General features: G+C 67.5%; 49 protein-coding genes and 1 other RNA gene (2 of these 50 cut by a window edge). 32 read left to right on the top strand and 18 right to left on the bottom strand.

The annotated features are described in order from the left end of the window. From I8J34_RS07850 to I8J34_RS07825, 6 genes are all read left to right on the top strand, one after another. Window positions 1-805, top strand: the 3' portion of a protein-coding gene (locus I8J34_RS07850) for an ABC transporter substrate-binding protein (RefSeq protein WP_214360840.1). 347 nt of this gene lie to the left of the window's left edge; only the last 805 of its 1,152 coding nucleotides appear in the window; the start codon falls outside the window, past its left edge; its stop codon occupies window positions 803-805. A gap of 139 nt (window positions 806-944) precedes the next feature. Continuing rightward, window positions 945-1,982, top strand: a complete 1,038-nt coding sequence (locus I8J34_RS07845; protein WP_214360839.1) for a branched-chain amino acid ABC transporter permease — start codon at window positions 945-947, stop codon at window positions 1,980-1,982. Then, window positions 1,979-3,820, top strand: a complete 1,842-nt coding sequence (locus tag I8J34_RS07840) for a branched-chain amino acid ABC transporter ATP-binding protein/permease (RefSeq protein WP_230411747.1) — start codon at window positions 1,979-1,981, stop codon at window positions 3,818-3,820. The genes I8J34_RS07845 and I8J34_RS07840 overlap by 4 nt, the downstream gene beginning before the upstream one ends. After that, window positions 3,820-4,569: an ABC transporter ATP-binding protein gene (locus tag I8J34_RS07835; RefSeq protein ID WP_214360838.1), complete on the top strand. Its 750-nt coding sequence runs from the start codon at window positions 3,820-3,822 to the stop codon at window positions 4,567-4,569. The genes I8J34_RS07840 and I8J34_RS07835 overlap by 1 nt, the downstream gene beginning before the upstream one ends. A 197-nt stretch (window positions 4,570-4,766) precedes the next feature. Beyond that, window positions 4,767-5,045 carry an HU family DNA-binding protein gene (locus I8J34_RS07830; RefSeq protein ID WP_214360837.1) on the top strand — a complete coding sequence of 93 codons (279 nt, stop codon included), beginning with the start codon at window positions 4,767-4,769 and terminating at the stop codon, window positions 5,043-5,045. 126 nt (window positions 5,046-5,171) lie between these two features. Next, window positions 5,172-5,615, top strand: a complete 444-nt coding sequence (locus I8J34_RS07825) for a MaoC family dehydratase (protein WP_214360836.1) — start codon at window positions 5,172-5,174, stop codon at window positions 5,613-5,615. Between the two features lie 82 nt (window positions 5,616-5,697). On the opposite strand, the gene I8J34_RS07820 is transcribed toward I8J34_RS07825, so the two are convergent. Continuing rightward, entirely contained in the window at window positions 5,698-7,101 is a 1,404-nt protein-coding gene (locus tag I8J34_RS07820) for a DEAD/DEAH box helicase (protein WP_214360835.1), read from the bottom strand. Window positions 7,102-7,354: 253 nt separating this feature from the next. Here I8J34_RS07820 and I8J34_RS07815 point away from each other — a divergent pair, with 253 nt between their 5' ends. From I8J34_RS07815 to I8J34_RS07790, 6 genes are all read left to right on the top strand, one after another. Continuing rightward, window positions 7,355-7,900 carry a YaeQ family protein gene (locus tag I8J34_RS07815; RefSeq protein ID WP_214360834.1) on the top strand — a complete coding sequence of 182 codons (546 nt, stop codon included), beginning with the start codon at window positions 7,355-7,357 and terminating at the stop codon, window positions 7,898-7,900. 68 nt (window positions 7,901-7,968) lie between these two features. Further along, window positions 7,969-8,430, top strand: coding sequence for a MarR family winged helix-turn-helix transcriptional regulator (locus tag I8J34_RS07810; RefSeq protein WP_214360833.1), 462 nt, complete (start codon window positions 7,969-7,971; stop codon window positions 8,428-8,430). A gap of 2 nt (window positions 8,431-8,432) precedes the next feature. Further along, window positions 8,433-9,665: an MFS transporter gene (locus I8J34_RS07805; protein ID WP_230411746.1), complete on the top strand. Its 1,233-nt coding sequence runs from the start codon at window positions 8,433-8,435 to the stop codon at window positions 9,663-9,665. A 40-nt stretch (window positions 9,666-9,705) separates the two neighbouring features. Further along, the gene (locus I8J34_RS07800) at window positions 9,706-10,041 is read left to right on the top strand and encodes a YggL 50S ribosome-binding family protein (RefSeq protein WP_214360832.1); all 336 of its coding nucleotides are present in this window, start codon (window positions 9,706-9,708) and stop codon (window positions 10,039-10,041) included. 372 nt (window positions 10,042-10,413) lie between these two features. Beyond that, the gene (gene leuA / locus I8J34_RS07795) at window positions 10,414-12,108 is read left to right on the top strand and encodes a 2-isopropylmalate synthase (protein WP_214360831.1); all 1,695 of its coding nucleotides are present in this window, start codon (window positions 10,414-10,416) and stop codon (window positions 12,106-12,108) included. 224 nt (window positions 12,109-12,332) lie between these two features. Then, entirely contained in the window at window positions 12,333-13,493 is a 1,161-nt protein-coding gene (locus tag I8J34_RS07790) for a M48 family metallopeptidase (protein ID WP_214360830.1), read from the top strand. A gap of 13 nt (window positions 13,494-13,506) precedes the next feature. Here the strand turns inward: I8J34_RS07790 and I8J34_RS07785 are convergent, their stop codons facing one another. The 4 genes from I8J34_RS07785 to cbiB are packed head-to-tail and all read right to left on the bottom strand — an operon-like array spanning window position 13,507 to window position 17,136. Next, a complete protein-coding gene (locus tag I8J34_RS07785) occupies window positions 13,507-14,319 on the bottom strand; it encodes an ABC transporter substrate-binding protein (protein ID WP_214360829.1) in 813 nt (270 codons plus the stop codon). Continuing rightward, complete coding sequence (locus tag I8J34_RS07780) at window positions 14,316-15,206, bottom strand: cobalamin-binding protein (RefSeq protein ID WP_214360828.1); 891 nt, start codon at window positions 15,204-15,206, stop codon at window positions 14,316-14,318. Before I8J34_RS07780 ends, I8J34_RS07785 begins: the two co-directional genes overlap by 4 nt. Before the next feature lie 9 nt (window positions 15,207-15,215). Beyond that, a complete protein-coding gene (cobD, locus tag I8J34_RS07775; protein ID WP_214360827.1) occupies window positions 15,216-16,208 on the bottom strand; it encodes a threonine-phosphate decarboxylase CobD in 993 nt (330 codons plus the stop codon). Continuing rightward, entirely contained in the window at window positions 16,201-17,136 is a 936-nt protein-coding gene (cbiB, locus tag I8J34_RS07770; RefSeq protein ID WP_214360826.1) for an adenosylcobinamide-phosphate synthase CbiB, read from the bottom strand. The genes cobD and cbiB overlap by 8 nt, the downstream gene beginning before the upstream one ends. A 71-nt stretch (window positions 17,137-17,207) precedes the next feature. Here cbiB and I8J34_RS07765 point away from each other — a divergent pair, with 71 nt between their 5' ends. From I8J34_RS07765 to ssrS, 4 genes are all read left to right on the top strand, one after another. Beyond that, window positions 17,208-18,704, top strand: coding sequence for a cobyric acid synthase (locus tag I8J34_RS07765; RefSeq protein WP_214360825.1), 1,497 nt, complete (start codon window positions 17,208-17,210; stop codon window positions 18,702-18,704). Between the two features lie 33 nt (window positions 18,705-18,737). Next, complete coding sequence (locus I8J34_RS07760) at window positions 18,738-18,932, top strand: hypothetical protein (protein ID WP_214360824.1); 195 nt, start codon at window positions 18,738-18,740, stop codon at window positions 18,930-18,932. Window positions 18,933-18,937: 5 nt separating this feature from the next. Beyond that, window positions 18,938-19,234, top strand: a complete 297-nt coding sequence (locus tag I8J34_RS07755) for a cell division protein ZapA (RefSeq protein WP_214360823.1) — start codon at window positions 18,938-18,940, stop codon at window positions 19,232-19,234. 35 nt (window positions 19,235-19,269) lie between these two features. Further along, window positions 19,270-19,451, top strand: a non-coding RNA gene (gene ssrS, locus I8J34_RS07750) — 6S RNA. Window positions 19,452-19,484: 33 nt separating this feature from the next. On the opposite strand, the gene I8J34_RS07745 is transcribed toward ssrS, so the two are convergent. After that, window positions 19,485-19,940 (bottom strand): DUF1850 domain-containing protein, encoded by a 456-nt coding sequence (locus I8J34_RS07745; RefSeq protein WP_214360822.1) that lies wholly within the window; start codon window positions 19,938-19,940, stop codon window positions 19,485-19,487. A 79-nt stretch (window positions 19,941-20,019) separates the two neighbouring features. Here I8J34_RS07745 and I8J34_RS07740 point away from each other — a divergent pair, with 79 nt between their 5' ends. Together I8J34_RS07740 and I8J34_RS07735 are read left to right on the top strand one after the other, a co-directional pair. Continuing rightward, window positions 20,020-20,499: an EVE domain-containing protein gene (locus I8J34_RS07740; RefSeq protein ID WP_214360821.1), complete on the top strand. Its 480-nt coding sequence runs from the start codon at window positions 20,020-20,022 to the stop codon at window positions 20,497-20,499. Then, the gene (locus I8J34_RS07735; RefSeq protein WP_214360820.1) at window positions 20,489-21,295 is read left to right on the top strand and encodes a sulfite exporter TauE/SafE family protein; all 807 of its coding nucleotides are present in this window, start codon (window positions 20,489-20,491) and stop codon (window positions 21,293-21,295) included. Before I8J34_RS07740 ends, I8J34_RS07735 begins: the two co-directional genes overlap by 11 nt. Before the next feature lie 46 nt (window positions 21,296-21,341). On the opposite strand, the gene I8J34_RS07730 is transcribed toward I8J34_RS07735, so the two are convergent. The 3 genes from I8J34_RS07730 to I8J34_RS07720 all read right to left on the bottom strand — a co-directional run bounded on the left by I8J34_RS07730 (window position 21,342) and on the right by I8J34_RS07720 (window position 24,341). Continuing rightward, entirely contained in the window at window positions 21,342-22,844 is a 1,503-nt protein-coding gene (locus I8J34_RS07730) for an alkaline phosphatase PhoX (protein ID WP_214360819.1), read from the bottom strand. Window positions 22,845-22,881: 37 nt separating this feature from the next. Then, window positions 22,882-23,445, bottom strand: coding sequence for a PEP-CTERM sorting domain-containing protein (locus I8J34_RS24945; RefSeq protein ID WP_214360818.1), 564 nt, complete (start codon window positions 23,443-23,445; stop codon window positions 22,882-22,884). Window positions 23,446-23,558: 113 nt separating this feature from the next. Further along, entirely contained in the window at window positions 23,559-24,341 is a 783-nt protein-coding gene (locus tag I8J34_RS07720) for an enoyl-CoA hydratase/isomerase family protein (RefSeq protein WP_214360817.1), read from the bottom strand. 228 nt (window positions 24,342-24,569) lie between these two features. Here I8J34_RS07720 and I8J34_RS07715 point away from each other — a divergent pair, with 228 nt between their 5' ends. The 3 genes from I8J34_RS07715 to I8J34_RS07705 all read left to right on the top strand — a co-directional run bounded on the left by I8J34_RS07715 (window position 24,570) and on the right by I8J34_RS07705 (window position 28,874). Continuing rightward, window positions 24,570-24,890, top strand: a complete 321-nt coding sequence (locus I8J34_RS07715; protein WP_214360816.1) for a DUF485 domain-containing protein — start codon at window positions 24,570-24,572, stop codon at window positions 24,888-24,890. Next, on the top strand, window positions 24,890-26,563 hold the full coding sequence (locus I8J34_RS07710) for a cation acetate symporter (RefSeq protein WP_214360874.1): 1,674 nt from the start codon (window positions 24,890-24,892) through the stop codon (window positions 26,561-26,563). Before I8J34_RS07715 ends, I8J34_RS07710 begins: the two co-directional genes overlap by 1 nt. A gap of 124 nt (window positions 26,564-26,687) precedes the next feature. Next, the gene (locus tag I8J34_RS07705) at window positions 26,688-28,874 is read left to right on the top strand and encodes a patatin-like phospholipase family protein (RefSeq protein ID WP_230411745.1); all 2,187 of its coding nucleotides are present in this window, start codon (window positions 26,688-26,690) and stop codon (window positions 28,872-28,874) included. A gap of 11 nt (window positions 28,875-28,885) precedes the next feature. Here I8J34_RS07705 and I8J34_RS07700 read toward each other — a convergent pair whose 3' ends face one another. Further along, the gene (locus tag I8J34_RS07700) at window positions 28,886-29,557 is read right to left on the bottom strand and encodes a GntR family transcriptional regulator (RefSeq protein WP_214360814.1); all 672 of its coding nucleotides are present in this window, start codon (window positions 29,555-29,557) and stop codon (window positions 28,886-28,888) included. Window positions 29,558-29,930: 373 nt separating this feature from the next. On the opposite strand from I8J34_RS07700, the gene scpA reads away from it, so the two are divergent. The 6 genes from scpA (at window position 29,931) to ypfJ (ending at window position 39,643) form a co-directional block, all read left to right on the top strand. After that, the gene (gene scpA / locus I8J34_RS07695) at window positions 29,931-32,090 is read left to right on the top strand and encodes a methylmalonyl-CoA mutase (RefSeq protein WP_214360813.1); all 2,160 of its coding nucleotides are present in this window, start codon (window positions 29,931-29,933) and stop codon (window positions 32,088-32,090) included. A 59-nt stretch (window positions 32,091-32,149) separates the two neighbouring features. Continuing rightward, window positions 32,150-33,148 carry a methylmalonyl Co-A mutase-associated GTPase MeaB gene (gene meaB / locus I8J34_RS07690; protein WP_230411752.1) on the top strand — a complete coding sequence of 333 codons (999 nt, stop codon included), beginning with the start codon at window positions 32,150-32,152 and terminating at the stop codon, window positions 33,146-33,148. 62 nt (window positions 33,149-33,210) lie between these two features. Beyond that, entirely contained in the window at window positions 33,211-34,743 is a 1,533-nt protein-coding gene (locus I8J34_RS07685; RefSeq protein ID WP_214360811.1) for an acyl-CoA carboxylase subunit beta, read from the top strand. Between the two features lie 73 nt (window positions 34,744-34,816). Beyond that, the gene (accC, locus tag I8J34_RS07680; RefSeq protein WP_214360810.1) at window positions 34,817-36,802 is read left to right on the top strand and encodes an acetyl-CoA carboxylase biotin carboxylase subunit; all 1,986 of its coding nucleotides are present in this window, start codon (window positions 34,817-34,819) and stop codon (window positions 36,800-36,802) included. A gap of 481 nt (window positions 36,803-37,283) precedes the next feature. Next, window positions 37,284-38,615 (top strand): KamA family radical SAM protein, encoded by a 1,332-nt coding sequence (locus tag I8J34_RS07675; RefSeq protein WP_370661882.1) that lies wholly within the window; start codon window positions 37,284-37,286, stop codon window positions 38,613-38,615. Window positions 38,616-38,776: 161 nt separating this feature from the next. Continuing rightward, entirely contained in the window at window positions 38,777-39,643 is an 867-nt protein-coding gene (gene ypfJ, locus I8J34_RS07670) for a KPN_02809 family neutral zinc metallopeptidase (protein WP_214360808.1), read from the top strand. Between the two features lie 94 nt (window positions 39,644-39,737). On the opposite strand, the gene I8J34_RS07665 is transcribed toward ypfJ, so the two are convergent. The 4 genes from I8J34_RS07665 to I8J34_RS07650 all read right to left on the bottom strand — a co-directional run bounded on the left by I8J34_RS07665 (window position 39,738) and on the right by I8J34_RS07650 (window position 44,214). Further along, window positions 39,738-40,214 carry a VOC family protein gene (locus tag I8J34_RS07665; RefSeq protein WP_214360807.1) on the bottom strand — a complete coding sequence of 159 codons (477 nt, stop codon included), beginning with the start codon at window positions 40,212-40,214 and terminating at the stop codon, window positions 39,738-39,740. A 68-nt stretch (window positions 40,215-40,282) separates the two neighbouring features. Continuing rightward, window positions 40,283-41,005 (bottom strand): response regulator transcription factor, encoded by a 723-nt coding sequence (locus I8J34_RS07660; protein ID WP_214360806.1) that lies wholly within the window; start codon window positions 41,003-41,005, stop codon window positions 40,283-40,285. Next, on the bottom strand, window positions 41,002-43,053 hold the full coding sequence (locus tag I8J34_RS07655; RefSeq protein ID WP_214360805.1) for a PAS-domain containing protein: 2,052 nt from the start codon (window positions 43,051-43,053) through the stop codon (window positions 41,002-41,004). Before I8J34_RS07655 ends, I8J34_RS07660 begins: the two co-directional genes overlap by 4 nt. A gap of 144 nt (window positions 43,054-43,197) precedes the next feature. Continuing rightward, entirely contained in the window at window positions 43,198-44,214 is a 1,017-nt protein-coding gene (locus tag I8J34_RS07650) for an AraC family transcriptional regulator (protein ID WP_214360873.1), read from the bottom strand. A 236-nt stretch (window positions 44,215-44,450) separates the two neighbouring features. Between I8J34_RS07650 and icmF the strand changes: the two genes are divergently transcribed. The 3 genes from icmF (at window position 44,451) to I8J34_RS07635 (ending at window position 49,491) form a co-directional block, all read left to right on the top strand. Further along, window positions 44,451-47,726: a fused isobutyryl-CoA mutase/GTPase IcmF gene (gene icmF / locus I8J34_RS07645; protein WP_214360804.1), complete on the top strand. Its 3,276-nt coding sequence runs from the start codon at window positions 44,451-44,453 to the stop codon at window positions 47,724-47,726. Window positions 47,727-47,850: 124 nt separating this feature from the next. Then, on the top strand, window positions 47,851-48,051 hold the full coding sequence (locus I8J34_RS07640; protein WP_214360803.1) for a hypothetical protein: 201 nt from the start codon (window positions 47,851-47,853) through the stop codon (window positions 48,049-48,051). A 198-nt stretch (window positions 48,052-48,249) separates the two neighbouring features. Further along, the gene (locus I8J34_RS07635; RefSeq protein ID WP_214360802.1) at window positions 48,250-49,491 is read left to right on the top strand and encodes an MFS transporter; all 1,242 of its coding nucleotides are present in this window, start codon (window positions 48,250-48,252) and stop codon (window positions 49,489-49,491) included. A 12-nt stretch (window positions 49,492-49,503) separates the two neighbouring features. Here I8J34_RS07635 and I8J34_RS07630 read toward each other — a convergent pair whose 3' ends face one another. Both I8J34_RS07630 and I8J34_RS07625 read right to left on the bottom strand, forming a co-directional pair. After that, window positions 49,504-50,145 carry a phosphoribosyltransferase gene (locus I8J34_RS07630; protein WP_214360801.1) on the bottom strand — a complete coding sequence of 214 codons (642 nt, stop codon included), beginning with the start codon at window positions 50,143-50,145 and terminating at the stop codon, window positions 49,504-49,506. 80 nt (window positions 50,146-50,225) lie between these two features. Then, a complete protein-coding gene (locus I8J34_RS07625) occupies window positions 50,226-50,801 on the bottom strand; it encodes a flavodoxin family protein (protein WP_214360800.1) in 576 nt (191 codons plus the stop codon). Here I8J34_RS07625 and I8J34_RS24840 point away from each other — a divergent pair. Further along, on the top strand, window positions 50,785-50,916 hold the full coding sequence (locus tag I8J34_RS24840; protein ID WP_255553121.1) for a hypothetical protein: 132 nt from the start codon (window positions 50,785-50,787) through the stop codon (window positions 50,914-50,916). The genes I8J34_RS07625 and I8J34_RS24840 overlap by 17 nt on opposite strands. Window positions 50,917-50,922: 6 nt before the next feature. Here the strand turns inward: I8J34_RS24840 and I8J34_RS07620 are convergent, their stop codons facing one another. Both I8J34_RS07620 and I8J34_RS07615 read right to left on the bottom strand, forming a co-directional pair. Then, window positions 50,923-53,691, bottom strand: coding sequence for a putative bifunctional diguanylate cyclase/phosphodiesterase (locus tag I8J34_RS07620; protein WP_214360799.1), 2,769 nt, complete (start codon window positions 53,689-53,691; stop codon window positions 50,923-50,925). Between the two features lie 190 nt (window positions 53,692-53,881). After that, the gene (locus I8J34_RS07615) at window positions 53,882-54,733 is read right to left on the bottom strand and encodes an AraC family transcriptional regulator (protein ID WP_214360798.1); all 852 of its coding nucleotides are present in this window, start codon (window positions 54,731-54,733) and stop codon (window positions 53,882-53,884) included. 100 nt (window positions 54,734-54,833) lie between these two features. On the opposite strand from I8J34_RS07615, the gene I8J34_RS07610 reads away from it, so the two are divergent. After that, window positions 54,834-55,998, top strand: the 5' portion of a protein-coding gene (locus tag I8J34_RS07610) for an MFS transporter (protein WP_214360797.1). Its footprint extends 53 nt past the window's final position; only the first 1,165 of its 1,218 coding nucleotides appear in the window; its start codon is at window positions 54,834-54,836; the stop codon falls past the right edge of the window.

Below are 55,998 nucleotides of genomic sequence, written 5' to 3'. Positions count from 1 at the left end.
GGCCGCCTCGAGCAAGATCGTCGACCCGGTCGACGACAAGCGCCGCTGGGTCTTCAAGACCCCGCAGAACGACCAGCAGATGGCCACCGCCATCGTCTCGCACATGGTCGATGCCGGCGTGAAGACGGTCGGCTTCATCGGCTTCGACGATGCCTACGGCGAAGGCTGGTGGCAGCAGTTCTCGGCGATTGCCGAAGCGCGCAAGCTGAAGATCGTGGCCAACGAGCGCTACAAGCGCTCGGACACCTCGGTCACCGGCCAGGTGCTCAAGCTGTATGCCGCCAAGCCCGACGCCGTTCTCATCGCCGGTTCCGGCACGCCGGCCGCCCTGCCGCAGAAGACCCTCAAGCAGCGTGGCTACGCGGGCAAGGTCTACCAGACCCATGGCGTGGCCAACAACGACTTCCTGCGCGTGTGCGGCGCCGACTGCGAAGGCACCTTCCTGCCCGCCGGGCCGGTGCTGGTGGCCGACCAGCTGCCGGCCGACAACCCGGTGCGCAAGACCGCCCAGGACTACGTGAGCAAGTACGAGGCGGCCTTCGGCAAGGGCAGCGTGTCGACCTTTGGCGCGCATGCCTGGGATGCCGGCACCTTGCTGGTCAATGCCGTGCCCGGCGCACTCAAGAGCGCCCAGCCTGGCACGCCGGAATTCCGTGCCGCGCTGCGCGATTCGCTCGAAGGCCTGAAGGAAGTGGCCGGTGCCCACGGCATCTTCAACATGAGCCCGACCGACCACCTCGGCCTGGATCAGCGCTCGCGTGTGATGGTGCAGATCAAGGGCGGTAGCTGGCAGATGGTGAAGTAAGTGCCGATACCCCTCGCGCACGGCGCTGCCGTGCGTGAGGGCCGGGATGCCCGCGCCATCGGCGCGGGGTCGAGTCGAGTCAGGCCGAGGCTTGGCGGCGCAGGCGCGCCGGCGGTCGGTGGCACACGGGGTTCGTCCCATGGATCTGGAAATTGCAATGTTGCTCGGGCAGGACGGGGTGACCAACGGCGCCATCTACGCGCTGCTGGCCCTGGCCCTGGTACTGGTGTTCGCGGTGACCCGGGTGATCTTCATCCCGCAGGGAGAGTTCGTCGCCTATGGCGCGCTGACCCTGGCGATGATCGAAGCGGGCCGCCTGCCCGGCACGCTGTGGCTGCTGCTCGGTGCCGGCGTGTTGGTGGTGGCGCTCGACGGCCTCGATGCGCTGCGTCGCGGCGGCATGGCGCGGCTGCTGCAGGTGGTGGCCGCCAACATCCTCTATCCGCTGGCGCTGCTGCTGCTGATGCGCACCACGAGCACCGACACCTGGCCGCTGGCGGCCAAGGTGCTGCTGACCCTGGCGGTGGTGGTGCCGCTGGGGCCGATGATCTACCGCATCGCCTACCAGCCGGTGGCCGAGGCCTCGGTGCTGATCCTGCTGATCGTGTCGGTGGCGGTGCATGTGGCCATGGTCGGCCTCGGCCTGCTGTTCTTCGGCGCCGAAGGCTCGCGGACCTCGTCCTTTTCGGATGCCAGTTTCACGGTGGGGCCGATGATGGTCTCCGGCCAGTCGCTGTGGGTGATCGGCACCTCGCTGGGGCTGATCATTGCGCTGGCCCTGTTCTTCAACCGAACGATCTACGGCAAGGCCTTGCGCGCCACCGCCATCAACCGTGCCGGCGCCCGCCTGATGGGCATCTCGCCGGCGCTGGCTGGGCGGTTGACCTTCATGCTGGCGGCGCTGATCGGTGCGCTGTCGGGCGTGCTGGTCGCACCGATCGCCACCATCTACTACGACACCGGCTTCCTGATCGGCCTGAAGGGCTTCGTCGCCGCCATCATCGGCGGCCTGGCCAGCTACCCGATCGCGGCGCTGGGCGCGATCCTGGTCGGCGTGCTGGAAGCCTTTTCGTCCTTCTGGGCCAGTGCCTACAAGGAAGTCATCGTGTTCACCCTGATCATCCCGGTGCTGGTGTGGCGCTCGCTGACCAGCCATCACGTGGAGGAAGATGAATGAGCAATCCCCGTTCCTCCGCCGTGCCGGCACCGGTCACCGGCAAGGTGCCGCTGGTGCGTGCCCTACCGTGGCTGCTGCTGGTGCTGCTGGTCTTCGTGCCGGTGACGCTGTCGCCGTTCTATGTGACCTTGCTCAACTACATCGGCCTCTACGCCATGGTGGCGCTGGGCCTGGTGCTGCTCACCGGTGTTGGCGGGCTCACGTCCTTCGGCCAGGGGGCCTTCGTTGGGCTCGGGGCCTACACCACCGCGGTGCTCACCACCAGCGAGCATCTGCCGGCCTGGCTGGCCTGGGCGGGCGGCTCGCCCTGGCTGGCGCTGATCATCGGGCTGTTGCTGACGGCCGTGGTGGCCGTGGTGCTCGGCTCGCTCACGCTCAAGCTGTCCGGCCACTACCTGCCACTGGGCACCATCGCCTGGGGCATCAGCCTGTATTTCCTGTTCGGCACCATGGAGGTGCTGGGCGGCCACACCGGCCTGAGCGGGATTCCGCCGATCAGCCTGTTCGGCTGGGTGCTCAACGAGGGCGAAGAGATCTTCTACCTGATCTGGGCCTTTTTGCTGGTGGCCATCCTGACCACCCGCAACCTGCTCGATTCGCGCGAGGGGCGGGCGATCCGCGCGCTCAAGGGCGGGCGGGTGATGGCCGAGTCGATGGGCGTGGATACCTCGCGCTCGCGCATGATCATCTTCGTCATCGCCGCCCTGCATGCGGCCGCCTCGGGCTGGCTGTATGCGCACATGCAGCGCTTTGTGAACCCCACGCCCTTCGGCCTGCACATCGGCATCGAGTTCCTCTTCATGGCGGTGGTCGGTGGTGCCGGCCATGTGTGGGGGGCGGTGATCGGCGCGGCGGTGATCACGATTCTCAAGCAGTGGCTGCAGGACATCCTGCCGGTATTGTTCGGCGCCTCGGGCAACTTCGAGGTGATCGTTTTCGGCGTGATGATGGTCTTGATCCTGCAGCGCGCGCCCAATGGCATCTGGCCGATCCTGGCGCGCTGGTGGCCGGATACCGCCAGCAAGCGCAAGGTCGATGCCGGTGCCGCCCCCCTGCCGCGGCGCCAGATGCCGGCCGCCGGCGAGGTGCTGCTGCAGGCCATCGACGTGACACGCAAGTTCGGCGGGCTGGTGGCCAACAACACCATGAACCTGTCGGTCGCCGCCGGCGAGATCCTGGCCCTGATCGGCCCCAACGGTGCGGGCAAGAGCACCATGTTCAACCAGGTCTCGGGTGTCGATACGCCGACCTCGGGCGAGGTGCTGTTCCGCGGCCAGGACGTGGCCGGCAAGACCGCCCGCGAGGTGGCGCGCATGGGCATGAGCCGCACCTTCCAGCATGTGCGCCTGCTGCCGGAGATGAGCGTGCTGGAGAACGTAGCCATCGGCGCACACATGCGCGGCAGCAAATCGGTGCTGCCCGCCGCCTGGCGGCTGGACCGGGCCGAGGAGGCGCGCCTGCTCGCCGAGGCGGCACGCCAGATCGAGCGCGTCGGCCTGGCCGAGCACATGTTCGACGCCGCCGGCTCGCTGGCGCTGGGCCAGCAGCGCATCCTGGAGATCGCCCGTGCGCTGTGTTCCGACCCCTGCCTGCTGCTGCTCGACGAGCCGGCCGCCGGTCTGCGCTATCGCGAGAAGCAGATCCTCGCCGAGTTGCTGCGCAAGCTGCGCGGCGAGGGCATGGCGATCCTGCTGGTCGAGCACGACATGGACTTCGTGATGGGCCTGGTCGATCGGGTGGTGGTGATGGAGTTCGGCGAGAAGATCGCCGAAGGCCTGCCGGAAGAGGTGCAGAAGAATCCGGCGGTGCTCGAAGCGTATCTGGGCGGGGTGGCGTGATGGCGAATGTGCTGGAAGTGAAGGACCTGTGCGTGTCCTACGGCAAGGTGGAGGCGCTGCACAACGCCAATCTGAGCGTCGGCGAAGGGCAGATCGTCACCGTCATCGGCCCCAACGGCGCCGGCAAGACCACGCTGCTGTCGGCGATCATGGGCGTGCTGCCGTCGACGGGCGAGGTCGCTTTCGACGGTGCTGTCGAGCGTGTGCCCGAGGTCGAGCGCATGGTCGCGCGCGGCATGAACCTGGTGCCCGAAAAGCGCGAGCTGTTCGGCGAGATGAGCGTCGAGGACAATCTCGTGCTCGGCGCTTTCCAGCGCTATCGCATGGGGCAGCGCGACCACGGCCAGACCATGGAAGAGGTGTATGCGTTGTTCCCGCGGCTCAAGGAGCGGCGGACCCAGATGGCCGGCACCCTGTCCGGCGGCGAGCGCCAGATGCTGGCCGTCGGCCGTGCCTTGATGGCCCGCCCCAAGCTGTTGATGCTCGACGAACCGAGCCTCGGACTGGCGCCGCTGATCGTGCGGGAGATCTTTCGCATCATCGGCGAGCTGCGAAAACGGGGCGTTTCGATCCTGTTGGTCGAGCAAAATGCCCGTGCTGCGCTGCAAGTGGCCGATCATGCCTATGTGCTGGAGACCGGCGAGGTCGCGATGAGCGGCCCGGCCCATGAACTGGCCGACGACCCGCGTGTAATCGAAACCTACCTGGGGTTGGGCGGCAAGCATCAGGACCGTTTGGCGAACGTGTAGAAAGGAGTGCTGCGGCGCAGCATCGAAAAAATAATTCTCCGCGCCGGGTTGACCTTCTCGCAGAACTGGTAAAAATATGCGACCCAAATCCCAGAAACCCCGTCAATACTTGCATTCGGCCACGCAAAGCGCGGATATTCGGTGCTAGAATCGGCGGCTAGGAAACACCCCTCCCACTCTCCACTCCGAGGATCAACATGAACAAAGGTGAATTCGTCGAAGCGCTGGCCGACCGTATGGACGTTTCGCGCGCTCAAGCTGACCGCGCCGTGTCCGCCATGCTCGACATCATTGCGGAAGAGCTCGCCAAGGGCGGCAAAGTGGCGTTCACGGGTTTCGGCTCCTTCGAAGTGTCGAAGCGCGCTGCCCGTACCGGCCGCAACCCGCAGACCGGCGCGACCATCAAGATCGCTGCCTCGAGCGTGCCCAAGTTCTCCGCAGGCGCTACGCTGAAAGCCGCCGTCAACGGCAAGTAATCCCAGCGATTACGTTGTTCAGAAAGACCCGGCCTCGGCCGGGTTTTTTCTTGCTGGTGCATGCGGTGGGCAGCGATCTTCCGTCCGTGGTATGAATAGCCCACCCCCCTCAACAGGAGCAGCCGGATGAGCGATACGCAATTCGAAGAGTTCTACGGGCACCGATTCGAAGATCTGACGGTGGGCATGAGCGCCGCCTACGGCCATACCGTGACCGAAGCGGACATCCTGCTGTTCGCCGGGGTGTCGGGCGACACCAATCCGGTGCACATGAACGAGGAGCTGGCGGCCGCCTCCATGTTCGGCGGGCGCATCGCCCACGGCATGTTGTCGGCGAGCTTCATCTCCACCGTGTTCGGCACGCGCCTGCCGGGGCCGGGCTGCATCTATCTGTCGCAGACCCTCAAGTTCAAGGCGCCGGTGCGCATCGGTGACACCGTGGTGGCGCGGGTGACGGTCAAGTCGCTCACGCCGGAGAAGCGCAAGGCCTTGTTCGATACCGTGTGCACCGTCGGCGAGACCGTCGTGCTCACCGGTGAGGCCGAGATCATGGTGCCCAAACGCGACTGAGCCTTCGGTTCGACCGCCCGAAAAGACAAACGCCGGCATTGCCGGCGTTTGTCATTGGGGCAGGGCGGGAGTCGCCCGTGCCTCAGTCCGAATTGCCGAAGCGGCGCGGCGCGCGGGTGTCGCGACCCTGGCCCGACCCCTGGGGGCGTGCCGCCGGTTTGCCGCGACCCTGGCCCTGCGCGTCGCGCGGGGCGCGCTGCGGATGCAGACCGCGCTTGCCGTCGGTGCTGCGGGCGGCCGGCGACTGCTCCGGATTCTCGCGGCGGTGGCGATGGCCGTTGCGCTGGGCCGGCGCGTTGGCGTCGCGCGGCGGGCGCTGACGCGAGGCGCGTGCCTCATCGACCGTGAAACCGGCCACCACGATGCGCTCAATGGGCGTCTGAATCAGACGCTCGATGGCGCGCAGCTGCTTCATCTCGTTGTCCGGGCAGACCAGCGACACGGCCTTGCCTTCGGCGCCGGCACGGCCGGTGCGGCCGATGCGATGCACATAGTCTTCGGGCACGTTGGGCAGTTCGAAGTTCACCACCATCGGCAGGGCATCGACGTCGATGCCGCGGGCCGCGATGTCGGTGGCCACCAGCACCTGCAGCTTGCCGCGCTTGAACTGGTCGAGCGCGCGGGTGCGGGCGTTCTGGGCCTTGTTGCCGTGCAGGGCGGCAGTCGGGATGCCGGCGCGGGTCAGCTGTTCGGCCAGACGGTCGGCGCCGTGCTTGGTGCGGCTGAACACCAGCACCTGGAACCATTGCTGTTCCTGGATGAGGTGGATCAGCAGGTCGCGCTTGTTGCTCTGGGGCACCATCATCAGCGACTGGTCGACCCGCTCGGCGGTGGTGTTGCGCGGTGCCACGTCGACGCTGGCCGGGTTGGTCAGCAGACTGTTGGCCAGGCCACGGATCTCGTCGTTGAAGGTGGCCGAGAACAGCAGGTTCTGACGCTTGGCCGGCAGCTTGTCCATGATCTTGCGGATGTCGCGGATGAAGCCCATGTCGAGCATGCGGTCGGCTTCGTCGAGCACCAGGATCTCGACATCCGACAGGCTCAGGTTGCCCTGGCTGATGTGGTCGAGCAGGCGGCCGGGCGTGGCCACCAGGATGTCCACCGGGCGGCGCAGGGCCTTGCTCTGGCCGAACACGCTGACCCCGCCATAGACGGCGAAGGAGCGCAGCGGCAGATGCTGGCCGTAGGTGCGCACCGATTCGTCGACCTGGGCCGCCAGTTCGCGGGTCGGGGTCAGGATCAGGGCGCGCGGGCGACCGGTGCGGGTGCGCTGGGCGGTTTCCATCAGGCGGTGCAGGATCGGCAGCGCGAAGCTGGCGGTCTTTCCGGTGCCGGTCTGGGCGGCGGCGAGCAGGTCGCCACCGGCGAGCACGGCGGGGATGCCCTTGGTCTGGATCGGGGTGGGGGTGGTGTAGCCCGCGTCGTTCAGGGCGCGCAACAGGGGTTCTGCCAGCCCGAGGGCGGCAAAGGTGTTTTCGGATTGCATTGTGTTCTGCTCCAGCGACGGCCTGTCGCTCAGATCGAGCGACACCAATCAAGGCTGGCGGGGGAAGTGGGCGGGCGAACAGGTGTCGCACTGCCCAGGTTGAATGATTCTGGCCGGTACGCTGATTGGTCGACGCGTACGGGAGGCCGGATGATAACGGATATCGTTCCGGCGCAGGAGATTATTTTGCGCTGCGCCATCCCATCCCTGGCGCTTGTGCGTACCATGTCGCCTTTTTCCGGGCGGCGCAGGCATGGCTCTCAAGTCCACGGTGTTCAAGTTCCAGTTGCAGATTGCGGATATGGACCGGCATTACTACGCCGACCATGCGCTGACCCTGGCGCGCCATCCGTCCGAAACCGATCAGCGCCTGGTGGCGCGGGTGCTGGCCTTCGCCCGTCAGGCCGACGAGCGTTTGGCCATGACCAGTGCACTATGCGAGCCGGACGAACCGGACCTGTGCCTGGCCAGCCTGGACGGGCGCATCGAGCACTGGATCGATGTCGGCCAGCCGGAGGCGCGGCGCATCATCAAGGCCGCCGGGCGGGCCGATCGCGTCACCGTGCATCCCTACGCCGGGTCGTCATCCCTGCTGTGGTGGCAGGGCGCACAGCGTGAGCTGACACGCCTGCGCAAGCTTGAGGTGATCGCCTTCCCCGAGGCCGAGGTCAAGGCGCTGGCGGCGACCGTGGCCCGCACCACGGCCTGGCAGGTGATGGTGCAGGACGGCGTGCTGATGGTTTCCGGTGATCACGGTTGTGTGAGCGTCGAACCGGACACTTGGCGCGCCATCGCGTAGGAATTGTCCTCGCCTCCGAGGGGGTGACGGGGCTATAACGTGCATATACACGTAATTGGCCGCCTGCCATGAACCCGCCGACATCCGCGCCCGTTCTTCCGCCATTGGCTTGCACCGGCGCCCGGCTGCGCCGGCTGACGCGCCGCGTCACGGTGTTCTACGAGCACTATCTACGCACCATCGGGCTGCGCCTGACCCAGTACTCGCTGCTGGCCCATCTCGCGCCCGAGCCGCAGAGCCTGCTGGCCCTGGCCGAGCGGCTCGAGATGGACCGCACCACGCTCACCCGTGGCCTCAAGCCGCTTCTTGCGGCCGGCTGGGTCAGCCAGAGCACGGGGCGGGATGCGCGCCAGCGCCTGCTGGCCCTGACTCCCGCCGGTGTCGCGCAACGCGAGATCGCCCAGGCCGTGTGGGCGGACGCACAACGCGACCTGGAGGCGGTGATGGACCGCGCCTTCGTTGCCGATCTCAACCGAACGCTGGAAGAGGCGCTGGTGCGTCTCAAGCCGGCCCTGCCCGAGGACAACTGACCATGCGCTGGCGCGACGATCCTGAAATGAGGCACTGGGGCCTGATCCTGCTGGCCGCCGGCCTGTTGGCGATCACCATGGGCGGGCGGCAGACGCTCGGCCTGTTCATGTCGCCGATCAACACCTCCACCGGCCTGGGCATCACCACCATCAGTTTCGCCATGGCGGTGGCACAGTTCGTGTGGGGCGCGATCCAGCCGGTGGCCGGGGCGGTGGCCGACCGCTGGGGCCCAGGGCGCGCGCTGGCCGCCGGGGTGATCCTGATGGCGCTGGGCGCGGCGCTCACGCCGATGATGGACTCCGGGCTCGGGCTGGTGTTTTCCATCGGTTTCCTGCTGGCCGCCGGTTCCGGTGCGGGCAGTTTCTCGGTGCTGATCGGCGCGGCCGCCCAGCGCCTGCCGGCGCATCGTCGTGGCATCGCGGCCGGGGTGATCAATGCCGGCGGCTCTTTCGGGCAGTTCGTCTTCGCCCCCTTGCTGCAGAAGCTGATCAGTCTGTTCGGCTGGGTCGGCGCGATGTACTCGCTGGCGCTCATCACCCTGGCGGCCTTGCCGATGGCCCGCGCCCTGCGCGCCCGGCCCGCACCGGCTAGCGCGTCTACCACGGCCGAGGCGCCGCCTGCCGAACGCGGCATGCGCGACACCTTGCGCGCGGCCTTCGCCGACCGCAGCTACCTGCTGCTGCATGCCGGCTTCTTTACCTGCGGCTTCCATATCGCCTTTCTGGTGACGCATCTGCCGGGCGAGGTGAGTCTGTGCGGCCTGCCGGTGGAGGTGGCCAGCTGGTCGCTGGCCATTATCGGCCTGGCCAACATCGCCGGCAGCCTGTACGCCGGCTGGTGCGTGCAGCGTTACCGCAGCAAGTATGTGCTGGCCTGGATGTATGGCTCGCGCGCGGTGCTGGTGGCGCTGTATCTGATGGCGCCGAAAACGGCCATGACCTTCTACATTTTCGCCGCCGGCCTCGGCTTCACCTGGCTGGCGACCGTGCCGCCGACCGCTGGCGTGGTCGGCAAGCTGTTCGGCACCCGCTACCTGGCCACCTTGTTCGGGCTGACCCTGCTGTCGCACCAGGTCGGCGGCTTCCTTGGCGCCTGGCTGGGCGGCATCGCCATCGTCCAGACCGGCGACTACCAGTGGATGTGGTACGCTGACATCGCCCTGGCGGCGCTGGCGGCGGTGGCCAATCTGCCCATCCGCGAAGCGCCGGTCACGCCAAGGCTGCAACCGGCCTGAGCCGGTTTTTTCTGGTGTCTGGATTCAGGAGTCTGTCCGAATGAGCAAGCGGCGTAGTGCGCGCCTGCGCAAGAAACTATGCGTGGGTGAGTTCAAGGAACTGGGGTTCGATATCGACCTGAGTTTCCCCGAAGAGGCCGATGAGGCGTCGATCGAAGCCTTTTACGAGGCCTTTTTCACCCAGGCCATCGATCCGCTGGGGCTGATCTACGGCGGTGGCGACGACAGCGGCTTCGTGTGCTGTGCCGGCCGCGGTTCGGTGACCGACGAGCAGCGCGCTGCCGTCGAGCAATGGCTGTCCTCGGCCAAGGGCCTGAAGAGCTACCGTGTGGGCGAGCTGGTGGATGCCTGGTATCCCGGCATCACCGCCGTTTAATCGCGGATTCGCGCCGGGGTGTTGACAGCCGACGCCCTGGCCCGTTAGTTTTGCACCCATGATTTCGCACCAGACCCGCTCCGCCATCGCCCTGATGGCCGCCCGCCTGACCGCTCTCAACGGTCTGGGTCTGCTGCTGCGCGCCCCGCGCAGCTAATTCCTTCCCCCTCCTGTTGTGATCCCCCGCCGCGCAACCCGCGGTGTGAAGCCATGCGTGGCGCATTGCGCCTGTGGAGCGACCATGTTTCCGATTCTTCGATTTTTCCTGCGACTGCCGACCGGTGACCGGGCCTGGATGCCGTGGCCGCCCGGTTGCCGTGACGGCCACCCGAATGCGAATGAAAAACTGACCAGAATCGAGGAGTCCCTCCGATGTTGAACGATCCGAGCAAGAAGTACCCTGCCTTCAACCCCTTCCCCGGTGGCCGGCCGCTCGCCGACCGGACCTGGCCCGACGCCACGCTGAGCCGCCCGCCGGTGTGGATGAGCACCGACTTGCGCGACGGCAACCAGGCGTTGTTCGAACCGATGAATGCGGAGCGCAAGCTGCGCATGTTCAAGACGCTGGTGGCGATCGGCTTCAAGGAGATCGAGGTGGCCTTCCCCTCGGCCAGCCAGACCGATTTCGACTTCGTCCGCCATCTCATCGACGCGGACGAGATTCCCGATGACGTGACCATCGAGGTGTTGACCCAGGCGCGCGAGCCCTTGATCCGCCGCACCTTCGAGGCGGTGCGCGGTGCGCGCCGGGCGATCATCCATTTCTACAACGCCACGGCGCCCAACTTCCGTCGTATCGTGTTCGACCAGGACCGTGCCGGCGTCAAGCAGATCGCCGTCGAGCATGCGCGGCTGATCCGCGAGCTGGCCGCCGAGCAGCCGGACACCGAGTTCGTCTTCCAGTACAGCCCCGAGGTATTCACCGGCACGGAGCTCGAGTTTGCCGTCGAGGTGTGCAATGCGGTGATCGCCGAGTGGGCGCCGACGCCCGAGCGGCCCTGCATCATCAACTTGCCGGCCACGGTCGAGATGAGCACGCCGAACGTCTACGCCGACCAGATCGAATGGATGAGCCGCCATCTCGACCGGCGCGAGGCGGTGGTGCTGTCGGTGCATCCGCACAACGACCGCGGCACCGCTGTGGCGGCAGCCGAACTGGCGGTGATGGCCGGGGCGGACCGGGTCGAAGGCTGCCTCTTCGGCCATGGCGAGCGCACCGGCAATGTTGACCTGGTGACGCTGGCGCTCAATCTCTACAGCCAGGGCGTGCATCCGGGCCTGGACTTCTCGCGCATCAACGAAATCGCACGCACCGTCGAGCACTGCACCCAGTTGCCGGTGCACCCGCGCCACCCCTATGCCGGCGATCTGGTGTTCACCGCCTTCTCCGGGTCGCACCAGGACGCCATCAAGAAGGGCTTTGCGGTCCAGCGTGCCGATGCACCGTGGACCGTGCCCTATTTGCCGGTGGATCCGGCCGACCTCGGCCGCAGCTACGAGTCGGTGATCCGCGTCAACAGCCAGTCGGGCAAGGGCGGCATCGCCTATTTGCTCGAGACCGAGTATGGGCTGGTGATGCCGCGCCGCCTGCAGGTGGCCTTCTCGAATGCGGTGCAGGAAGTGACCGACGACACCGGCCGCGAGATGCGCGCCGAAGACCTGTGGGCCATCTTCGCCGCCACCTACCTCGATAACCGCGACGTAGTGGCCTATGCTGAACATCATCTGTTCGAGCATGGCGAGCAGCAGGGGATCCACATGAGTGTGGTCCGCGACGGTCAGCCGCAGGTACTGCGCGGTATCGGCAACGGCCCCATCGATGCGGCGCTGCATGCCCTCGCGCCGGAGGCGAAGCTGCTCGGCTACGAGGAGCGCGCCATCGGCGAGGGCTCCGACGCCAGGGCGGTGGCCTTCATCGAACTGCAGGGCGAAGGCCCGGCGGGCTCGGTCTTCGGGGTGGGGATCGACGGCAGCATCGTCACCGCCTCGGTGAAGGCGCTGGTGTCGGCGGTCAATCAGCTCGGCGTGCGTGCCGGGCAGGCGGATAATTCCAGAAAACTTGCCTGAGGCAGGTCAGAGGGAGGGGCGGGCGGCCTTGGGTCGCCCGTTTCTTTTTCGTGCACTGCGACAAATGTCTCCGGCATGAGGCCAGTCGGGGTATGGGATGTCGCAGTGCTGCAAGTAGAATGTCATATGCCGTCCGCAGATCTGGCGAAGCTTATGACCAAAGTTGTATTTTTATTGTCATTTCAATCGTTTACAGTGTGTCCTCCCCGGTTTACCCGTCTGCCATGACTCGAATCCGCCCCCGTTCTGCCGCCACCGTGCGCCGTCTGGCCCGCCGTTTGTCGTGGCGGGCTGCCGGGGCTTTGGCGCTGCTGTTGCTGGTCGCGGGAGTATGCGCCGCGGCGGCGCTGGGGCTGGTCGTGGCGGCCGGCTCGGCCGAGTCGGGTCCGGTGCAAGGCGGCATGGTGGTGTTGGCCGGCGCCCTGGCGTGGCTCGCGGTGAGCATCGTGCGCTGGCTGATCGCGCCGCCGCCGCAGGCCGAGGGCGTGCGGGTGGGGCGTGAGGCGGCGCCGGCCCTGTATCGCCTGGTCGACAACCTGGCCGAGCGCATGGGCGCCGAGTCCATCGGCAATATCCGGATTTCGGCCGAAATGAACGCCGCCGTCTTCCAGCGGCCGCGGCGCGGCGTGTGGGGCGCCATGGAGACCACGCTGATCATCGGCCTGCCGTTGGTGCACAGCGTGTCGCCGCGCCAGCTGGCCGCGATCCTGGCCCATGAGCTGGCGCATCTGCAGCGCCAGCGTGGTGGGTGGCGTGCCTGGGGGGCGCATGTGCGGGCCTGGTGGCATCGGGTGTGCGAGCGCATCGCCGCCGACGACAGCGCGCCGGCCCGTCTGCTCGACCGGGCACTGTCCGGCTGGGCCGAGGCCGATCTGATGGCCGCGGTGCGCCTCAACCACCTGGAAGAATACGAAGCCGATCGTGTGGCCGCGCGTGTCATCGGCCCCAAGCTGCTGGGCGATACGCTGGTGGAGGTGGCGATGAAGGCGAACTTCATCGAAACCGACTACTGGGACGCCGTGATGTCCCAGGCCGCGCAGATGCCACGGCCCAGCCTGCGGCCGTTCCGCGACATGGGCATGGGCGTGGCGGCGGGTTTTCACGCGGCGCCGCAGCACCGGGTGTTGCGCTCCCTGGTGTGCGAAGAGGGGGGCTTGAGCTTTCATCCGACGCTGACCGATCGCCTGGTGGCGCTCGGTATCGCGCCGCGGATGCCGCAACCGGGCGCCCATTCGGCCGCCACGCATTACTTGCAGCGCTCCTTGCCGCGACTGTCACGCGTGTTCGACGGCCGTTGGTGGCGCGGCACCCGGCGGGAGTGGCGTCGCTACTATGCCGAGGCGCGCGTCTCGGTGCTGGCCAGTCCTCCGCAGTCGACCGACTGAGCGGCGTTTCGCGTCAGCGCGCCTCGAAGGCGTCTAGGGCCGCGGCGATGGCGGGCAGGCCGGCCTCGATGGCCGCCATGCCGGGCGACAAGATCAGCGGCGACTTGATTTCGTGAATCCGTTGCCGGGCCACCGCCTCGAGCGCCGCCCAACCCTCGCGCGCGGCGATCTGTTCGGCGCGCAGCTTCTTGCCGCACCAGGAGGCGAGGATGATGTCCGGCGTGCGCGCCAGCACCTCGCCACCGTCGGCAATGATGCGTTCGCCCGCGCTGTGGCAATGCGCGCGGTCGGCAAAGATGTCCTCGCCGCCGGCCACCTCGATCAGCTCCGAGACCCAGCGGATGCCGCAGATCATCGGGCTGTCCCATTCCTCGAAATACACCCGCGGTCGTCGTCCGAGCCGCTGTAGGCGCGCCTCGCCGGCGGCACGGGCGGTCGCCAGTCGTGCTTCGAGATCGGCCACCAGCGCCTCGGCGCGCTCGGTCGCGCCGACCAGCCGGCCGACGGTGAGGATCATCGCCAGGATGCCCTCGACATCGCGGTGGTTGAACACATGCACCGCCACACCGGCGCGGATCAGGTCTCGGCAGATGTCGGCCTGCAGGTCGGAGAAGGCCAGCACCAGATCCGGACGCACGGCCAGGATGCGATCGATGCGGGCGCTGGAGAAGCCGCTGACCTTGGGCTTTTCCTTGCGCGCGCGGGCGGGGCGCACGGTGAAGCCGGAAATGCCGGCGATGCGGTCTTCTTCGCCCAGGGCATACAGCACCTCCACCGTTTCGGTGGACAGGCAGACGATGCGCTGGGGCAGTCGCGAGGTGCTCATTGACGGCGCTCGCGCGCGGTGTCGAGGTGGCGGCACATCAGGTCGGCACCGTCGAGGATGCGCGGTGTGTGGCGCTGGATCAGGTCCGGCGGCACGAAGAACAGATTGTCTCGCTGCACCGCCTTGAGCTGGTCCCAGCGGCGCCATGTGTCCAGCCATTCGGGGCGCGCCTCGCCCATGCCGCTGGCGACGATGACTTCCGGGTCGGCGGCGAGCACCGCTTCGATGCCGATCTTGGGGGCCAGCACGCTGAGGCTGTCGAACACGTTGCGCCCGCCGCACAGGCGGATCACGTCCGAGATCAGGTGGTGGCCGTTGATGGTCATCAGCGGCTGGTTCCAGATCTGGTAGAACACCGGCACCGGCGGCCGGTCGGCGTACTGCGCGTGCAGGTGGTTGCGATGGGCCAGGAAGGCGTCGGCGGCGGCATTGGCGGCGCGCTGCGTGCCGGCCAGGATGCCGATCTGGCGCAGCGTGTGGGCCACCGCCTCGAGGCTGCGCGATTCGTTGATGTACACCGGCAGGCCGAGGGCGCGCAGGCGCTCGATCTGCGTGGCTGGGTTGCCGCTGCGCCAGCCGATGACCAGGTCCGGCTTGAGGGCGGCGATGGCTTCCAGATCGAAGCGCACATAGCTGCCGACGTTCGCGACCGTGCGTGCTTCGGGCGGGTAATCGCTGTAGGCCACGACGCCGACCAGCGCCTCGCCGGCACCGGCGGCGTAGATCACTTCGGTCACATGCGGTGCCAGCGAGACGATGCGCTTGGCCGGCGCCGGCAGGCGTACCGTCTGGCCGACATCGTCGGAGACCACGATCTGGGCGCGGGCGGCTGGGCCGGCCAGACACAGCACGAGGGCGAGTACGGGGAGGGCGAAGCGGCGGATCATGGGTCGAGCTTACTCCAGGGTGAGGCCGGTCGAGCGGGCATGATGCAAGGCGGTGTCGAGGCGCGTCCAGCCCGTCTCGTCGGCCGGCAGGCCGAAACGCAGGGCGGCCGGGGTGTCGAAGGCGCGCACCCAGATGGCGTGCTGCGCGAGGGCGTCCTGCCAGCGGCGCGCCGAGGCCGTGGGCACGTATTTGAACAGGGCCGGGCCGTGTGGCCGCGCGCCGTGGCGGGTCAGCAGCGCGCCCATTCGGGCGCCGGCCTCGGCCAGCTGGCGGCGGGCGGACAGTTGCCAGGGCGTGTCGCTCAGCGCCTGCCGGGCGATGTCCTGCGCCGGGCCGCTGAGCGTCCACGGGCCGAGCTGCTCGGCGAGTGCGCGGCGCAGGTCGGCCGGCGCCAGCACGAAACCGACGCGTGCACCGGCCAGGCCGAAGAACTTGCCCAGCGAGCGCAGGATGACCAGCCCCGCTTGACCGGCCAGGGGCGCAAGGCTGTCGGCCGGATCGGTGTCGATGAAGGCTTCGTCGAGAATCAGCGTGGCGCCGCGTGCCTGCAGGCGGCCGAGCCAGTCGCTCAGCTGCGCGCGGGCAACGCGCTGCCCGGTCGGGTTGTTGGGGTGGACCAGTAGCAGCGCGTCGAGGGTGTCGATGGTGGCATCGATGGCCTCGGCGTCGAGGTCGACGACCTCGCGCCCGCGCCAGGCATGGGCATGTTCGGCATAACTCGGCGCCAGCAGGCCGATGCGCCGGGCCGGTAGCACGGCCGGCAAGGCCTGGATGGCGGCCTGGCTGCCGGCCACCGGCAGGAGCTGGTCGCTGCCGTAGTAGCTGGCGGCCGCCGCCAGCAGGCTGGCATCGGGTTCCGGCAGGCGGTGCCAGGCGCCAGCGGGCGGCGCCGTCACCGGATAGTGGACGGGGTTGATGCCGGTGGACAGGTCCAGCCAGTGCGCTGGCGCCATGCCGTACTGCGCCGCCGCAGCGCGCAGGCCGCCGCCATGCTCAAGCATGCGCCAGCCCCCACACGAGGCCACCGGCGAGCAGCGCGAGCGCCACCCACAGCACCAGCGCGCGCCGGACCAGCGCGATGGCGGCGACCAGGCTGGCGGCATCCGGGGCGGCACCGGTGCCCAGCGCCGGGCGTTGGGTCATCTGGCCGTGATAGGGCGCTTCGCCGCCGAGCTGCACCTGCAGCGCACCGGCGCCGGCGGCCATCACCGGCCCGGCGTTGGGGCTCTTCCAGGCCGGCGCCTGGTGGCGCCAGCTGTGCAGCGCGCTGCGGGTGTGGCCGAGCAGGGCGTAGCTCAGGGCGGTGAGCCGGGCCGGCAGCCAGCCGAGCACGTCGTCGATGCGGGCGGCGAGGCGGCCGAAGTGCAGGTAGCGTTCTGTACGGTAGCCCCACATCGCGTCCAGCGTGTTGGCCAAGCGGAACAGCAGGGTGCCCGGGCCGCCGCCGACGAGGAACCAGAACAGCGTGCCGAAGATGGCGTCGTTGCCGTTCTCCAGCACCGACTCGGTGCCGGCGGCGGCCACCTGCGCCGGCGTCAGCGCGGCGGTGTCGCGCGAGACGATCCAGCCGACACGGCGTCGCGCCTCGGCCAGATCACCCGCCTGCAAGGGCGTGGCGACCGCCTGCGCATGTTCGACCAGGCTGCGCGCGCCGAGGGCGAACCACAGCAGGATGGCGTCGGTCGCCAGCGCCACCCCGCCCCCCTGCTGGCGCAGCCACAGCGCGATCAGCACGAGCGGTAGCACCGCCAGCGACCAGGCCAGCGCGCCGCGCGCGATGCCGAACGCCGGCCGGTTCAGCCGGCGCTCGAGCGCGCCCGCCAGGCGGCCGAAGCCGACCAGCGGGTGATAGCGGCGCGGCTCGCCGATGAGGCGGTCGAGCAGGACGCCGGCGGCGAGGGTCAGGGCCAGTTGGGTGAAGGGGGGCATGGGCGAAACACGGGCGGCGTCGGCGCGCTTGCGGGATAATCCGGGGTTTTTCGAAGACGGGATTGTACGTGATGCCTGAGTGCGCGACGCTGATGGTGCAGGGCACCACCTCGGATGCCGGCAAGACCACGCTGGTGGCGGGACTGGCCCGCTTGCTGGCACGCGGCGGTTGCCGGGTGGCGCCGTTCAAGCCGCAGAACATGGCGCTCAATTCGGCGGTGACGGCCGACGGCGGCGAGATCGGCCGGGCGCAGGCCCTGCAGGCGCTGGCCGCCGGCGTCGCGCCGCATACCGATTTCAACCCGGTGCTGCTCAAGCCGGCGACCGACATCGGCGCCCAGGTGATCATCCATGGCCAGGTCACCTCGACGCTGTCGGCCAAGGACTACCACCACTACAAGCCGACCGCGATGGCCGCGGTGATGCAAAGCTGGGGGCGCCTCACGGCGGCCTACGACTGCGTGCTGGTCGAAGGGGCCGGCAGCCCGGCCGAGATCAACCTGCGCGACCGTGACATTGCCAATATGGGTTTTGCCGAGGCCGCCGACTGCCCGGTGGTGCTGGTGGCGGATATCGACCGCGGTGGCGTGTTCGCGCACCTGGTCGGCACGCTGGAGCTGCTCTCGCCGAGTGAGCAGGCGCGGGTCAAGGGCTTCATCATCAATCGCTTCCGGGGCGACATCGGCCTGTTGCAGTCCGGCCTCGACTGGCTCGAAGCGCGCACCGGCCGCCCGGTGATCGGCGTGCTGCCCTATCTGCACGGCCTTTTCCTCGATGCCGAAGATGCGCTCGGCGATGCCCGTGCCGAGAAGGGCGAGATCGCGCTGCGGGTGGTGGCGCCGGCCTTTCCGCGCATCTCCAACCACACCGATCTGGATGCGCTGCGCCTGCATCCGCAGGTGGATTTTCGCTGGGTCGGGCCGGGGCAGCCGATCCCGCCGGCTGACCTGATCGTGCTGCCGGGCTCCAAGAGCGTGCGTGCGGATCGCGCGTGGATGGCGGCGCAGGGCTGGGACGACGCCATTGCCCGGCATCTGCGCTATGGTGGCAAGGTGATCGGCATCTGCGGCGGTTTTCAGATGCTCGGCGCGCACATTCACGATCCGCGCGGGGTGGAAGGGACGCCGGGCAGCAGCGACGGGCTGGGCATTTTCGACATGGAGACCACGCTGGCGGCGAGCAAGCAGTTGGCCAATGTCACCGGCCGCTTGTGCCTGACCGGTGACGCCGGCGTGCGCGGTTACGAAATCCACATGGGCGTCAGCCGCGGCGCGGCGCTGGCACGGCCGGCGGTGCGCTTCGACGACGGGCGCGACGACGGGGCGATCAGCGCCGACGACCAAGTGCTCGGCAGCTATGCCCATGGCCTCTTCGATGCGCCGGAGGCCTTGCACGCACTGCTCGGCTGGGCCGGTGTATCGGGCGCGCAGCCCGTCGACGTGGCGGCGCGGCGGCAGGCCGACCTGGACCGTCTGGCCGACTGCCTGGCCGAATATCTCGACCTCGATCGCCTGGCGCAGTGCTTCGGCGACACGCATGCGGCCGCCATCCGTGCACAGCTTGCTTGACCTGGCCCGCATGCGCTCACTACCATTTCGCTCATGGACGCCGAACTCGACCACCTCCAGCAGCAACTGGAAGAACTGATCCGCCACTTCGAGGCACAGAAGCAGGAGAACCGCGAGCTCAAATCGCGGATCGCCGCGCTGCAGGCCGAGAACAAACGGCTGGCGTCGAAGGTGGATGCGGCCGTCCGCGGTGTCAGCGCCGTGCTTGAAACCCTGCCCGAGAGTTAAGTCATATGGATACCCTGGACATCGTTCTATTGGGCAAGGAATACCGGGTGGGTTGCCAGCCGGAGGAGCGCGCGGGGCTGGAAGCCGCGGTACAGGTACTCGAGGGAAAGCTCTCCGAGCTCGGTGGAAAAACCGGTGCAACGGGCGAAAAACTGGCGGTCATGACGGCCCTGAATATCGCCCATGAATACCTCCAGTTTCAGCGCTCCGGCGGGTTTGACATGCCGGGGATGAAGCGTAGAATCGAGGCCATGAATTCGCGCTTGGACGATGTCCTGGCGCAGCAGGAAAAGCTGTTCTGAGCGTCCCGAGTGCCTTTTGGGCGCACAGCAAGATCAATCCCCTGCGGTGTTCGCGTCGGCCGTAGATTCCTTGAACCAATGTCTAGCGACATGGTTGCGAGCCGTTAAGATAGCCGTTGTGCGCATCCCAAAGCCGGATGCACCTGAAGCGTCGGGTACGCGACCACCTGAACCCTCGGTTCAGGATGCCCGGTCGGGTCGGCACTGCGGGGGACCTCTTCAAAAGGGTGTGGCATTGGCCACACCCTTTTTATTTGTTCACGGCCGGCGCACAGGCGCGAACATCCACCCAGGCAATCTCGGGCAGGCCCGGTAGCCAGTCCACCAGCGGGCGGCACTGGCCGGCGGCGCACAGGGTGTAGCCGGCGGTGAAGGGCGAGTGGGTCAGTGCCAGCCGGTCTTCGCGGCGCGGCACCCGGTAGTGCCACACGCCGTCGATCAGGCGTGCGCCGGGGGCCGGCTCCATGCCGGCGCCGGAGCCGCGCACCCGCGCTTCGACCAGAACCAGCTGACCGTCGTCGAGCTGCCAGTCTTCTTCCCAGCGGATTTTTTCGATCGAGTGCATCCACGACACGGTCAGCTGCGTGCCGGGCAAATGGCGCAGCAGGCCGTCGCTGCTCAGGCACAGCTGCGGTGCGGGGGCGATGGGCGGATGGGCGCAGGCGCCGAGCAGCAGCGCGGCGAGCAGGGGGAGAAAGCGGCGCATCGGCGCACTGTAGTGGCTTGAAGGCATCGGTTCAAGCGGCGCGCTGGTAAAGTAGCGCGCTGACGAGGAGGCGCCTGACATGCGTTACTGGCTGATGAAATCCGAGCCGGACGATTGTTCGATCGACGATCTGGCGGCGATGCCGGATCAGACCGTGGCCTGGTATGGGGTGCGCAACTACCAGGCGCGCAATTTCATGATGCACCAGATGGCCGTGGGCGATCTGGTGTTCTTCTATCATTCGAGCTGCCCGGCGCCGGGCATCGCGGGGATCGCGCGCGTGGCCTCGCCGGCCTACCCGGATGCCACCCAGTTCGATGCGGCGAGCCGCTTCTTCGATCCGAAGTCGGCGCCCGAGCGGCCGCGCTGGTTCAATGTGGATGTGCGCTTCGTGCGCAAGACGCGCCTGATCCCGCTGCCCGAGTTGCGGGCGCAGCCGGCGCTGGCGAACATGCGGGTGCTGGCGCCGGCCAACCGCTTGTCGATCACCCCGGTCGATCCCGACGAATGGCGTTTCATCCTGACAACGATGCTGGAACTGGATCCTGATGAGCTTTGAGCTATGGTGGTTGTCCTACCCCGTGCTCGGGGCCTTCGTCGGCTTTTTTGCCGGGCTGCTCGGGGTGGGCGGCGGCGGCATCATGGTGCCGGTGCTGACCAGCCTGTTTGTGGCCCAGGGTTTCCCCGCCGACAAGATCGTGCACATGGCGCTGGGCACTTCGATGGCCGGCATCGTGATGACCTCGGTGGCCAGCCTGCGGGCGCATCATCGGCATCGCGCGGTGCGCTGGGACGTGGTGCGGGCGATCACGCCGGGCATCCTGGCGGGCACCTTCGGCGCGACCTTCATTGCCTCGCACGTGGCCTCCCGGCCGCTGGCCATCTTCTTTGCCTGCTTCATGGCCTATGTGTCGACCCAGATGCTGCTCAACATCAAGCCCAAGCCGAGCCGGGCGCTGCCCGGGCCCTTGGGCATGACCGGCGTGGGGCTCGGGATCGGTGGCGTCTCGGCGCTGGTGGCGATCGGCGGCGGCTCCCTGTCGGTGCCTTTCATGACCTGGTGCAACCTCAAGATCCAGAACGCCATCGGCACCTCCGCGGCCATCGGCCTGCCGATTGCGCTGGCCGGCACGGCCGGCTACGTGATCAACGGCTGGGGCACCGAGGGCACGCCGGCCTATACCGCCGGCTTCATCTACCTGCCGGCGCTGGTGCTGATCACGCTGGTGAGTACCTTCACTGCGCCGCTGGGTGTGCAGCTGGCGCATCGTCTGCCGGTGGCGACGCTGAAGAAGGTCTTCGCCGGCGTGCTGATTCTGTTGTGCGTGAAGATGCTGCACAGCGTGTTTGGATGAGACAAGGCCCCGCCCGGGCAGGCGGGGCCTTGCGTGACGGGCCGGCTTAGAGCGCGCCGTTGTCCCAGGGGCCGGTGACCGCAAAGGTCACGCCAGGCGACTGGATGTTGAAGAACAACCACTCGTTGTGGAAGGTGGCGCCGGCCACTTCGCTGCCGGTGTAGTTGTTGCCGAACACGCGGCCGGAGGGGCGGGTGTAGCTGCCCATGCCCGAGGCGCTGAAGTTCATGTTGTTGGCGCAGAACGGAAAGACCGTGCCGTCCAGCGTCAGGCCATGCAGCATCTGCGGGCTGCGGCTGCCGTCCTCGCACAGGATTAGGCTGCCGCGCGGGCTCCAGGCGATGTTGTCGGGGTTGTTGACCACGCTCGCCCCGCTCGATTCGAACACCAGCGTAAAGGTCTCGCGGCGCGGATCGTAGGCGAAGATCTGGCCCTGGCGGGCGCTGCCGCCGCTGGTCGAGCACACATAGATCACGCCGTTGCCGTACCAGCAGCCTTCGCCGCGCACGATGCTGGAGGCGCCCTGGACCAGGCCCTGGGCGCGCACGCCACCGTAGCTGGTGCCGGAGACGAAGGGCTTGTTGGGCTCGTCGATGTCCACCCAGTCCACATCCCAGCTCATCCCGGCGACCATGCCGGCGGCACCGGTGTTGAAGTAGCCGTAGCTGGTTCCGAGGAGGGTGATGCTGGCGTTGTGGGCGGCGGCCAGGCGCATCATCTGCAGGCGGCCGCCGGCGGCCGGGTTGCCCGGCATGTTGGGGATGAAGCGGTAGAAGCCCGACGGGGTGCTGTCTTCGGTCTCGTAGATGATGCCGGTGACCGGATCGACGGCGACCGCTTCATGGCTGAAGCAGCCCATGTCGGTGAGCGGCACCGGACGGGCGGCGCCGACGGCGGGCACGTCGAAGCAGTAGCCGTGCTGCTTGGTGTAGGCGCTGCCGGTGTGCGTGCCGTTGCTGGTCTCCTCGCAGGTGATCCAGGAATTCCACGGCGTCGGGCCGCCGGCGCAGTTGCGGATGGTGCCGCTGATCGAGGCGTAGGCACCGACCCACTGCTCGAGGCGTGGCGCGAACATCAGGGTGGTGGTGCCGCCGTCACAGGCCGCATCGTAGGTCACCTTGGGCGAGGCGAAGGAGCCGCTGGTGCCGCCTTGCTCGTGGTTGCGTACCAGCACGATCTTGTTGGCATCGGAGGCGACCACCGCCATACCGTCGTGCACGGCCGGGGTCGGGCGCCCGTCGGACATGATGTCGCCAGTCCAGCCGAAGGACCAGTATTTGAAGCCGGCGGGCAGTTGCAGCAGCGGCAGGCCGGTGGCTTCGTCGGCCACCGGGGCGAGCGGGCCGTAGTCGGGGCTGTAGGGCAGCGATACCGCGTTGGCCTTGCCGGACAGCGCGGCGAAAGGCATTGCCAGTGCGGCGCTGCCGGCCACGCTGCTCTTGAGGAAGCCGCGGCGGCTGAAGCTCCAGTGCGGGTCCATGTGGCCGGCGGACTCGCCCTGGGTCAGTTCGCGGAAGATGTCGAGATGGTCGTCATGACGCAGGCTCATTGTTCTCTCCAGTGTTTTTGGGGTTGGGGGGCGGGGGTCAGGTGCGGCGACGCAGGCGTAGTGCGGCGCTCAGGCCGAGACCGGCCAGGAACATGGCGTAGGTTTCGGGTTCGGGGACGCTGGCGGCGATGGTGTAGGCGAGTTGGCCGCTGCCGAGGCCGTCGGCGTAGTCGGCGATGGCGAGCACGAAGGGGCCGCTGCCGTAGGTGTTGGTGAAGGACAGCGCGGCCGGTTCGCCGGCGCCGTCGGCGCTCCACGGGTTCAGGCCGTCGGCGCCGGCGATGAACAGCGAGGACAGCGCGTCCGAGCCCATGTCGAAGTAGTTGGCGGTGTCGCTCTCGGTGCCGTACCACACCGCGATGTAGGGATCGAGGTCGGCGTTGGTGGGGGTGACGGTGATCGACACCTCGGCGAGGAAGTCGGCGTTGAAGGTCCACAGCGACCAGTTGGCGCCATCCGACCACGGGCCGCTTTCGGCGGCCACGGTGCCGGCGAAGCTGCCGCTGGTGAGGTGGCCGTCATAGCTGGGGGCGGCCGCGAGGGCGGCCTGCGTGCCGGCGAAGGCCAGCGCCGCCGCCAGTAGGGCGTGCTTTGCAGTCATGGAACATCGCTCCGTTGGGGTGAGGATGTCCAGTGTTCTGCAGGCGCGTTAACTCACGTGGCGCTCGGTGAGGCCAAAAACTAGTCCTTTCGGCATATCGCGCCGCGCACCGTTCAGCGGCCGTCGAAGCGGGGGGCGCGTTTGGCGAGAAAGGCCTGCATACCCTCGGCGTAGTCGGCGGTGTCGAGAAAGGCGAAGGCGTCGCGCTTTTCGGCATCGGTCAGCGGCGCGCCGGTCATCAACCGGTGCACCCACTGCTTGTGGGCGCGGGCGACGAGCGGCGCACCGGCGCCGATGCGCCGGGCGGTGGCGAGCGCCTCGTCGATGACCTGATCGTCCTCGACCACCCGGCTCAGCAGGCCCTTGGCCAGTGCCTCGTCGGCGCCCAGGATGCGCCCTTCGAGCAGGATTTCGAGCAGCACGGCCGGGCCGACCAGCGCGAGCAGGCCGGCCATCTCGCCCGGATATATCGAAAAGCCCAGCCGGTTGATCGGTGCGCCGAAGCGCGCGCTGCGTCCGGCGATGCGGATGTCGCAACAGCCGGCGATCTCCAGCCCGCCGCCGATGCAGGCGCCCTGGATGGCGGTCACGGTGGGGATCGGGCAGTGGCGGATGGCGTCCAGCGCCGAGGCGACCAGGGTGTCGTGGTAGTGCAGGGCGTCGTCGACCGTGGCGCGCACGGTGAGGAATTCCTCGATGTCGCCGCCGGCGGCAAAGGCCTGGTGGCCGGCGCCGCGCAGGATCACGCAGCGCAGGCCGGGCTCGGCGTCCACCGCGGCCAGATGCGCATGCAGCTGGCGCCACATGTGCGAGTCGATGGCGTTGAGCCGGTCGGGGTTGTCGAGCGTGATGGTGGCGAAGCCGTCATTGATCTCGAGCCGTATCGTGCCGGGCATGGCATTGATCTCCGTAAAGCGTGGTGCGGTGAGGCATAAATTGGATGTATTCCTTTATTTCACGGGTTTATCGATGCGTGCGATGCAATATTTTTTCCATACCAATGAGTATGGAAACATGTAGATCATATAAGATACCCGCGCCGACTGCCCACCGCAGAGGCGGGGGCGGTTGCGCGCACAAAATCAATATTCGACAACCGTAGCATCATGATGAGGGAGGGCCTCATGTCCAGTTCGGTGTATGCCCGCATACGCAACAATCCGCAGTTCACGGAACTCGTCAAGCGTCGCGGGCGCTTTGTCTGGTTCCTGTCGGCGATCGTGTTCGTCGTCTTCTATGGCTTCGTGATGGCCGTGGCCTTCGCCCCCGATCTGGTGGCGATGCAGCCCTTTTCGGGTAGCCACGTGACGGTCGGCATCCTTGCCGGCCTGTTCCAGTTCATTGTCTTCTGGGTGCTGACGCTGATCTATGTGCGGCGGGCCAACGGCGAATTCGATGCGCTGAACAAGCAGATCGTGGCTGCGGCCTGGGAGGAGGGGAAATGATGCGTCCGACTCTTCTTGCCCGCCTCGCCCTGGCGGCGACCAGCCTGTTGGCGACCTCGGCCATCGCCAGCGACGCCATTTCGCAGACCACCAAGCAGGCCATCAACCTCAACGCTATCGGCATGTTCGTGGTGTTCGTGCTGCTGACGCTGGGGATCACCTACTGGGCGGCCAGCCGCACCAAGTCGACCGCCGACTTCTACACCGCCGGCGGCGGCATCACCGGCTTCCAGAACGGCCTGGCGATCGCCGGCGACTACATGTCGGCCGCCACGCTGCTGGGCCTCACGGCGATGATGTACACCCAGGGCGTCGATGCCTACATCTACATGATCGCCTTCTTCGTTGGTTGGCCGGTGATCCTGTTCCTGATGGCCGAGCGTCTGCGCAACCTGGGCAAGTTCACCTTTGCCGACATCACCTCCTACCGCCTCAACCAGGGCAAGGTGCGCACCATGGCGGCGGTCAGCTCGCTGATCGTGGTGTGCTTCTACCTGGTGGCGCAGATGGTCGGCGCCGGCCAGCTGATCAAGCTGCTGTTCGGCCTCGACTACGGCATCGCGCTGGTGCTGGTCGGTGCGCTGATGATGGTCTATGTGACCTTCGGCGGCATGGTGGCGACCACCTGGGTTCAGATCATCAAGGCCTGCATGCTGCTGTTTGGCGGCACCGTGGTGGTGGTGCTGGCGCTCTCCCAGTTCGGCTTCAGCTTCGAAGAACTGAGCGCGCGCGCCATGTCGGTGCACACGCTGGGCGCCAAGCTGTTCGCGCCGGGCAACCTGCTGGCCGAGCCGATCACCGCGATTTCGCTCGGCCTCGGGCTGATGTTCGGCACCGCCGGCCTGCCGCATATCCTGATGCGCTTCTTCACCGTGACCGATGCCAAGGAGGCGCGCAAGTCGGTGCTGTTCGCCTCGGGCATCGTCGCCTACTTCTTCAACGTGGTGGCGCTGATGGGCCTGGCGGCGGTGATCATCGTCGGCCAGAACCCCGAGTTCTTCGAAGAGGGGCAGATCGGCGGCAAGATCATCGGCGGCGGCAACATGGTCGCCATGCACCTGGCCAAGGCCGTGGGCGGCGACCTGCTGCTCGGCTTCCTGTCGGCGGTGGCCTTCGCCACCATCCTGGCGGTGGTCGCCGGGCTGGCGCTGGCCGGTGCGTCGGCCATCTCGCACGACATCTACTCGCGGGTGATCAAGAAAGGCACGGCCAGCGAAAGCGCCGAGCTGCGCGTGTCCAAGTTCGCCACCATCGGCCTCGGTCTGGTCGCCGTGGTGCTGGGCCTGGCCTTCGAGAAGATGAACGTGGCCTTCATGGTGGCGCTGGCCTTCGGCGTGGCCGCTTCGGCCAACTTCCCGGTGCTGATCCTGTCGATGTACTGGAAAGGCCTGACCACGCGCGGCGCGCTGGCCGGCGGCTACCTCGGCCTGCTGAGCGCGGTGACGCTGGTGGTGCTGTCCAAGTCGGTGTGGGTGGCGGTGTTCGGCTATGCTGAGCCGATCTTCCCCTACACCCAGCCGGCGCTGTTCTCCATGCCGGTGGCTTTCCTGGCGGCGTTTGTCGTGTCGATGCTCGACCGCAGCGCCGAGGCCGATGCCGAGCGCCAGGCCTTCGGCGACCAGTATGTGCGCGCCCAGACGGGTGTCGGCGCGGCGACCGCCGCCGCCCATTGATCGACCCTGCCGGCTGCGGCCGGCAGGCGCAGCACGCAAGGCCCCGGCGCTTCGGCGTCGGGGCTTTTTGTTTGCCGCCCCCGTCGCTAGACTGGCGGGCTGTTTACGACTGCAAGGCCTCACCGTGCGCCGTCTGTTGATTCTCCTGCTTGCCGGCTGGCTCACCCACCTGCCGGCGCTGGCCGAGGGCGGGGTGGCCCTGGTGCTGTCGGGTGGCGGGGCGCGCGGCGTGGCGCACATCGGCGTGCTCAAGGTGATGGAGCAGATGCGCATCCCGGTTGATTGCGTGGTCGGCACCAGCATGGGCGCCATCGTCGGCGCCGCCTATGCGGCCGGCGTGCCGCTGGCGACGATGGAGCGCCAGGTGCGCTCGGCCGATTGGGACGCCATCTTCGCCAACACCGTGCCGCGCGATCGGCAGCCGTTTCGCGAAAAGGAAGACGCCTCGCGCAACCGCAGCGCGCTGTCGATGGGCTATGGCGACGGCCGGGTGTTGCTGCCGCACAGCGCCATTGCCGGGCAGGAGCTGGATCGCTTCCTGCAGCGCCTGATCGGTTCGGCCGACGATCTGCCCAATTTCGACGCCTTGGCGCTGCCCTTTCGCGCCATGGCCACCGATCTGGAGAGCGGTCAGCTGGTGGTGCTCGACGACGGTCCGCTGTGGCGGGCGATGCGCGCCAGCATGGCCGTGCCCGGCGTGTTCCTGCCCATCGCGCAGGACGGGCGGTTGCTGGTCGACGGCGGCCTGGTGCTCAACTTGCCGGTCGACGAGGGGCGTCGGCTGTGCGGCACGCGCGTGATCGCGGTGAATCTGGGCACGCCGCCGATGGCGCGCGACCGCCTGCAGTCGGCCACCGACATCGTGTTGCAGGCCATCAACCTGGCGCTCGAACAGAACGTGGCCCAGCAGCTGGCGCGCCTCGGCGCGGACGACGCGCTGGTGCAGGTGGATCTGGGCAGCATCACCTCGATGGACTTCGACCGCGTGCTCGAGACGATTCCGCTGGGCGAGGCGGCGGCGCGCAATGCCGCCGGCGTGCTGGCGCGCTTCAGTGTCGATGCCGAAAGCTTCGCCTTGTGGCAGCGGCAGCGCCAGGCACGCTGGACGCAGCCCGAGCCGGTGATCCGCCAGGTGGTGGTCGACGGCATGCGGTATGTGCCGGCCGAAGCGATCCGGGCGCGGCTCGACGCCTTGCGCGATCGCCCGCTGGACCGCGAGGCGCTGGAGCGGGATATCGACGGCCTCTACAGTTCGGGCGACTTCGAACGCCTGCGCTACAGCCTGGTGCGCGACGGGGCCGTGGCCGACCTGCGCATCGAGGCCGCCGAGAAATCCTGGGGGCCGACCTACCTGCGCTTCGGTGGTGGGCTGTCGGCCGACTTCGAGGGCGACGGCGCGGTCGGGCTGTATGCCGGCGTGTCGCGCCGCTGGCTGAACCGCTGGGGCGCGCGGCTCGATGCCGATGTCCAGCTGGGCACCACCAACCGGTTGCGCACCGAGTTGTACCAGCCGCTGGGCCTGAACGCGGCGTGGTTCGTGGCGCCGTCGATCGAATTCCAGAGCCGCGCCACGCCGGTCTACGACAAGGGCCGGAAGCTGGCCGACTACAAGGTGCGCGAGCGCACGCTGGGGCTCGACCTGGGCTACGAGATGGGCGAATGGGGCGAGCTGCGGGTCGGGCTGCGGCGGGGCACCCAGCGGGCCGAGGTGCTGGCCGGCCAGGCGCTCTATCCGGCCATCGACATCGACGACGGCGCGCTGCAGGCCTCGGCCACGCTGGACCGGCTCGACAGCCCGTTCTTCGCCACGCGCGGCTACGCGGCCCGGCTCCAGGTGGCGCGGCATCTTCCGCGCTTCGGCAGCGATCTGGACTACACCACGAGCGCGCTCAACGCCTCGCTGGCGATGTCCTACCAAGCGCATAGCGCCCAGCTCGGCGTGTTGTTCGCCGGCAGCCCGGACCGCGATCTGCCGGCGGTGGCGCGCACGCCGCTGGGCGGCCCGTTCCTGCTCTCGGGCTATCGCTACGGCGAGCTGACGGCCGATCAGGTGTTCTTGCTGCGGGGGGCCTGGTACCGGCGCATCAGCAAGCTGCCGGACTCGCTGGGGCGCGGCGTGTATATGGGGGCGACCTACGAATGGGCGCGTTTGCGTGCCTATGCTTCGGCCGGCGCAGACGCGGGGACGTTCCGCTCAGGCTCGCTGTTCGTCGGCGCCGACACGGTGCTCGGGCCGCTCTACCTGGGGGCCGGCATGTCGCCGGAGATCCACGAGTGGCGCTTTTATCTGCAGTTCGGCCAGCCGTACTGACGGCCGGCCGCTCAGGCGGCTTCGGTGCGGGCGGCGGCGATGCGCGCCAGCGCCTTGCGGCCGCTGGCGATGTGTTCGCGCATGGCCAGTTCGGCCTCGTCGGCGTCGCGGGCCAGCATGGCCTTGAGAATGCGGCGGTGTTCGGTCAGTGACTGTTCCAGCCGGCCTTCGCTGAACAGCGAGTGATGGCGCGAGAGCTTGATCACCTTGCGCAGGTCGTCGATGACATGCAGCAGCCAGCGATTGTCGGCAATCGTCTGCACCTGGTGGTGGAAGGACTGGTTGGCTTCGAAGAACCCGTTGATGTCGCCACCGGCGGCGGCCGCTTCGAGGTCGGCATGGATCCGTTCGAGCGCTTTCAGGTCGGCCGCGTTCGCCTGCACGGTGGCGTCGCGCGCGCACTGGCCTTCGAGCAAGCCCATGACGGTGAAGATCTCGTCGAGATCGCGCTCCGAGATCTCGGTCACGTAGCAACCGCGCCGCGGCTTGAGCGTGACCAGCCCCTCCGAGGCCAGCACCTTGAGCGCTTCGCGCAGGGGCGTGCGTGAGATGCCGTAGTGCTCGGTCAGGGCTTGTTCGTCGATCCAGGCGCCCGGTTTGAGTTCGTGGGCGAATATCCGCTCGCGCAGGCGTTCGGCCACTTCCTGGTACAGCGCCATGGGTGCAATGCGAGTTGCGTTCATGCGGAACCGGTCTCCTCACGGGTGACGATGGGGTCGGGCGCGGCGCGTGCGGCGCGGCGGTCCGTCGGGCGGATCGCTGCCGGGGGCGGTTAACGCGCGTCCGGGTTGCGGGTAGCATGATACCGCGAATCCGGTTCCTCTTGCATTCATAATTATGGATAAAGTATTATCCGCCCGTCGCAGGTCACTATCCTGTACAGCGTCCAGTCACAAAGAGGGCGTCGCTTCGGCGACGGAGAGGGAGGGATGCTCGTACAGGGCGCCGACGGCCGCCCGCGTCTTTCGCGGGCGGCGCAGTCGCCGCACGATTCCATACAGATAACACGCGGGCTCGACCCTGTTCGGGCCCGCTCCGTTGATCAGAGAGGTAAGCATGTCGAAGGCGCCCGATACCCCCAAGTTCTCGCTGGACGACTGGTACAAGGCCGCGGCCAAGACGGCGCCGGGCAACGATCCGGCCGCCCTGAACTGGGTCACGCCGGAAGGCATCGTGGTCAAGCCGCTGTATACCGCCGAGGACGTGGCGGGGCTCGAATACACCGACACGCTGCCGGGCTTCGAGCCCTTCGTGCGCGGGCCGCAGGCCACCATGTATGCGGGCCGGCCGTGGACCATCCGCCAGTACGCCGGCTTCTCCACCGCCGAGGCGTCGAACGCCTTCTACCGCAAGGCGCTGGCCGCCGGCGGGCAGGGCGTGTCGGTGGCCTTCGATCTGGCCACCCACCGCGGCTACGATTCGGACAATCCGCGTGTGACCGGTGACGTCGGCAAGGCCGGCGTGGCGATCGATTCGGTCGAGGACATGAAGATCCTCTTCGACGGCATTCCGCTCGACAAGGTGTCGGTGTCGATGACCATGAACGGCGCGGTGCTGCCGATCCTGGCCGGCTACATCGTGGCCGCCGAGGAGCAGGGCGTGAGCCAGGACAAGCTCTCGGGCACGATCCAGAACGACATCCTTAAAGAATTCATGGTGCGGAACACCTATATCTATCCGCCCACCCCGTCGATGAAGATCATCGCCGACATCTTCGGCTATACCGCGCAGCACATGCCGAAGTTCAACTCGATCTCGATCTCCGGTTATCACATCCAGGAAGCGGGCGCGAACCAGGCCATCGAGCTGGCCTTCACGCTGGCCGACGGCCTGGAATATGTGCGCACCGGCATCGCCAGCGGCATGGATGTGGACAAGTTCGCCGGCCGCCTGTCCTTCTTCTGGGCGGTGGGCATGAACTTCTACCTCGAGATCGCCAAGATGCGCGCGGCGCGCCTCTTGTGGTGGCGGATCATGAAGCAGTTCAACCCGAAGAGCGAAAAGTCGATGATGCTGCGCACGCACTCGCAGACCTCGGGCTGGTCGCTCACCGAGCAGGATCCATACAACAACGTGGTGCGCACCACCATCGAGGCCATGGCCGCGGTGTTCGGCGGCACCCAGTCGCTGCACACCAACGCGCTCGACGAAGCCATCGCGCTGCCCACCGAGTTCTCGGCGCGCATCGCCCGCAACACCCAGATCGTGATCCAGGAAGAGACCCACATCTGCAACGTGGTCGACCCCTGGGCTGGCTCCTACATGATGGAATCGCTGACCCAGGAGATGGCCGACAAGGCCTGGGCGCTGATCGAAGAGATCGAGGCCATGGGCGGCATGACCAAGGCGGTCGAGGCCGGCTGGGCGAAGATGAAGGTCGAGGAATGCGCGGCCGAGAAGCAGGCGCGCATCGACTCGGGCAAGGATGTGATCGTCGGCGTCAACAAGTACAAGCTGGCCAAGGAAGACCCGATCGAGATCCTCGACATCGACAACCATGCGGTGCGCGAATCGCAGGTGGCGCGCCTCAAGAAGATCCGCGCCACGCGCGATCAGGCGGCCGTCGAGGCCGCGCTGGCCGCGCTCACCGAGTGCGCCCGGACCGGCGAGGGCAACCTGCTCGATCTGGCCGTCAAGGCGGTGCGCCTGCGCGCCACGGTGGGCGAGGTGTCCGATGCACTCGAGGCCGAGTGGGGCCGCTTCCGTGCCAATCCGCAAGTCGTTTCCGGAGTGTATGCCAAGGTGGTTGAAGAACAGGATGACTGGAAAGCGCTGAAGGCCGAGATCGAGGCCTTCGTGGCCGACGAGGGCCGCCGCCCGCGCATCATGATCGCCAAGCTCGGCCAGGACGGGCATGACCGCGGCGCCAAGGTGGTGGCCTCGGCCTTTGCCGATCTGGGCTTCGATATCGACATCGGCCCGCTCTTCCAGACGCCCGAAGAGGCCGCACGCCACGCGGTGGAGAACGATGTGCACGCCGTGGGCTGCTCCAGCCTGGCGGCCGGCCACAAGACGCTGGTGCCCGAGATCATCAAACATCTCAAGGCGCAGGGCGCAGACGACATCATCGTCTTCGTCGGCGGCGTGATCCCGGCGCAGGACTACGACGCCTTGCGCTCGGCAGGCGCCAAGGGTATTTTCGGTCCCGGCACACCGATCCAGACCGCCGCCCGCGAAGTGCTGGCGCAGATCCGCCAGGCGCGCGCCGCGGCCTGAGCGGCGCTGCTGCCGGGGGGCTTCGGCCACCCCGACAGGACCCCCGCCTTTCCATGCCCATGTCCCACACGCCCGCCGAACTCGACACCGTCGACCAGCATCTGGTCGACGGTGTGATCGCGCGACAGCTGCGCCCGCTGGCCAAGACCATCACCCTGATCGAATCCCTGCGGCCCGATCATCGCGCCCGTGCGCGCCGGGTGCTCGAGGCCCTACTGCCGCATACCGGCGGCGCCATGCGGGTGGGGATCTCCGGGGTGCCGGGGGTGGGCAAGTCGACCTTCATCGAGGCGCTCGGCCTGTATCTGATCGAGCAGGGCCTGCGCGTGGCGGTGCTTGCGGTCGATCCGTCCTCGTCGGTGACCGGCGGCAGCATCCTCGGCGACAAGACGCGCATGGAGATGCTGTCCCAGCGGACCGAGGCCTTCATCCGCCCCAGCCCCGCGGCCGGCAGTCTCGGCGGCGTGGCCGGCAAGACGCGCGAGACGCTGCTGGTGTGCGAGGCGGCTGGTTTCGACGTGGTGATCGTCGAGACCGTCGGCGTCGGCCAGAGCGAGACCGCGGTGGCCGGCATGACCGACATCTTCTGCCTGCTGCAGTTGCCCAATGCCGGCGACGACCTGCAAGCGATCAAGAAAGGGATCATGGAGCTGGCCGACCTGATCGTCATCAACAAGGCCGACATCGACCCGCGCCAGGCGGCGGTGGCCAAGAGCCAGATCAAGACCGCGCTGGGCATGCTGCGCCACACCTCGCCCAACTGGGTGCCACCGGTGCTGACCTTGTCGGCGCTGAAGAAGGAAGGCATCGCCCAGTTCTGGGACGAGATCCTGCGCTATCGCGACACCATGCGCGGCAGCGGCGAATTCGACGAAAAGCGCCGCCACCAGGCCGAGGCCTGGATGTGGGAGCTGATCGACAGCGGCCTGCGGCAGGGCTTTCGCGAGCATCCCCGGGTGCGCGCCGAGCTGGCCGGCCTGCAGGCGGCGGTGGCGCGTGGCGACACCACCCCGGCGGCGGCGGCCCACCGCTTGTTGCACCATTTGAACGAACACTGAGCGGCGTGACCGGAACATCGGCGCGCCGCCTGCAAAGAAGTGCCTTTCAGGAGACCTGAGTTATGCATGAAATCATCCGCCAGTTGGAGGAGAAGCGTGAGAAGGCCCGCCTCGGTGGTGGGCAGAAGCGCATCGCCTCCCAACACACCAAAGGCAAGCTGACGGCGCGCGAGCGTATCGATCTGCTGCTCGACGACGGCAGCTTCGAAGAGTGGGACATGTTCAAGGAGCACCGCTGCACCGATTTCGGCATGGCGTCCGAAAAGGTGCCGGGCGACGGTGTGGTGATCGGCTACGGCACCATCAACGGCCGGCTGGTGTTCGTCTTCTCGCAGGATTTCACCGTGCTCGGCGGCTCGCTGTCCGAGACGCATGCCGAGAAGATCTGCAAGGTGATGGACCAGGCGATGAAGGTTGGCGCCCCGGTAATCGGCCTCAACGATTCGGGCGGCGCCCGCATCCAGGAGGGCGTGGCCTCGCTCGGCGGCTATGCCGACGTGTTCCAGCGCAACGTGATGGCCTCGGGCGTGGTGCCGCAGATCTCGCTGATCATGGGCCCCTGCGCCGGTGGCGCGGTGTATAGCCCGGCCATGACCGACTTCATCTTCATGGTCAAGGATTCGTCCTACATGTTCGTGACCGGTCCCGAAGTGGTCAAGACCGTGACCCACGAGGACGTGACCGCCGAGGAGCTCGGCGGTGCGGTGACGCACACCACCAAGTCCGGCGTGGCCGACCTGGCCTTCGAGAACGATGTCGAAGCGCTGATGGTGATCCGCCGCATGATGGGTTTCATCCCCGCCAGCAACCGCGAGAAGCCGCCCGTGGTGCCGTGCCAGGATCCGGCCGAGCGCCTCGACATGTCGCTCGACACCCTGGTGCCCGACAACCCCAATCAGCCCTACGACATGAAGGAGCTGATCACCAAGATGGTCGACGACGGCGACTTCTTCGAGCTGCAGCCCGACTACGCCAAGAACATCGTCATCGGTTTCGGCCGCATGGAAGGCGCGCCGGTCGGCATCGTCGCCAACCAGCCGCTGGTGCTGGCCGGCTGCCTGGACATCAAGAGCTCGATCAAGGCGGCGCGCTTCGTGCGCTTCTGCGACGCCTTCAACATCCCGGTGGTGACGCTGGTGGACGTGCCGGGCTTCATGCCGGGCACCGCGCAGGAATACAGCGGCATCATCAAGCACGGCGCCAAGCTGCTCTATGCCTACGCCGAATGCACCGTGCCCAAGGTCACCATCATCACCCGCAAGGCCTATGGCGGCGCCTACGACGTGATGAGCTCCAAGCATCTGCGCGGCGATGTGAACTTCGCCTGGCCGACGGCCGAGATCGCGGTGATGGGCCCCAAAGGCGCGGTGGAGATCATCTTCCGCGAAGAAAAGAACAATCCCGAGAAGATCGCCGAACGCGAAGCCGAGTACAAGGCCAAGTTCGCCAACCCCTTCGTGGCAGGCGCGCGCGGCTTCATCGACGACGTGATCATGCCGCACGAGACGCGCAAGCGCGTGTGCCGGTCACTGGCCATGCTCAAGGACAAGGAACTTGAAAACCCGTGGCGCAAGCACGGCAACATTCCTTTGTAATCGGTGATTCGTGATTGGTGAATGGGTGATGCGCGGCGGCCCCGCCGCCCGTAGCGCCGGAGGAAATCGACATATGTTCAAGAAAATTCTGATCGCGAACCGGGGTGAAATCGCCTGCCGGGTGATCAAGACCGCCCGCCGCATGGGCATCCAGACCGTGGCCGTGTACTCCGAGGCCGACAAGCGCGCGCTGTTCGTCGAGCTGGCCGACGAGGCGGTGTGCATCGGGCCGGCGCCCTCGGCGCAGTCCTACCTGGTGGCCGACAAGATCATCGCCGCCTGCAAACAGACCGGTGCCGAAGCGGTGCATCCGGGCTACGGTTTCCTGTCCGAAAACGCCGAGTTCTCGCGTCGGCTGGAAGAGGAAGGCATCAAGTTCATCGGCCCCAAGCACTACTCGGTGGCCAAGATGGGCGACAAGATCGAGTCCAAGAAGCTGGCGCTCGAGGCCAAGGTCAACACCATCCCCGGCTACAACGACGCCATTTCCGGCCCTGAGCAGGCGGTCGAGATCGCCAAGGACATCGGCTATCCGGTGATGATCAAGGCCTCGGCCGGCGGCGGCGGCAAGGGTTTGCGCGTGGCCTTCAACGACAAGGAGGCCTTCGAGGGCTTCACCTCCTGCGTCAATGAAGCCAAGAACGCCTTCGGCGACGACCGCGTGTTCATCGAAAAATACGTGCTCGAGCCGCGCCATATCGAGATCCAGGTGCTCGGCGACGCCTACGGCAACTATGTGTACCTGAACGAGCGCGACTGCTCGATCCAGCGCCGTCACCAGAAGGTCATCGAAGAGGCGCCGAGCCCCTTCGTCGACCCGGACATGCGCCGCGCCATGGGCGAGCAGGCCGTGGCGCTGGCGCGCGCGGTGCAGTACGAGTCGGCCGGCACGGTCGAGTTCGTGGTCGGCGCCGACAAGAGCTTCTACTTCCTGGAGATGAACACCCGGCTGCAGGTGGAGCATCCGGTCACCGAGTACATCACCGGCATCGATCTGGTCGAGCAGATGATCCGCGTGGCCTACGGCGAGAAGCTGGGTTTCGGTCAGGACGAGGTCAAGCTCGACGGCTGGTCGATGGAATGCCGCATCAACGCCGAAGACCCCTTCCGCGGCTTTTTGCCCTCCACCGGCCGGCTGGTCAAATTCGAGCCGCCGGTCGAGCGCGAGGATGTGCGTGTCGACACCGGGGTGTACGACGGCGGCGAGATCTCGATGTACTACGACTCGATGATCGCCAAGCTGATCGTGCACGGCACCGACCGCGCCGACGCGATCCGCAAGATGCGCGACGCGCTCAACGAGTTCGTGATCCGCGGCATCAGTTCCAACATCCCCTTCCAGGCCGCACTGCTCGAGCACCCGCGCTTCTGCTCGGGCAACTTCAACACCGGCTTCATCGCCGAGGAGTATCCCCAGGGCTTCGACGCCTCGATGGTGCCGCATGACGATCCGGGCCTGCTGGCGGCGGTGGCCACCTTTGCCCGCATGCGCTACATCGAGCGGGCGGTGCAGATCTCCGGGCAGATGGCCGGCCATGGCCGGCGCGTCAACAAAGAGCTGGTGGTGTTGATGGGGGCCGACAAGTATCCGGTGTCGGTGGAAGACCTCGACGGCGGCCTGCGTATCCGTCAGGGCGAGAAGACCTACGACATCGTCTCCGACTGGACCTTCCGCGACCGGCTGTTCAAGGGCTCGGTCAACGGCGCCCCGGTGTGCCTGCAGATCGAGCGCCGCGGCCTGCGCTACCACATCAGCCATTTCGGCCTGCAGGTGCAGCCGATGGTGATGACCGAGGTGGCCACCAGCCTGCTCGAGCGCATGCCCGAGAAGCTGCCGCCGGATCTGTCCAAGCTCCTGCTCTCGCCGATGCCGGGCCTGCTGCGCGAAGTGGCGGTGCAGCCGGGCCAGGAGGTGAAGGCCGGCGAGAAGCTGGCCGTCATTGAGGCCATGAAGATGGAAAACGTCCTCAAGGCCGAGCAGGACTGCGTGGTCAAGAAGGTTGTCGCCCATCCGGGCGCCAGCCTGACGGTGGACGAAGTCATCATCGAATTCGAATAAGCCGGTTTCGCGAATCGATAGGGAGGGAGGCTCGCCACACCTGCTGGCGAGCGCCTGTCGGCGCATCGGGGCTCACGCAAGTGAGCCCCTTTTTTCTGCCGGTTCGCACTCCGCTGTGGAACCGCCGTCGCCATGTGCCTGTCGTAAATTGAAACAAGCCCAGGCGCGGCCGATTTGCGCAAAAATGTTTTGTGCAATAGTATTCGGGCGTTCATGTTCAACACTTAACCTGATCCATGCGCGTGGAGAACGTCCACGACGCATTCTGTTGGCTGCGGTAGGCGCCACCCCAACGCGCCGGAACCAAGTCAAGCCGCCGCCCCGCTGTTCTGGCAATACGTCCTTGGCGCTCCTCATCGCCGGACTGCCGCTGTGCGCGTCGAAAGACGAGCGGCTCTATTCAAGGAGACCATCAATGGCTCAACATGCCGAAACCGTAGTGAACCAGTGGCCCCTGCATGCTGTCGATGGAGGTTACGAAATGGTGCCCTTCAAGGTCTATACACAGCGCGATCTGGACAAGATCGAACCCTTGCAGAAACTGTCCGAAGCGATGCGCTTCGAGATGAAAGTGGTGTCTTCGGTACTGCCCTTTCGGGTGAACCAGTACGTGATCGACGAGTTGATCGACTGGAACAACATCCCGGCCGACCCGATCTTCCAGCTCACCTTTCCGCAGCGCGGCATGCTCTCGCCCGAGCATTTCGACACCATCGCCAAGCTGCTCGAAGAGGGCGCCGACAAGGCGACGCTGAATGCCGCGGTCAACGAGATCCGGCTGGCGCTCAACCCGCACCCGGCCGATCAGATGGAAATGAACATGCCGCTCGACGACGAGGGCAACCGCCTCGACGGCATCCAGCACAAGTACCGCGAGACCGTGCTGTTCTTCCCCAGCCAGGGGCAGACCTGCCACAGCTACTGCACCTTCTGTTTCCGCTGGGCACAGTTCGTCGGCGACAAGGAGCTGCGCATCGCCGCCTCCGAGGCCAGCACGCTACACAACTACCTCCAGTCGCACACCGAGGTCACCGACCTGCTGTTCACCGGCGGCGATCCGATGGTGATGAAGACCCATCACCTCAAGGCCTACCTGGAGCCGCTGCTCGAACCCGAGTTCGCCCATATCCAGACCATCCGCATCGGCACCAAGGCGCTGACCTTCTGGCCGCACCGCTTCCTCGGCGCCGAAGACGCCGGCGAGCTCATCGACCTGCTGACGCGCATGGTGCAGGCGGGCAAGCATGTGGCGGTGATGGCGCACTACAACCACTGGAAGGAGCTGGATACCGAAGCCGCGCGTGCGGCGATCCGCGCCATCCGCAGCACCGGGGCGGTGATCCGCGCCCAGGGCCCGCTGATCGCCCATATCAACGACGACCCGGACGTGTGGGCCAAGATGTGGAAGATGCAGGTCAAGCTCGGCATCGTGCCGTATTACATGTTCGTCGAGCGCGACACCGGCGCCCGGGGCTACTTCGAAGTGCCGCTCGAGCGCGCCTGGCAGATCTACCGCGAGGCCATCCAGCAGGTCTCGGGTCTGGCGCGCACGGCCCGCGGCCCGTCCATGTCGGCCAGCCCCGGCAAGGTCGAAGTCCAGGGCGTGACCGAAATCAATGGCGAAAAGGTCTTCGTGCTGCGCTTCATCCAGGGCCGCAATCCGGACTGGATCCAGCGCCCCTTCTTCGCCAAGTACAACCCCGAGGCGACCTGGCTGCACCACCTGGAGCCCGCCTTCGGCGAAGCCAAGTTCTTCTTCGAAGACGAATACGAGGCCATCCGTCACGATCGCCTCGACGCCATCCAGGCCTGAGCGGCACGCCGTTCCAGTCCCGAAAGCCCGCCCTGGTGGCGGGCTTTTTCGTCAATTGATGCAACAGCGGCCGGCGGCAGGCGGATCGATGCCGGATCTGGCGGAGGGGGTGTGCCACAATCCGGATTCCCGCGGATGCGGACAATCGCAGGAGGTGAGCCATGCGCTTCGACAACGGGCGGCAGAGTGACAATGTGGAAGACCGCCGCGGTGCCGGCGGCGGACGCAGCGGCATCCGGATGGGGCGCGGCAAGATCGGCATCGGCACCATCGTGCTGGCGCTGGTGGCCATGTATTTCGGCGTCGATCCGAGCCTGGTGCTCAACTCGGCGCTGACCGGCGCACCGGTGGCGACCGAGGCCCCGGCACGGGTGCCGCCCGGCAACGATGCCGAGGCGCGCTTCGTGTCGATGGTGCTGGCCGATACCGAGGATACCTGGCATGCCCTCTTCCAGCAGGGCGGCGGGCGCTATGTCGAGCCCAAGCTGGTGCTGTTCACCGGCGCAACGCGCACCGCCTGCGGCATGGGGCAGGCGGCGATGGGGCCGTTCTACTGCCCCGGCGACCGGACGGTCTACATCGACCTGGCTTTCTACGACGAATTGCGCACCCGTTTCCGCGCACCGGGCGATTTCGCCCAGGCCTACGTGATCGCCCACGAGGTCGGCCATCATGTCCAGAACCTGCTCGGCATTTCCGACAAGGTACAGACCATGCGCCAGCGGGTGAGCGAGGCCGAAGGCAATGCCTTGTCGGTGCGGCTCGAACTGCAGGCCGACTGCTTTTCCGGCGTGTGGGCCCATCATGCCGACCGCGCCCGGCAAGTGCTCGAAGCCGGCGATGTCGACGAAGCGCTCGGCGCCGCCGCCGCCATCGGCGACGACCGTCTGCAACAGCAGGCGCAGGGCTATGCCGTGCCCGACAGCTTCACCCATGGCTCTTCGGCGCAGCGGGTGCGCTGGTTCAAGCGCGGGCTCGAGACCGGCGCGCTGAAAAGCTGCGATACCTTCGCCGCCAAGGCCCTCTGAGACGGCATCTCCCGGCATGCTGTCCGTGGCCACCGCGCACGGTGAATCGACAAAGGGCGCTCGTCGAGCGCCCTTTGTCTTGCGCGTTGCCGGTTCAGCCCGCCAGCTTGGCGAAGGCCGCCACCACCTCGGGCGGCGCCTGCACCAGTTCGATCAGCACGCCTTCGCCGGCGATCGGGAACTCGTCGTTGGCCTTGGGGTGCATGAAGGTGATGTCGAAACCCGCCGCGCCCTTGCGGATGCCGCCGGGGGCGAAGCGCACGCCCTGGGCGGTGAGCCAGTCGACCGCGGTCGGCAGGTCGTCGATCCACAGGCCGATGTGATTGAGCGGGGTGGCATGCACCGCCGGTTTCTTGTCCGCGTCGAGCGGCTGCATGAGGTCGACCTCGACCTTGAACGGGCCGCTGCCGATGGCGCAGATGTCTTCGTCGACGTTCTCGCGCTCGGAGACGAAGTTGCCGGTCACTTCAAGGCCGAGCATGTCGACCCACAGGGTTTTCAGGCGGTCCTTGCTCGGGCCGCCGATGGCGATTTGCTGGATGCCGAGGACCTTGAACGGGCGTTGCGTCATGGGAGTCTCCGTGGATTAATAATCCATAATTATGGAGAGAAGGGCGTGCCGTGTCGAGGGCGGCGGGGTCATTCCCAGCTGACGCTGCTGCAGAACAGGTAGCCGGCGCCATACACGGTCTTGATCAGCGCGGGGTTCTGCGGGTCGTCCTCGAGTTTGCGGCGCAGGCGCGAGATGCGCACATCCACGCTGCGATCGAAGGGGTCGATGTCGCGCTCGCCGATCAGTTGCTCGCGTGTGAGGATGCGGTTGGGGCTTTTGAGCAGGGCGGTGAGCATGCTCGCCTCGGTGGCCGACACCGATACTTCGCGCCCGTCGGGGGTGACCAGCATGTGGCGGCCCAGGTCGAAGCGCCAGCCGGAGAAGACCGCCGTGCCCGGTGCGGCCGGGGTGTCGGCGGACTCGGCGCTGCGCAGGTAGCGGCGCAGGATGGAGCGCACCCGGGCGACCAGTTCGCGCGGCTCGAAAGGCTTGACGAGGTAGTCGTCGGCGCCCAGCTCCAGGCCCAGCACGCGGTCGGTGACGTCGTTGCGGCCGGTGAGGATGAGCACCGCGCAGGGCGAGTGCTCTTGCAGTTCGCGGATCACCTGCATGCCGTCCATGTCGGGCAGGCCGAGGTCGACGATGGCCAGTTCGGGCGGGCTCTGGCGCGCCACCTGCAGGAAGCGCCGGCCGGTCTGGTGGTGCTCGCAACGAAAGCCGTAGACGTCGAGTGCGTTGCAGATCAGCCGTGCGATCTCCGCCTCGTCTTCGAGCACCAGGATGCGGGGGTGGGTCGCGTCATGGGTCATGCGTCGGTGTCCTGAAGGAGTTGAGTCAGGGTGCGGTCGAGCAGCTGGCGGTCGAAGGGCTTGCGCAACACCGGCACGTCGAGTTCCTGGACTTCGTTGATGGCATTGCCGCTGGCGTAGCCGGTGATCAGCAGCACCGGCAGGTCGGGGCGGGTGTCGCGGGCGAACTGCACCAGCTCCTTGCCGCCGATGGCGCCGGGCATGACGGTGTCGGAAACCAGCAGGCCGATGTCGGGAATGTGTTGCAGCATCTCGCACGCGGCTTCGCCGTTGTCGGTTTCGAGCACCGGGTAGCCCAGCTCGGTGAGCTGCATGCGGATGATCTTGCGCACCTCCGGTTCGTCCTCGACCAGCAGTACCGCCGGGCGCGGCGTGGCGGTGTCGGCGGCCTTTTCGCGCACCTCGTCGGCGACCGGCGCCGGCGCTTCGGTGCGCGGCAGCACGAAGGTGACGGTGGAGCCCTTGCCGAGCGTGCTGCGTACCCGGATGTTGCCGCCGGACTGGCGCACGAAGCCATACACCATCGACAGGCCAAGGCCCGAGCCGCGGCCGAAGGGCTTGGTGGTGACGAAGGGCTCGAACACCCGCGGCAGCAATTCGGGGGCAATGCCGCTGCCGGTGTCCTCGACATCGATCTGCACATAGTCGCCCACCGGCAGCTCGATCAACATCGCCAGGCTAGAGGGAATGTGCCGCTCGTGCACGCGGATGGTCAGCGCGCCGCCGCCGGGCATGGCGTCGCGCGCGTTGATCGCCAGGTTGAGCAGAGCGCTTTCGAGCTGGTGCGGGTCGGCCATGGCGTACAGCGGGGCCTCGGGCAGATGGGTCTGGATGCGCACCGACTCGGTCAGCGAGCGGCTCAGCAGCTGCGTCATGTTGTGCACCAGCTGGCCGACTTCGACCGCGCAGGGCTCCAGCGTCTGCCGGCGCGAGAAGGTGAGCAGCCGGCGGATCAGCTCGGCGCCGCGCTGGGCGGCATGCAGGGCGGGGTTGAGATAATCGGTCGCCAGCGCCGGGTCGCAGCGCTCGCGCGCCGCTTCGAGGTTGCCCATGATGATGGTCAGCAGGTTGTTGAAGTCATGCGCCAGGCCGCCGGTGAGCTGGCCGACGGCCTCCATCTTCTGCGCCTGCACCAGCGCCGCTTCGCTGGCGCGCTGCTCGGTGATGTCGATCGACAGCACGAAGAAGCCGACCACCGTGCCGCCCTCGCCGAATTCCGGCACCACCACGCTGCGCGCGTACACGGTGCGCCCCTTGTCGGTCTTGCGCGCGTACTCGTAGGTGACCCGCTCGCCGGCCGAGGCGGTGTCGAGGTAACCGGTGATCTGGGCATAGGCCTCGTCGCCGAACACTGAACGGATCGAGCGGCCGACGATGTTCTCCTTGGTCAGCCCGAACCACTCGGCGTAGCCCTTGTTGGCAAACTGGTAGTTGCGCTGGCGGTCGACATAGGCGATCAGCGCCGGGATCGAGTCGATGATCATCTGCAGCCGGGCTTCGCTGCGCCCCAGCGCCTGGGCGATCTGGTCGATCTCGGTCTTGGCCGACAGCAACTCGGCGGTGCGCTCGCGCACGCGCGCTTCGAGCAGCACGTTCTGCTGCTGGATCAGCGTCTCGTAGCGGCGCTGCTCGGTGATGTCGGTCCACAGCGAGACGAAGCCCAGGTTGGGGATCGGCACGCCGCGGATCGCCAGCACCTTGCCGTTTGGGCGCACGCGTTCGGCGTAGTGCGGCTGGAAGGCACGCACCGAGGCCATGCGCTCGGCCACCTGCTTTTCGATGTTGCCCTCGCCGTATTCGCCGCGCTCGGCATTGAAGCGCACGAAGGCCTCGAAGGGCGTGCCCACGCGCACGAAGGACTCAGGGAAGTCGAGCAGGCGCACCATCGCCTTGTTCCAGGTCACCAGCTTGGGCGTGGCGTCGAACACCGCGATGGCCTGGTCGAGCAGGTCGAGCCCGGCCAGCAGCAGGTCGTAGCGGCGCAGCTGCTCGGGCGATTCGCTCGAACGCTGCGGCGGGGTCGGAGCGGCGAAGGGATTGCGCGGCATCAGGGGCGTGTCTCGGGCTCGGGGCGGGTGAATCGGACGACGGCGCGGGCCGCTGGCGGCAGGGCTGGCCGCGCGCATGCGCCTTGGCCGGCGGGGCCTGGCGCCTGGTGCAGTCGCAACACGGCGGTGGGCGGGAGCACCATTCTAGTGCGCGCCTGGCTCGGGCGGAAAGGGCGTTGTGCCGCCCTCCGCGCTGGCCTGCACCTGGCGGCGAAAGCGGTCGGGCGCCTGGCCGGTCCAGGCGACAAAGGCGCGGTAGAAGGCCGAGGTGTCGGCATAGCCCAGGTCGGCGGCGATGCGCGCGACGCTGTGGCGGGTCTTGGTCAGGCGCGACAGGGCGATGTCGCGGCGAAAGGCGTCCTTGATCATGCGAAAGCCCGAGCCCTCTTCCTCCAGCCGGCGGTGCAGGGTGCGCGGCGACATGTGCAGGCGGTCGGCCGCCTCGGTGACGGTGAGCGCGGCGGGCAGGGCGTCGCGCAGCAGGTCGCGCACGCGGAACACCAGCTCGCGGTCGCGCCGGTAGAGCATGCTGATCTTGCCCGGCGCGCCGTCGAGAAAGGCGGCCAGCGCGGCCTCGTCGCGGCGGATCGGCAGGTCGAGCAGATTGGCGCGCAGGCGCGCATCCAGGCGTGGCGCCTCGAAGGCCGAGTGCTCGGTATACACCAGCGCATAGTCGTCGGCATGCGGCGGGCGGGCGTAGGGAAAGCTCACCGCCTCCAGCGCCAGGCCGCGGCCGACCAGCCAGCAGGCCACGCTGTGCAGCAGGCGCAGCAGCCATTCGAAGGCGAAGACGCGGGCGGGATCGTCGCGCGGGCCGAGCGGGCGGGTTTCGGCGATCTGCAGATGTGCCGTGTCGCCCTGACGGCGCACCGTCACCTGCAGGTCGGGCAGTACCAGGCGCAGGAAACGGCCGGCGCGCTCCAGCGCCTCGGCCAGGGTGGGCGCGCCGAGCATGCCGCGGCACAGGAACTCGAAGCTGCCGGGGCGCATCGGCTGCGAGAACAGGCCGAAACCCTCGTCGCCCAGCGCGGCGATGATGCGGTTGTAGAGCGCGGCATAGCGGTCCACCGGAATCCGCTGCGCGGGGTCGGACAGGTCGATGCCGGCCGCCGTCAGCAGCGGGGCCGGGTCGCGGCCGAGGCGTTCGAGGCCGGCGAGCATGCCGGTGACGAAACCATGCGCCACCGTGGCGCGTGGGCGGCGCGGCCGGCCGACGCCAGGCGGGGTCGGGGCGGCGGAGTTTGCATGTCGGGGCATGAGGACCTCCCGAATGACCTCTGGCGCAAAGCGACAGAGGAAGTTGGCCGATTTTGCACGATATGCGTCATCGGGGGCAATGGCGAAGGCCGGTGCAGGCTTCTACCATGTGGAAGATAACGCCTAACCGGGAGAGACACATGACGGACCTCAGCGTGGCCAAGAAGCTGCAGCCCTACAAACCGAAGAACAAGGTGCGCTTCGTGACCGCCGCCGCCTTGTTCGACGGGCATGACGCGTCGATCAACATCATGCGGCGCATCCTGCAGTCCTCGGGCGCAGAGGTCATCCACCTGGGCCACAACCGCTCGGTCGGCGAGATCGTCAATGCCGCGTTGCAGGAGGATGTGCAGGGTATCGCCATCACCTCCTACCAGGGCGGGCATGTCGAATTCTTCAAATACATGATCGACCTGCTCAAGGCCAATGGTGGCGAGAATATCAAGGTTTTCGGCGGCGGCGGCGGGGTGATCGTGCCCTCCGAGATCAAGGATCTGCACGAGTACGGCGTGACCCGCATCTACTCACCCGAAGACGGTGCCACCATCGGCCTGCAGGGCATGATCAACGACGTGGTCAAAACCTCCGACTACGACCTGGCACCGATGGCGCCGGCAGCCAAGGACCTGCTCAAGCAGCTCAAGGGCGGCGACCGGCGGGCTCAGTTGCGTAGCCTCTCGCGCGCCATCACCGCGCTGGAAAACGGCGCCTACGACGCCGCCACCAAGAAGGCGCTGATCGACGCCGCGGCCAAGCTGACGGTGCCGACCCTGGGCATCACCGGTACCGGCGGCGCGGGCAAGAGCTCGCTCACCGACGAGCTGGTGCGCCGCTTCCGCCTCGACCAGGATGACCGCCTCAAGCTGGCGGTGATCTCCATCGACCCCTCGCGCAAGCGCACCGGCGGCGCGCTCCTGGGCGACCGCATCCGCATGAACGCCATCGAGCACGAGAACATCTTCATGCGCTCGCTGGCCACCCGCGACACCGGCGCCGAAGTGTCGGCCGCGCTGCCCGAGGTGATCGCCGCCTGCAAGCTGGCGGGCTTCGACCTGGTGGTGGTGGAGACCTCCGGCATCGGCCAGGGCGACGCGGCGATCGTGCCGTTTGTGGACAAGTCGCTGTATGTGATGACCCCCGAGTTCGGCGCGGCCAGCCAGCTGGAGAAGATCGACATGCTCGACTTCGCCGACTTCGTGGCCATCAACAAATTCGACCGCAAGGGCGCCGAGGATGCGCTGCGTGACGTGCGCAAGCAGTACCAACGCAACCGCGAGGCCTTCGGCACGCCGACCGAGGAGATGCCGGTGTTCGGCACCATGGCCGCGCGCTTCAACGACGACGGCGTGACCGCGCTGTATCAGGCGATTCTGCCGAGCCTGATCGAGGCGGGCCTGAAAACCAAGTCGGGCAAGCTGCCCAAGGTGAGCGTCAAGTCCTCGTCCAAGGGCCGCGCCATCGTGCCGGCCGAGCGCACCCGTTATCTCGCCGAGATCGCCGAGACCGTGCGCGACTACCACAAGCACACCGGCCAGCAGGTGCGCGTGGCGCGCGAGCGCCAGTCGCTGAAGACCGCCAAGGCGCTGTTCGAGCAGTGCGGCAAGCCGGCCACCCACTTCGACGAGCTGATCAACTGGAAGGACGGCGAGCTGACCCCGGCGGCGCGCAAACTGCTCGAGCAGTGGCCGACCGAGAAGGCGCTCTACGCCGAAGATGAATACGTGGTGAAGATCCGCGACAAGGAGATCCGCACCCAGCTCACCCGCAAGTCGCTGTCGGGCAGCAAGATCCGCAAGGTGTCGCTGCCCAACTTCGAGGATGACGGCGAGACGCTGCGCTTCCTGATGAAGGAAAACGTCCCCGGCTCCTTCCCCTACACCGCCGGCGTGTTCGCCTTCAAGCGCGAGGGCGAGGACCCGACGCGCATGTTCGCCGGCGAGGGTGACGCCTTCCGCACCAACCGCCGCTTCAAGCGCGTCTCCGAAGGCATGCCGGCGCACCGCCTGTCGACCGCCTTCGACTCGGTCACGCTGTATGGCTGCGACCCCGACCCGCGCCCGGACATCTACGGCAAGATCGGCAACTCGGGTGTGTCGATCGCCACGCTCGACGACATGAAGGTGCTCTACGACGGCTTCGACCTGTGCGCGCCGACCACTTCGGTGTCGATGACCATCAACGGCCCGGCGCCCTTCATCCTGGCTTTCTACTTCAACACCGCCATCGACCAGCAGATGGCCAAGTTCAAGGCCGACAACGGCCGCGAGCCGACCGAGGACGAGTACGCCAAGATCAAGGCCTGGACGCTGTCGACCGTGCGCGGCACGGTGCAGGCCGACATCCTGAAGGAAGACCAGGGCCAGAACACCTGCATCTTTAGCACCGAATTCGCGCTCAAGATGATGGGCGACATCCAGGAATACTTCGTGCACCACAAGGTGCAGAACTTCTACTCGGTGTCGATCTCCGGCTATCACATTGCCGAAGCCGGCGCGAACCCGATCAGCCAGCTCGCCTTCACGCTGTCGAACGGCTTCACCTACGTGGAAAGCTATCTCGCGCGCGGCATGCACATCGACGACTTCGCGCCCAACCTGAGCTTCTTCTTCAGCAACGGCATGGACCCGGAATACACCGTGATCGGCCGCGTCGCCCGCCGTATCTGGGCGGTGGCGATGAAGAACAAGTACGGCGCCAACGAGCGCAGCCAGAAGCTCAAGTACCACATCCAGACCTCCGGCCGCTCGCTGCACGCGCAGGAGATGGACTTCAACGACATCCGCACCACGCTGCAGGCGCTGATCGCCATCTACGACAACTGCAACTCGCTGCACACCAACGCCTACGACGAAGCGATCACCACGCCGACCGAGGAGTCCGTGCGCCGCGCCATGGCCATCCAGCTGATCATCAACCGCGAGTGGGGCCTGGCCAACAACGAGAACCCCAACCAGGGCGCCTTCATCATCGACGAACTCACCGATCTGGTCGAAGAAGCGGTGCTGCGCGAGTTCGAAGCCATCTCCGAGCGCGGCGGCGTGCTCGGCGCCATGGAGACCGGCTACCAGCGCGGCAAGATCCAGGAGGAGTCGCTCTACTACGAGCACAAGAAGCATGACGGCTCCTACCCGATCATCGGCGTGAACACCTTCCTCAACCCGAAAGGTTCGGCCCAGCAGGAGATCGAACTGGCCCGCTCGACCGAGGAAGAAAAGCAGAGTCAACTCAAGCGCCTGGCCGACTTCCAGGCCCGCAACAAGGGCGAGTCCGACAAATGGCTGGCCAAGCTGCGCCAGACCGTGATCGAGAACGGCAACGTGTTCGAGGTGCTGGTCGATGCAGTGCGCCACTGCTCGCTCGGCCAGATCACCCACACGCTGTACGAGGTGGGCGGACAGTACCGGCGCAGCATGTAATCGGCGCCGGCCGGGAAATTTGTCGAAATCTTCCCGGCCGGCCGTGGTCAACCCGATAAGCGGCCGGGCAGGCAGGCTTTGTCCGGCCGTGGGATTCCGTCCTTCAACTGACCGGGAGACCACGATGAGAAAAACCATCACAGGCGATTTTCGTACCGAAGACGCCATGCGGAACGCGATGGACGATTTGTTGTCCGTCGGTATTCCGCGTGAGCAGCTGTTCATGGATACCGCGCAGATCTCGCTCAAGGTGATCACACCGGAGGCGACCGAGCGCGAGGTGAACGAGATCCTGACCCGCCACCAGCCCATCAAGCTGCACTGACCGACACGGGGGATGCGCGCTTGGGCCCACGGCCAAGCGCGCGATGTCGCCCGCGGCCGTTTCCAGGCCGACCGTTTGCCCCCTGGCCGTCCTTGTGACGGCTTCTCATGCCGAGGCGATATGCCTCGGTTTTTTTTGCGCGCCGAGAGCGCGTGGCGGGTCGCCCAAGGCCGGCGACCGGGGGTAAGCTGGCAGGCGATGCTGAATCCCTATCTCACCGTCACCGCGGTCATCGTCGGCGTGACCTTGCTGCAAGCCGCCAGTGGGCTGTTGCTGGTGTTGCTGCCGCTGCGCATGTCGGCCGAGCAGTTCTCGGTGCAGATGATCGGGTGGGTGGCGGCGGCGCATGGGGCGGGCTTCCTGCTCGGCTGTGCCGTCATCGGCCGCTTCATCGCCGCCGTCGGCCATGTGCGGGCCTTTGCCGCGCTGGCGGCGACGCTGGCGGCGGTGGTGCTGGCCTTTGCCGCCTTCCGCGAACCGCTGGCCTGGATCGGGCTGCGACTGGTCGGCGGGGCCTGTTTCGCCGGCTTGTTCACGGTGGCCGAGAGCTGGATCGCCGACCGCACCCCGCAGCTGCTGCGCGGCCGGGTGCTCGGTTTCTACACCGTGTGCTCCAAGGCCTCGCTGGTGGTCGCGCCGCTGTTCCTGGGGGCGATGGAGCTGGCCGGCCCGTGGGCCTTCATGCTGGTCAGCGCGCTGTGTTCGCTGTCGCTCTTGCCGGTGACCACGACACGAGCCGCCAGCCCGACGGTGTCCGCCTTCAGCACCCTCGGCGTGCGCGAGCTGTACCGGCTGGCGCCGGTGGCCTTGGTCGGCTGCCTGACGGTAGGCCTGATCAACGCGCCGCTGCTGTCGCTGGCTCCGGTGTATGGCGAGGGGATCGGGCTGGGGCTGGCCCACATCGTGTGGCTGTTTCCGGTGCTGCAACTCGGTAGCCTGGTGCTGCAGTGGCCGCTGGGCCGCTGGTCGGACCGTGGAGACCGGCGCCGGATGATCGCCGCTCTGAACGTCGTCGTCGCCGTCGTCGCGCTGGTGCTGTGGGCGCTCGGTGCGCCGCACGTGTGGGTGCTGATGCCGCTGCTGTTCCTGCTCGGCGGTGCGGCGCTGTCGATCTATGCCATTTGTGTCGCGCATGCCGGCGACCATGCGCGCCCCGAGCAGATGGTGCCGATGGTCAGCAGCCTGCTGATGGTGTGGGGCGTGGGCGCGGTGATCGGCCCGGCGCTGGCGGCCGCGGTCATGCAGTGGGGCGGCGTGCAGGGCTTGTTCCTGTATGTGGCGGTCGTGGCCGCGCCGTTTGCCGGCTATGTGCGCTGGCGGATCACGCGGCGCGCCGCCGTGCCCGACGCCGAGCATGTGCATTTCGTCAATCTGCCGACCACCTCGCCGGTGTCGGTCGAGCTCGGCATGGCCAAGGCGCTGGCCGACAAGAAGGACTGAGCGACTCCCGGCCTATGAGGCCGTGTCGCGGTCGGCACGAAAGCGCGCCAGACAGTCGACCACCTCGTCGTCCTCCACCTGACCGAACTGCTGGTAGAACTGGCCCACCGCCTGGAAGCCTGGCGGCGCATGCAGGCACACCACCGCGTCGGCATCGGCCTCGATGCGCGCCAGGCTCTCGGGCGCGGCGACCGGCACGGCGCAGATCAGGCGGGCCGGTGCCTGGGCGCGCACCGCGTGCAGCGCGGCGATCATGGTGGCGCCGGTGGCCAGGCCGTCATCGACGACGATGGCGGTGCGTCCGCGCGCGTCGAGCGGCGCCCGCCCCGGCGAGTAAAGCGCGCGACGCGCGTGCAGCGTGGCGAGTTGGCGCCGCTTTTCCGATTCGATCCATGCCGCGTCGTCCGCGGCCGCATCGCGCACGAAGAACCAGCCGTGCTCGTCGATGGCGCCGATGGCGTATTCGGGACTCCACTGCGCGCACAGCTTGTGCACCAGCACCACGTCCAGGTCGCCGTGCAAGGCCTCGGCCAGCGCGGCGCCCATCGGCACCGCGCCGCGCGGAATCGCCAGCACCAGCGGGTGCGCGTCGCGGTAGGTGTCCAGCGCCGCGGCCAGCTGGTGCGCGGCGTCGATCCGGTCTGTGAAGAACATCGCTTTGGCTCCCCGGGCGGTTCCGTCTCTGGTCAGACAAGTGTGCCGGCGCAGCGATCCCACCACCGTGGGCGGCGGGCTCAGCCTTTGAGACGCGCGGTGATCTCCACCACCCGGCGACCGAAGTGGCGAGCGGTGTCGAGGTCGCCCTGGCGCGGCGCCTCCTCGGGCGAGGCATCGGCGGGGGAGATCGACATCAAGCCGCCGAAGCCGGCGGTCCAGTTCACCGAGTCCGGCCCGTCGGCCTTCTTGTTGGCCGGCAGCAGGCCGGTGCCGACCCAGATCTGCCCGTGCTGCTGCGACAAGGTCCACAGGTACTGGATGGTGGAGAACTTGTCGCCGTTGAGCGAGGCCGAGTTGGTGAAGCCGGCGGCCACCTTGTCCTTCCAGTCCATCGAAAACCATTGCTTGGAGGAGGCGTCGGCAAATTTCTTGAACTGCCAGGCCGGTCCGCCCATGTAGGTGGGCGTGCCGTAGATGACGGCATCGGCGGCGGCGATCTTGTCGAGCCCGCCGTCGGGCAGCTCGCCGTCGTCGCTGAGGCGCAGCACGTGGACCGTGGCGCCGGAGACCGAGGCGGCGCCCGCTTCGACGGCCTCGGCCAGCTTTGCGGTGTGCTCGTAGCCACTATAGAAAACCATGGCGATCGTCGTCATTGTCATGTCCTTGTTCATGGTGTCGGAGTTGAAGTGGACACCGCGGGCATGCGTGTCGTTTCCAAAAAAAGGAAACCCGCTGTCGGGCGCGACGCTGGCCGGCGCGCTCGACTGAGGCGGATCAGGAGCGCTTGGCGGGGCTCGTCGCCGGGCTGCCGGCGGCGAACATCGCTTCCAGCGTGGCCGGTGCCACCGGGTGGCCGAGCAGATAGCCCTGTGCGCTGTGGCAGCCGTTGTCGCGCAAGAAGTGGCGCTGCTCGTCGCGCTCGACGCCTTCGGCCACGATGTCCAGCTGCATCAGCTGGCCCAGGGCGATGATGGCCTTGACGATGGCCTGGTTGCTGGTGTCCTGCGGGATGTCGGCGATGAACGAGCGGTCGATCTTCAGGCAGTCGATGGGCAGCTGCTTGAGACAGGCCAGCGAGGAGTAGCCGGTGCCGAAGTCGTCGATGGCCACGCGGATGCCGCGCTCGCGCAGCGCATGCAGCACCCGGGTGCTGGCCTCGGCGTGTTCCATGATGCAGTGTTCGGTGATCTCCAGTTCCAGCTGGTGGGGCTCAATGCGGTGCGCGCCGAGGGCCGCCGTCACGGTGCCCAGCAGGTCGCTGCGGGCCAGCTGGACGCGTGACAGGTTGACCGCCAGGCGCGGCGGCGTGAGGCCGCGGTCGCGCCATTCGGCCAGTTGGCGGCAGGCCTCGTTGAGCACCCATTCGCCGATCTCGAGGATCAGGCCGGTCTCCTCGGCCAGCGGGATGAACTCGGCCGGCGGAATCAGCCCGCGCTCCGGATGCCGCCAGCGCAGCAGCGCCTCGGCACCGATCAGGCGCGCGTCGTTGAGGTCGAACTGCGGCTGGTAGTCGAGATACAGCTCGCCCCGCGGCACGGCGCGGCGCAGCGCCGATTCGAGGCTGAGCCAGTTGGTCGAGGTCAGCGTCAGCTCCGGCGAATAGAAGGCGTAGGTGGACCGCCCGCCGCGCTTGGCCTGGTACATCGCGGCGTCGGCGTTCTTGATGAGGGTCTGCGCATCCTCGCCGTCGTCGGGAAAGAGGCTGATGCCGATGCTGGTGGTGACGATCAGCTCCTGATCGTCGAGCTGGATCGGTTCGCTCAGCGCATGCTGGATCTTCTGCGCGATGGCCGCCGGCGTGTGGTGATCGTCGATGGCTTCCAGCACCAGGATGAACTCGTCGCCGCCGAGCCGGGCCACCGTGTCGCTTTGCCGCACGGCATGCAGCAGGCGCCCGGCAACGGCCACCAGCAGTGCGTCGCCGACCGGATGGCCGAGGCTGTCGTTCACATGCTTGAAGCGGTCCAGGTCGAGGAAGAGCACCGCCACGCGTTGGTGCAAGCGGCGCGCCGTCTTCAGCGCCTGCTCCAGGCGGTCATGGCAGAGCAGGCGATTGGGCAGGTCGGTGAGCGAATCGTGGAAGGCCTGGTACTGCACCCGGGTTTCGGCGCGCGTGCGCTCGGTGATATCGACCAAGGTGCCGATGATCGCCGGCTCGCCACCGTACTGGGTGGCCGAGCCGAGCAGCTCGACATGGATGAGCGTGCCGTCCTTGCGTCGGCAGCGGATCCGGTAGTCGATGCTGTGGACATCGCCGCGCAGGCGTTTGTCGATGTTGCGCTGGACTTGCTCGAAGTCGTCGGGGTGGGCCAGGTCTTGCGGCCCGAGCCGCCCTTCGATCTCTTCACGGGTATAGCCGAAGATGTTGGCGAAGTGCGGATTGACGTAGGTGAAATAACCCTTCTGGATGATGTAGATGCCGACCAGGGACTTTTCCGAGAGGTCGCGGAATTTCTGTTCCGATTCGAGCAGCGCCGCCTTGGTGGCCTCCGCTTCGCTGATGTCGCGGAAGGTCAGCACGGCGCCGGCATGGCGGCCCTCGTGGAACATCGGCAGTGCCGAATAATCGACGATGAGCGGCGTGCCGCCGCGACGTTTGAGCCGGCAATGGCGGTTGACGATGCGCTCGGTCGAGCGACCCAGCTCGGCGACCGGCGTGGCGTCGTCGTCGGCCGGCTGCCACACGGCCGAGACCGGCTGGCCGACCATCTGACCGGCCGGCACGCCCAGCATCTGGGCGGCGGCCGGGTTGATGAAACGCAGGCGGCCCTCGGCGGTCAGGCCGATCACGCCGTCGCCGGCCGAATTGAGCAGCAGGGCATTGTCCTGCTGCAGATCGGCGAGCCTGACGAACTGGCGGCGGATGTGTGTGGAGATCAGCACGCCCAGCCCCAGAAAGGCGAGCGCCACGGTGCCGGCCAGGAGCGCCAGGCGGGTCAGCGCGTTGTCCAGCGCCGCGTCGGACTGGCGGTGCCCGGCGGCAATCTGCTCGGCGGCGACGACGCCCAGGGCGTCGAGCAGCTGCTGGCCGCTGGCCGTCAGCCGAGCGGCGTCGGCCAGCAGCGTGGCACGGGCCTGTGCCCCGTCGCGGCCGATGGCCTCTTGCGCCACCGGCGGGTAGGCGGCGCGCCACTGCACGGCCTGTGCCCACAGCGTTTTCATCTGGGCTACCTGCTCGCTCAGTGCGTCGAGCGGCAGCCTGTCGTCGCCATGTTGGCGTGCCGCGCGAACGGCGGCATCCAGCGCCGCCAGCGGCGCATTCTCCGATGACGGGAGCTCGGTGCCTGGCGGGCGCAGAAGGGCGTCGGTGAGGCTGTTGGACTCGCTGGCGAGGCGCCGGAACTGCTCCAGGCTCAGCTGCATCGTCTGCTGCGTGAGGTGGTTCTCGGTGTTGCGCGTTTCGATCCCGGCCAGACGCCAGGCCACGTAGCTGGTCATGCCGCCGCTGGTGAACAGGCCGAGCAGGACCAGCGACCACAGCAGGCGCGTCAGCCGGTGGCGGGAGAATTCCTGGCTCATGGGGTGGGGAGCGCTTTTCGCCATGGCGTGCCGGGTCCGGCGGCGGCGCGGCCGGGGATCGGCAGAGCGATCGGCAGATGGGCGGGGCACATCGACAACGGACTCCTGGCGATGAGTGGCACGCTGGCGTACGTGCCGGTCAGTGCATGGTATCGGCAAATTGCCCGCTGGGCTTGAAGTTCAGCGTGTGTCGAGGTGTGGCGCCGGTCGCCCTTCAGCGCTGCGCGGTCGGGTGCAGGCGTGTCGGCGGCTGGCCCATGGCGGCCTTGAACATGGCGGTGAAGGCGCTGTCGCTGGTGTAGCCGCAGGCCGCGGCGACCGCGCTTACCGGCGTGCCGCGATTCAGCAGGGGCAGGGCATGGGCCAGCACTACCAGCTGGCGCCAGTGCCGGAAGCTGGTGCCGAGCTCCTCGCGGAACAAGCGGGCCAGGGTGCGTTCGCTGGCGCCGCTGTGGCGGGCCCAGTCGGCCAGCGTGGTGTGCTGGCTGGGGGTGCGCATCATCGTCTCGCACAGCGCGCGCAGCCGGCGGTCGCCGTGGCGCGGATCAGGCATCGGCACCGCCAGCGACTGGGTGGCGGCCGCGGTCATCTCGGCCAACAGCAAGGTGTCGAGTGCCTGTTGGCAGTCGGCCGAATCCGCATGGGTGGCCAGCGCCAGCGTCAGCACCAGCTCGCGCATCAGGGGCGAGACCATCAAGACCCGCGGCCGTTGCCAGTGCGGCGGCACCACCGAGGGGTCGATATACAGGGTGTACAGCTGCGCGTTCTCGAGGATCGTGACCACATGCGAGGCGCCCGGCGGCACCCACATGGCGCGCGACGGCGGGACGATGGCGGTGAGGTTGCAGCGCCGCGCCTGGGCCGCGCCGAGCGGCGGCGCCGACACCGTCACCTGCAGCAGGCCACGGGCGCAATAGGCCAGCTGGCCCCACGGATGGTGGTGCGGTTCGAACTGCACGTCGTTGCCCAGCGCACGGGCGCGGGCGCGCACCGGCCGTGCGGGGGTCGGCGCGTAGGGATCGGTATCGCCGACCGGGATGGCCTGGCGGGGGCTGCGGCGGTTCATGGGGGCACGCGGCGGACGTCGGTCGAATTGGCGGATATTCGATGAATCTTGTCAGATTGTCGCCAACAGGCGGCGGTGGGCAAAACGTACCATCATCGGCATGACGACCACAACGCTTGCCGCCACCCCGCCGCTGCCCACGCTCAGGCAGGATGCCGCAGTCATTGGCCTGGTGGGCCTGGCGCACGGCACCTCGCACTTCTCGCACCTGTTGCTGGCGCCGCTGTTCCCCATTTTCATCCGTGAGTTCGGCCTCAGCTTTTCCGATGTCGGCCTGTTGATGAGCCTGTTCTTCGTGGTCTCCGGCAGCGGGCAGGCGATGGCCGGCTTCGTGGTCGACCGCTTCGGGGCCCGGCCGGTGCTGTTCGCGGCGATCGGCTTGTTCCTCCTCGCCGCGTTGGTGGCCAGCCAGGCCACCGGCTATGCCGGCCTGATGGTGGTGGCGGCGTTGGCGGGGCTGGGCAATGCGCCCTTTCACCCGGTCGATTTCACCATCCTCAACCAGCGGGTATCGACCTCGCGGCTGGGGCATGCCTTCAGCGCCCACGGGCTGACTGGCAATCTGGGCTGGGCGCTGGCGCCGGCCTTCCTGGTCGGCATCTCCACCGCGACCGACTGGCGCACCGCCTACCTGGCGGCGGCCGGGCTGTACGCCACGGTGCTGGCGGTGTTGTTCTGGCAGCGCGACAAGCTGCGCACCGAGGTGGTGGTGCGCCATCCCGACGCGCCGAAGGGCTCGGACCTGGATTTTCTCAAGCTGCCGGTGATCTGGTGGTGCTTCGCCTTCTTTCTGTTGTCGACCATGACGCTGGCGGTGGTGCAGAGCTTTGCGCCATCGATCCTCAAGGTGCTGTACAGCGTCAGCGTCGAGGCGGCCACGCTGACCATCAGCGCCTACATGCTGTGCGGGGCGCTGGGCATGCTGGTGGGCGGCTTCGTGGCCAGCCACACCCGCCACAGCGACCGCGTGGTGGCCCTGGCGATGACCGGCGGCGCGGTGCTGCTGCTGGTGTGCGCCACCGGCTGGCTGGGCGGTGTCGGCACCATGGCGGCGCTGGCGGCCACCGGCTTTGCGGTGGGCATCGGCGGGCCCAGCCGCGACATGATGATCAAGCGCGCCACGCCCAAGGGCGCCACCGGCCGGGTGTATGGCACGGTGTATTCGGGGCTCGACGTGGGCTTTGCCATCTCGCCGATGATCTTCGGCGCCTTCATGGACCAGGGCTGGTACGCCACCACCCTGGCCGGCGCGGCGGTGGTGCTGA

It is taken from the genome of Denitromonas iodatirespirans (genome assembly GCF_018524365.1).
Lineage (GTDB): Bacteria > Pseudomonadota > Gammaproteobacteria > Burkholderiales > Rhodocyclaceae > Nitrogeniibacter > Nitrogeniibacter iodatirespirans.
The sequence above is the reverse complement of the archived record's forward strand: the minus strand, read 5'-3'. Positions and strand labels throughout refer to the sequence as shown.

Excerpts from the sequence above, each read along its gene's own strand:
- I8J34_RS07845 (WP_214360839.1), top strand. The coding sequence starts at position 945 with ATGGATCTGGAAATTGCAATGTTGCTCGGGCAGGACGGGGTGACCAAC.
- I8J34_RS07840 (WP_230411747.1), top strand. The coding sequence starts at position 1,979 with ATGAGCAATCCCCGTTCCTCCGCCGTGCCGGCACCGGTCACCGGCAAG.
- I8J34_RS07835 (WP_214360838.1), top strand. The coding sequence starts at position 3,820 with ATGGCGAATGTGCTGGAAGTGAAGGACCTGTGCGTGTCCTACGGCAAG.
- I8J34_RS07830 (WP_214360837.1), top strand. The coding sequence starts at position 4,767 with ATGAACAAAGGTGAATTCGTCGAAGCGCTGGCCGACCGTATGGACGTT.
- I8J34_RS07825 (WP_214360836.1), top strand. The coding sequence starts at position 5,172 with ATGAGCGATACGCAATTCGAAGAGTTCTACGGGCACCGATTCGAAGAT.
- I8J34_RS07820 (WP_214360835.1), bottom strand. The coding sequence starts at position 7,101 with ATGCAATCCGAAAACACCTTTGCCGCCCTCGGGCTGGCAGAACCCCTG.
- I8J34_RS07815 (WP_214360834.1), top strand. The coding sequence starts at position 7,355 with ATGGCTCTCAAGTCCACGGTGTTCAAGTTCCAGTTGCAGATTGCGGAT.
- I8J34_RS07810 (WP_214360833.1), top strand. The coding sequence starts at position 7,969 with ATGAACCCGCCGACATCCGCGCCCGTTCTTCCGCCATTGGCTTGCACC.
- I8J34_RS07805 (WP_230411746.1), top strand. The coding sequence starts at position 8,433 with ATGCGCTGGCGCGACGATCCTGAAATGAGGCACTGGGGCCTGATCCTG.
- I8J34_RS07800 (WP_214360832.1), top strand. The coding sequence starts at position 9,706 with ATGAGCAAGCGGCGTAGTGCGCGCCTGCGCAAGAAACTATGCGTGGGT.
- leuA (WP_214360831.1), top strand. The coding sequence starts at position 10,414 with ATGTTGAACGATCCGAGCAAGAAGTACCCTGCCTTCAACCCCTTCCCC.
- I8J34_RS07790 (WP_214360830.1), top strand. The coding sequence starts at position 12,333 with ATGACTCGAATCCGCCCCCGTTCTGCCGCCACCGTGCGCCGTCTGGCC.
- I8J34_RS07785 (WP_214360829.1), bottom strand. The coding sequence starts at position 14,319 with ATGAGCACCTCGCGACTGCCCCAGCGCATCGTCTGCCTGTCCACCGAA.
- I8J34_RS07780 (WP_214360828.1), bottom strand. The coding sequence starts at position 15,206 with ATGATCCGCCGCTTCGCCCTCCCCGTACTCGCCCTCGTGCTGTGTCTG.
- cobD (WP_214360827.1), bottom strand. The coding sequence starts at position 16,208 with ATGCTTGAGCATGGCGGCGGCCTGCGCGCTGCGGCGGCGCAGTACGGC.
- cbiB (WP_214360826.1), bottom strand. The coding sequence starts at position 17,136 with ATGCCCCCCTTCACCCAACTGGCCCTGACCCTCGCCGCCGGCGTCCTG.
- I8J34_RS07765 (WP_214360825.1), top strand. The coding sequence starts at position 17,208 with ATGCCTGAGTGCGCGACGCTGATGGTGCAGGGCACCACCTCGGATGCC.
- I8J34_RS07760 (WP_214360824.1), top strand. The coding sequence starts at position 18,738 with ATGGACGCCGAACTCGACCACCTCCAGCAGCAACTGGAAGAACTGATC.
- I8J34_RS07755 (WP_214360823.1), top strand. The coding sequence starts at position 18,938 with ATGGATACCCTGGACATCGTTCTATTGGGCAAGGAATACCGGGTGGGT.
- I8J34_RS07745 (WP_214360822.1), bottom strand. The coding sequence starts at position 19,940 with ATGCGCCGCTTTCTCCCCCTGCTCGCCGCGCTGCTGCTCGGCGCCTGC.
- I8J34_RS07740 (WP_214360821.1), top strand. The coding sequence starts at position 20,020 with ATGCGTTACTGGCTGATGAAATCCGAGCCGGACGATTGTTCGATCGAC.
- I8J34_RS07735 (WP_214360820.1), top strand. The coding sequence starts at position 20,489 with ATGAGCTTTGAGCTATGGTGGTTGTCCTACCCCGTGCTCGGGGCCTTC.
- I8J34_RS07730 (WP_214360819.1), bottom strand. The coding sequence starts at position 22,844 with ATGAGCCTGCGTCATGACGACCATCTCGACATCTTCCGCGAACTGACC.
- I8J34_RS24945 (WP_214360818.1), bottom strand. The coding sequence starts at position 23,445 with ATGACTGCAAAGCACGCCCTACTGGCGGCGGCGCTGGCCTTCGCCGGC.
- I8J34_RS07720 (WP_214360817.1), bottom strand. The coding sequence starts at position 24,341 with ATGCCCGGCACGATACGGCTCGAGATCAATGACGGCTTCGCCACCATC.
- I8J34_RS07715 (WP_214360816.1), top strand. The coding sequence starts at position 24,570 with ATGTCCAGTTCGGTGTATGCCCGCATACGCAACAATCCGCAGTTCACG.
- I8J34_RS07710 (WP_214360874.1), top strand. The coding sequence starts at position 24,890 with ATGCGTCCGACTCTTCTTGCCCGCCTCGCCCTGGCGGCGACCAGCCTG.
- I8J34_RS07700 (WP_214360814.1), bottom strand. The coding sequence starts at position 29,557 with ATGAACGCAACTCGCATTGCACCCATGGCGCTGTACCAGGAAGTGGCC.
- scpA (WP_214360813.1), top strand. The coding sequence starts at position 29,931 with ATGTCGAAGGCGCCCGATACCCCCAAGTTCTCGCTGGACGACTGGTAC.
- meaB (WP_230411752.1), top strand. The coding sequence starts at position 32,150 with ATGTCCCACACGCCCGCCGAACTCGACACCGTCGACCAGCATCTGGTC.
- I8J34_RS07685 (WP_214360811.1), top strand. The coding sequence starts at position 33,211 with ATGCATGAAATCATCCGCCAGTTGGAGGAGAAGCGTGAGAAGGCCCGC.
- accC (WP_214360810.1), top strand. The coding sequence starts at position 34,817 with ATGTTCAAGAAAATTCTGATCGCGAACCGGGGTGAAATCGCCTGCCGG.
- I8J34_RS07675 (WP_370661882.1), top strand. The coding sequence starts at position 37,284 with ATGGTGCCCTTCAAGGTCTATACACAGCGCGATCTGGACAAGATCGAA.
- ypfJ (WP_214360808.1), top strand. The coding sequence starts at position 38,777 with ATGCGCTTCGACAACGGGCGGCAGAGTGACAATGTGGAAGACCGCCGC.
- I8J34_RS07665 (WP_214360807.1), bottom strand. The coding sequence starts at position 40,214 with ATGACGCAACGCCCGTTCAAGGTCCTCGGCATCCAGCAAATCGCCATC.
- I8J34_RS07660 (WP_214360806.1), bottom strand. The coding sequence starts at position 41,005 with ATGACCCATGACGCGACCCACCCCCGCATCCTGGTGCTCGAAGACGAG.
- I8J34_RS07655 (WP_214360805.1), bottom strand. The coding sequence starts at position 43,053 with ATGCCGCGCAATCCCTTCGCCGCTCCGACCCCGCCGCAGCGTTCGAGC.
- I8J34_RS07650 (WP_214360873.1), bottom strand. The coding sequence starts at position 44,214 with ATGCTCGCCGGCCTCGAACGCCTCGGCCGCGACCCGGCCCCGCTGCTG.
- icmF (WP_214360804.1), top strand. The coding sequence starts at position 44,451 with ATGACGGACCTCAGCGTGGCCAAGAAGCTGCAGCCCTACAAACCGAAG.
- I8J34_RS07640 (WP_214360803.1), top strand. The coding sequence starts at position 47,851 with ATGAGAAAAACCATCACAGGCGATTTTCGTACCGAAGACGCCATGCGG.
- I8J34_RS07635 (WP_214360802.1), top strand. The coding sequence starts at position 48,250 with ATGCTGAATCCCTATCTCACCGTCACCGCGGTCATCGTCGGCGTGACC.
- I8J34_RS07630 (WP_214360801.1), bottom strand. The coding sequence starts at position 50,145 with ATGTTCTTCACAGACCGGATCGACGCCGCGCACCAGCTGGCCGCGGCG.
- I8J34_RS24840 (WP_255553121.1), top strand. The coding sequence starts at position 50,785 with ATGGCGATCGTCGTCATTGTCATGTCCTTGTTCATGGTGTCGGAGTTG.
- I8J34_RS07625 (WP_214360800.1), bottom strand. The coding sequence starts at position 50,801 with ATGACGACGATCGCCATGGTTTTCTATAGTGGCTACGAGCACACCGCA.
- I8J34_RS07620 (WP_214360799.1), bottom strand. The coding sequence starts at position 53,691 with ATGGCGAAAAGCGCTCCCCACCCCATGAGCCAGGAATTCTCCCGCCAC.
- I8J34_RS07615 (WP_214360798.1), bottom strand. The coding sequence starts at position 54,733 with ATGAACCGCCGCAGCCCCCGCCAGGCCATCCCGGTCGGCGATACCGAT.